Origin of the sequence: Bremerella alba (assembly GCF_013618625.1) — a bacterium.
Taxonomy (GTDB): domain Bacteria; phylum Planctomycetota; class Planctomycetia; order Pirellulales; family Pirellulaceae; genus Bremerella; species Bremerella alba.
Map to the genome: position 1 here is coordinate 1 of NZ_JABRWO010000009.1, position 57671 is coordinate 57671.

Below are 57671 nucleotides of genomic sequence, written 5' to 3' on the forward strand. Positions count from 1 at the left end.
TCCTGATCAATCTGGCGAGCCATCAACTCTTCCCTGCGGCGCGAGACACGGATTTGGAAAAGCGTTATCATCGCAGAAAGAGATTGGACGCGCTACCGCAGATTACCTAAAGTGCGCGCTGGCCGTGGTCGACAATCGCTTTGATCTTGGCGGAATGTATAACGTTCTTGCTGGGTAGGCAGGCAACATTTGGGCACGCACCACCTAACGCCCCCTTTTCGATCACGACCGTTGACTCACCTGCTTGTGCGAAGTGCCAAGCCAGATACTTGCCCGCTTCTCCACTGCCGATGATCACATTTCGATATCGTTGATTGACCATGTAATAGAAACTCCTTGTGTCGTACCATGTCTACCGATCAACTCTGCTTGTGATTCGACGAGCTCGCGATCACGACCAGCCTTCCAGTACCAGCTTGCCGATGGACCGCCCCTGTTCGATTGTGCGGTGAGCTCTCCGCAGGTTCTCGGCGTTGATTGGCGAGATAACTTCGCGACTTGTTCCGCGAACGATACCCTGGTCGATCCAGTTGGCCACCTGGTTGAGGAGTTCATGCTGTTGAACCATGTCAGGCGTCTGAAACATGGAGCGTGTGAACATGAATTCCCAAATGAACGTTGCCGACTTTTGCTTAAGAAGGTCTTGGTCTAACGGCCCCCGATTTTCCACTATGGAGAGAACTTTGCCTTGGGGACGAACAAGATCGACGGCCGTGTTCCAATGACGATCGGTGTCGTTGAATAAGGCCACGGCATCGACATACTTGTGCCCAAGCGATTCGATTTGTTGGCGCATTGGCTCAAAGTGATTGATGACATGGTTTGCCCCGAGACTCGTAATCCACTCGGCAGACTCACGCCGGGACGCAGTTCCGATCACCGTTAAACCGGCAATCTTAGCGAGTTGAATTCCGATGGAACCGACTCCGCCCGCGGCTCCTACGATCAGAAGCGTTTGTCCCTTGTGCTTTCCCCACACATCGAACTGAAGTCGATCGAAAATTGCTTCGTAGGCTGTAATCGCCGTGAGTGGGAGCGCCGCCGCTTCGGCAAATGTGAGTGACTTCGGCTTGTGTCCTACGATTCGCTCGTCAACGAGTTGAAACTCGGAATTGCTGCCGGGACGAGTAATGTCACCTGCGTAGAACACTTCGTCGCCTGGTTTGAACAGGGTGACATCGGGGCCAACCTCGAGGACGATGCCGGCCGCATCCCAGCCCAATATCTTGGAGCTTGCTTCGACTTTATCCTTGGGGGCGCGAACTTTCGTATCGACCGGATTGACCGAGATCGCTTGAACGGCGACTAACAATTGGCAGCCCTTGGGACTCGGCGATTCTAAGGTCAGGTCCAGCAAAAATTCTGGGTCGTCATTGAGCAGGTAGCGTTTTAATCCAACGGCTTTCATCGGAGTTGTCCTTTCAGTATCAGACAGTGACTAACTCGGTTTGAGCATGATAAGCCGGCTCGTCCTGTGTCTTTTTTGGGTGGTCGAGCGTGGCAAGCCTTGCCATCTACGCAATCCTCACGCCAGTTCGATGGAAGGCGTGAAAATTCACTTCGATTAGCACCCGCGGGGTCAATTCGAGCGTACCCGTGGCGACGATATCGCGAATAGGAAATAGATATCGGGGCAGAAACCTTCCCATCGGCCAGGTTTTTGTCCCTCTCGGTTCTCCAGAGATAGCTCGTTTTCCATGTAATTAGAAAGCGATCGAAACCATGATGCGACAAGCGAATGAATTTGCCGGTAAACGCGCGGAACGGCACACCCTTTGCCATCCTGTCATCGAATCAGAGTGACTCGTTGCATTTGCGGTTGTCCACTTTAATTTTCAGGAATGCTTCATGAATGTTCTCTCGCGTCTACTTTCCGGTTCCAGCAGCCAGACACAGAAGCAACGTGTAAGCAGTATGTCCGATGCATATCGCTTCCAAATAGGCGAAATACGAGCAACTGTTGTCAGCGATGGTCAGATGCTGGTTCCCGTGGCGCCAATTTACAGTGCCTTTGCTGCAAAATCGGAGGTCAGTGCCGCTCTGGTCGCATCTGGTTTGGATTCAGAGATCGTAGAATTGGAACTTAACCTCTTGGTTTTAGAGTTCAACTCACGAAAGATTTTGATTGACACCGGGTGCGGAAGGCTCGCATTCTACGGAGACAACGGACACGGTTTGGCGCGATTGAAGTCAGCTGGCATTTCTCCCGACGAGATCACCGATGTGATTTTAACGCATCTTCACCCCGATCATGTTGGTGGGATTGGAGATGTACAACCGCAGAGGTTGCACTTTCCGAACGCTCGGCACTACGTGAGTGAAATCGAGGCTGCCTACTGGAACTCCGAACACCCGGACATGTCCAGACAGGGGCTGAACGAGGAGGGCAAGCAAGTGTTTCGTGACGTGGCACATCAAGCACTATCGTTGCTTGGCGATCGAGCCATGCGCGTAAAAGATGGACAACGGATTTGTGAGTGTATCGAAGTTATCTCGGCTCCTGGGCACACGCCTGGTCACATTATTCTGCGCATTGGTTCTGGGCATGACCAACTGATTCATTTAGGGGATACGATTCACCATCCGGCGATTCAAATGGCCCATCCCAACTGGAGCAGCGAAGTGGACAGCGACCCAACGCTTGCTGAACAGACCCGAAGGCAGGTGCTGTCGAGTGTTTCCAGTGAACAGTCGCTAGCGGTCGCTTATCATGCGAGATATCCAGGGCTAGGAAGAGTGACAACAATGAACGAGGGATTTGTTTGGCTGCCCGTCGACAAAGGAGCGATCACTCAATGGTAGACAAGACAACATGGCAGATTTGTTGAATCATATGACGTCATCTGTTCTGAAATAGAGTTCTAACGCAAAGGAGAGAGTTGCTATGAGTACCAGATCAATCGAGGCGTGGATAGCGGAAGGTCCCGGCCAAAAATTCGCTCGCGGGTCTGTCGACTTAGGGTCGCTAAGTGCCGAGGAGGTGGAGGTCGAAGTAGAGCACTGTGGAATTTGCCACTCTGACCTATCGATGTTGAACAACGAGTGGGGAATGACACAGTATCCTGCCGTTCTAGGGCATGAGATTGTTGGCCGTGTGGTTGAAGCGGGCCCCGCGGTTAAAGGCTTGAGTGTTGGTCAACGCGTGGGGATTGGGTGGTCGGCCGATAGCTGTATGCATTGCCGGCAGTGTTTGTCGGGTCACCAGCATCTATGCGCCGAGGTAACAGGCACCATCGTAGGGCACCGGGGAGGATTTGCCAGCCACGTGCGGGCTCATTGGGCATGGACGATTCCCCTGCCTGACGGTCTGATTGTGGAAGACGCGGGCCCTCTTTTCTGCGGTGGAATCACCGTGTTCAATCCGCTGGCGATGTACGCCAGGTCGACCCATCGTGTCGGAATCGTGGGAATCGGTGGACTGGGGCATATGGCCATCAAATTTGCGGCGGCATCGGGTTGCGAGGTCATGGCCTTTACTTCCAGCGAACGAAAGTTCGACGAAGCACGGCAACTGGGGGCCCATCAGGTCGTTTCTAGCCGTGACTCGTCGGAAATCCAAAAGCTAAGTGGCCAGCTTGATATGCTTCTCATCACGGTTGCCGTTCCGTTGGACTGGGACGCGTTGATTAGCACCTTGGCTCCTAATGGGCGAATGCATGTTGTCGGAGCCGTTCTCGAGCCAATTCCCGTTCAGGCGTTTTCGCTCATTATGGCACAACGGTCGATATCCGGATCGCCTACCGGTTCGCCTACGGACATTGCCACGATGCTCGATTTTGCCGCGCGACACCGAATCGCACCAACCACCGAACATTTCGCGATGAACCAGATCAACGAGGCATTCGACCGACTTGCTTCCGGAAAAGCGCATTACCGAATTGTCCTGGATGCAAAATAACGGCGACATGTCGAAAAAGCATTGTTTGACCAAGGTGGCGGGCCAAATCGTTAGCCCGCCACCCAGGACTAATTTGTTTCCTGTTGGGAAAGTTTCTTGTCCAGTCATGTGGGGGGCGGTGAATCAACGGTCTTCGTTTTCGACATGGATTGTCATGTGGATACCAAGCTCCTTCAGTTTCGTGCGAAGCGTCTGTCGAGCAACTCCCAGGAGTTTGGCCGCTTTGTGCTGACTGCCGCCGGTATGCTCAAGAACTCGTTTTAGAAGAAAGCGATCGATGTGCGAATGCACCGTCGCATAGACATCCGTAGACTTTGAGTTGATCAACTCCTCCACCAGAGATTCCAGCTCTGGATTCAAGGCCGTGGCAGGTGGCGAGGGGCTTTCCATGCGATTGCTCGTCAATTCGGGCAAAAAAATGGGTAGCAGGATATCACCACTAGCCGCGAGAAGGGCTTGCTTCAGGACGTTCTGCAACTCGCGAATATTTCCTGGCCAGGAATATGCCTTTAGTTGACTGAGCGTATCTGGAGCAACTGACTGGACGCTACGTCCCAATTCTTGACTGAATTTACGCAGACAATGCTGGACCAGCATATTGAGATCGTCCCCTCGATCGCGGAGCGCTGGCAAATGGAGGGAGAACACGCCAAGTCGATAGTAAAGATCGGGGCGGAATTTCCCCTCGTCGGACCAGACTTTCAAATCGCGATGGGTTGCGGCGATCAATCGAACGTCGGTTTGGATGGACTCGTTTCCCCCTACGCGTTCAAAAGTCTGTTCTTGCATGACTCGGAGTAGTTTGGCCTGCAGGGGCAAGGGCATGTCGCCGATCTCATCGAGAAACAAAGTTCCTCCATTGCACTGTTCAAATTTGCCAATTCTACGTCGATCGGCCCCAGTAAATGCGCCCTTCTCGTGGCCGAAAAGCTCGCTTTCCAACAGATGCTCCGGAATCGCAGCACAGTTGAGCGCTAAGAACGCAGCGTTGGCTCGATTGCCGTGTTGGTAGATGGCCCTCGCCACCAGTTCCTTGCCTGTGCCGCTTTCACCCGTAATCAAAACCGGGACATCCTGAACCGATACCCGTCCAATTGCCTTGTAAACATCCAGCATTGCCTGACAATTACCGATAATTGCCCCCTCCATGGCATCTTCAGGCATGTTCTCGACAACGACGGTAGGTTCTCGCATCCGTCGAGAAACTTCAAACGCTTCATGGACGACTCGCTCCAACTGACGTAGCTCGACAGGCTTGAAGAGATAGTCGTAGGCGCCCTGTTTCATGGCCTCGATCGCTGTGTCGGCACCTTTTGCCGTGGTAATAAAAACTACCGGAATTCGGGCGTCGATTTGACGGATGCTTTGATACACATCCAGGCCAGAACCGTCAGGCAATCGCAAATCGAGTAACACCACGCTGGGTAGTTGCTCCTGAACAATGTGAATGCCTTCCGAGCCAGTCTCAGCGGATAGGATATCTGTGGCTGTTCCCTTTAAGACGGCCCTCACTTGCTGCAGAATCAGGTCAGGATCATCATCAATGATCAGGATGGATGCCATCACATTTCCAGTCTGATAGGATTTCTAAGTGGCAGGGTGCATTGGCCCCCGCCGTATTTACTATTTCTAGCGAAGGCCACTTCCTAGCGGCAAGCCGTGATTGATTTTATTTGATCCGGCACGCAACTCGCATTCCATTCCAAATAATTCACGGCGGTATCGTGCCGTGGTCAAAACGGGACATGGGAGCGTTGAGAATGCGACAGCGGCCTGAAGGCATCTTTATGAGATTTCAACATCTTCGCTCACACTTTCTTGTGGCCGGCGGCCTGCTATTGGCGGCCATTGGCAGTTGCGGAGCCTGGAGCATCGTGACGATTCAGCGGATGGGGGCACGTATGGGCGATACGCTCAATACCCATCAGCAAGCAATCGACATCGCGGTCGATATGATCACCTTGCTGGAGGAAGAGGATGAAGCAATTCTGATGGCCATAGGTGGCAAGCCCACTGACGCTCAAGAGAAGCTCGGCTTGGAGCGGCAGCGATTCGACAGCGCTTACCAGAGATTAAGACCACTTCTGGAAAGCGATGCCGATAGAAATACCTATGGCAAGGTTCAACGTAGCGTCGCCCAGTTCCGAACTGTAAGCGACAGATTGTTGAGCGAGATGAATACTCCTGATGCGTTGGATACATACGTCAACACCATTCATCCCGCAATGGCGTTAGCCAAGGAAGATTGCCGCTACTTTCGAGAGGTTAACGTTAACGCGATGCAGCATGAGGGAATCGAAGCTCGGCGCGATGCCAGCCAAAATGGATTGGCGATCTTCTGTGTGACGGTGACTGCCTTGTTGGTATCATCTGGCGTATTGTGGCGACTGACGCATCGCATTTTGCGCCCAATGAATGCTTTGGGCTCAGCTGTCGAGGCGATCGGTAAGGGAGACTTGGAACACCGGGTCGAAGTATTCGAGTCCGATGAGCTCGGAAGACTGGCCGAAGGTTTCAATCGGATGGCCGACAGAATCGCTGATTTCCGTCGAGAACTAGAGCAACAATTCCGCCAGATGGCCGAGAACATCCGGGAAATCTTTTGGATTGTCGATCTAAATCAATCGAAGCTGGTGTACGTCAGTCCCGGTTATGAGGAAGTGTGGGGACGTAGTTGTGAGAGCTTCTACCAAGCTCCGGAAGAACAGATTGAATACGTCATTCCAGAAGATCGAGAGGTAGTCCAACAAAATCTCGAAGATCTGAGGCAAGGAAGCTTTCGGGTGGCGGAGTTTCGCATTGTACGACCAGACGGAGCAATACGCTGGATTCGCCGACGTTCGTTTCCTTTGACTAGTGACACTGGCATTGGACATCGAGTTGCCGGACTGTCTGAGGACATTACGAGCCGCAGGCTCGCCGAAAATCAGCTGAAGGAAAGTGAAGAACGTTTCCGCGGAACGTTTGAAAACGCCGCTGTTGGAATGGCGCATGGTCACATCCATGGCCAGTTTCTGCGTGTGAATCAAAAGCTATGCGACATAATGGGCTACGGACGGGACGACGTTCTGAAACGCACCTTCGTGGATCTAACCCATCCGGATGACGCAACGGATTCTAAGGCCAAGTTTGATGCATTAGTGCGTGGAATGATCGATAGTTACTCGGAAGAGAAACGCTTGGTTCGCCAAGATGGTTCTTTTGTCTGGGTGCATGTGTTTGTTTCTCTTCAACGCGATCCCAACCAACAGCCACTGCACACCATTCACGTTATCGAGGACATTTCCGAGCGAAAACGCTTGGAGGAACAAATTCGGCAAGCAAAGGAGATCGCCGAAGAGGCAAACCTCGCGAAAGACGAGTTTCTCGCCAATGTTAGCCACGAGATTCGCACGCCCATGAATGCGATCCTGGGGATGACAGAGCTGGTCCTAGATACGGAACTCCGCGACGATCAACGCCAATGCCTCAAGACAGTAAAGTCTGCCGGGGACAACCTTCTGAGGATCATTAACGACTTGCTGGATTTCTCTAAAATCGAGGCCGGCAAGATGGTGTTGGAGGAATCGCCGTTCTCCCTGCGAGCGATTATCGGCGAAACACTGCGGGCACTCGCTGCCCGTGCGCATCAGAAGAGTCTGGAATTGATATGTGAGATTCACCCTCAGACTCCGGATGGTTTACTCGGTGACGCCGGCAGGCTCCGTCAGGTGCTGTTGAACGTGATCGGCAATGCGATCAAGTTTACTCAGGCAGGCGAAGTTATGGTCGAGGTCGAAGCCCAGTTACTTGAAGAGTCACGACAATCGCGAGTAACATTCGCGATCACCGATACTGGTATTGGAATTCCCATACATATGCAGCGTCGCATCTTCGAGGCCTTTGAGCAGGAAGACACGTCAACGACACGGAAGTATGGAGGGACTGGTCTAGGTCTATCGATTGCGGCTCGCCTTGTCGAACTGATGGGTGGTGAGATTGAGGTTGATAGCGAACCCGGAAAGGGAAGCACTTTCAAATTCACGGCAACTTTTGAGATTCAGGCCGGCAACGATAATGCTCAAGGGACGACGCTACCTTCCGATGTTTCTGGAATGCGAGTACTAGTTGTCGATGACAATGCGACCAATCGCCGGATCTTAGAAGGAACGCTTCGGCGATGGAACATGCGGCCGGACTGCGTACCTGACGCAGGTATTGCTACAGAGGTTCTTTGGAACGCTGTCAACGAGAACCGGCCTTACGAATTGATCCTGCTCGATTCGCGTATGCCTGAGACCGACGGTCTTACTCTGGCGTCGAGAATTCGCGAATGGCAACCAATGGCTTCTCTTCCCATAGTGATGCTGACATCCGGTGAACGCCCCGGCGATGTGATTCGTTTGCGCGAACTTAAAATCAACGCCAGGTTACTTAAACCGGTGCAGCAAGAAGAATTGCTCGACGTCATCCTCCGACTGACAAAGCAAGCCGAAGCGGAAGAATTACCGACCACGGTGCTCGACATGGAAATGAAATCAACATCGCCGTATCCGCAAATCGAGCGACATTTCAACATTCTGGTGGCCGAGGATAATGAATTCAACGCAGCGATGGTGGAGCGGCTACTCAAAACAAATGGCTATCAAGTTCGGATTGCGACAACCGGTCGAGAGGCATTGGACATGGCGGTACGTGGTGGCTTTGACTTGATGCTCTTGGATATCCACATGCCTGAGCTTGACGGGTTTCAGGTTGTCCGAAAACTTCGGCAAATCGAGCAGGATTCGGACACTCATCTTCCTGTCATCGCGCTGACGGCAAGGTCACGGGCAGAGGATCGGGATAAATGTATGCAATCGGGAATGAATGAATACATCTCGAAGCCGATCGATAGGAATCATCTTTTGCAAACGATCGAACGACTAGTCACCCTTTCCTCAGATCAGCAGGAGCCTCTTGTCACAGTTCGAACGCTGATCGGCGCTTGTGGCGGTGATGAGTTGCTATTCCAGCAAATGAAAGAGACACTCCAGGCAAATTTGCCGATCCGGTTAGAGCAACTGAAAACCGTGATTGCTATGGAGAATCTGTCCAACTTGAGAGAGGAAGCTCACAAGCTTGCCGGGATGTTGTCGGTGTTCAGCGACGTTGCTGGCAACTTGGCGACTCAAGTTGAGGATGAAGCGGAGGCGGGCCAGCGAACTTCGGCGAAGGAGTCTTCGATGCGCCTGATCGAATTATGCGACAACCTATTACGACAGGTCGAGCCTTTGACGCTGGATCAACTAAATCGAATGCTTTGAGCGAGGGCAGTTGAATATATCAAGGTGCAAGGTCGATCGTCTTAACAGCCACAGGCGATCGCGACGTTAAAGAAAATGCCCACCGATGCGACCGCTATCGGCGGGCAAAAAGAAGTGCCGGAAACTTTCTAGCAGGATTAAGGCTACTGGACACCTGCCAAGTGCTCTCCGACGAACCAAGCTTGTGATTCATTGGTTCGCAGTATGCTGCTGACGATCAAGTCGTTTGTGCCGTCATCGCCGTTGGTCGCTGCGAGCCTCGCCATGGTTCGAGCTTCTTCCAGGATGATCTCGTGGGCATGTTGAAGTCGTTCTATTTGGGCCTTTGGTGTTTCTCGGTCACGTGGAGGTCTGGGGATAAGTGTCGCCTCACAAACGTCCGCTGCCATCGCGATACTGACGCCCCCCAACATTGCGATACGTTCGCCAATCTGATCGACCAGTTCGTTTTGCTCCGCAAAATGCTTGTCATACAGAAGGTGGAGTTGGAAAAACGTTGGTCCTGATACCTGCCAGTGATGCTTTTTATACAGGTCGCGAATCGTTATGGTGTCGGCAAGCAGTTGGTTCAGATTCAGCACGCTTTCTTTGCGAACATCGTGATCCAGTGCGATTCGGTGGGAAACAATTTGAGTGAATGCTTGGACCTGCGGCATAACGTCCAAGGTGTGAATGGGTGAAGTCGACATGGGATACTCTCCGGTTAGAAAGAGGTAAATGTAAGACCGCTTGGCGGACATAAATGCTATTGCTCGCGGATCGGTCAGTGATCTACAGCTTGGAGATACGCGGCTATAGCTGCCATTGGTCTGCGCCAACGAGACCTAACAAAAAGAATCGAGAGCGAATGCCAGAATCCGAGTCGTTCGTTTTCGTGCGTGATTTGTCCAAGAGCCAGTGGAATAGCTTGTGTCACGTTCTTTAGTTGTTGGGGATCAAGGTCACCCAACAGATCGGCAATGATAAGCAGATTGCGAATTCCTCGAATGGTGTGAGGCGAATTCGCGGCGTCGACGGCCGTCTCCAAGACCTCGTCACGCGAGTCGAGCAGGCCCCGCAATATGTCTAGAATGCCTTGGTCTTGCAGACCTTGTAGCACCTGGCAGGCGGATAAGATCGCCTCGCCGTGGTCCATTGGGGCCGTTTGTAGACGAGCTTGTATGATATCGTGATGATCGTAGGGTAACGGCTGAAAGGGAATACGATGTGCCATGGCTAATTGTCCTAGGAGATCTTGGATTGGATCTGGTAAAGCGTTACTGGATTGCTGGCGTTCGATTGGCTCCATTTGCGATGTACCTCGACACCATCTTGAGGTGTCGGGCGGCCAAAGCGGAAGTTATGGTTGGGAAGAGGTGAGTCCTCCTCGTGCAGGACACGCATGCGAACGGATGATTCTTTGTAGGCAGGCGTATGCGTTACCGGATCGGTATTCGCGCCAATGAGCATGTTGACCGGTGAGTCGCTTGAGTTCATAGGCATGAATAGTTGATTCCCTTGAACCCGGTCTGTAACCAAGGCCCGAACGGAGACCTGGCCATACCGTGATGTCAACTCCACCCGTGTCCCGTTTGTTATTCCGCGTTTCGAGGCAAGCTCTGGCGATACCTCCACAAACACGTCAGGTGTCTTCTCTCGAATACCAGGCACGAGATACGTGAGATTGCCCTCGTGAAAGTGCTCTAGGAGATTGCCATTGTTCAGATGGAGGTCGTATTCATCGTTAGGCTGGTCAACCGGTTCATTCCAGGAAACTGGATGCAATCGTGCCTTAGAGTCGGTGAACGCAAAGCCATTTTCATACAAGATCGACTGGTCAGATCCGTCCTCGGCAACAGGCCACTGCTGAGACTGATAGCCCTCGAGACGCTCAAATGAAACGCCCGACAGAAGTGGCGTAAGACTCGCGGCTTCAGCCATAATTTCCGAAGGGTGCTGGTATGTCCACATCGCCCCGAGTTCGTTAGCAATACCTTGTACAATCCGCCAATCCGGGCGGCTTTCTCCCAGCGGCTCAAACACTTGATAAAAACGCTGTATTCTTCGTTCCGTATTGGTAAAGGTCCCGTCCTTTTCAAGGCTGGGGGAGGCCGGCAGAACAATATTTGCAAATTGGCATGTATGACTGAAGAACACATCTTGCACGATCATGAAGTCTAGTTGGCTGAAAGCTTTTTGAACAAGGTTGGCATCCGCGTCGACCAAGCTCATTTCTTCGCCGCAAAGATACATTGCTCTCAAACGGCCGTCCAAGATTGCATGGATCATTTCATGATTGTCCAAGCCCTTGGTGGTCGGCAGTGTCGTACCCCACGCAGATTCAAATCGCTCGCGAACTTCTATGTCCTCGACGGGCTGATATCCCGGAAGCATGTTGGGCATCGATCCCATATCGCTGGCACCTTGGACGTTGTTGTGACCTCGAAGCGGATAGGCCCCCGTGCCAGCTCTCATATAGTTGCCGGTAACCAATAGTAAGTTGGAAATCGCCGTTGATGTATCTGATCCCATCGAGTGTTGAGTCACGCCCATAGCCCAGCAAATGGCAACGCGAGGTGACTGCGCGACCATCTGAGCGATCTTGGTAAGTGTCTGGATTGGTATACCCGTCTTCTCCTCGGCAAATTCCAAAGAGAATGGCTCCAAGCTTTCTCGAAATTCGTCGAGGTTATTTACCCATTGCTCTAGGAAAGAGTCCGCAGCCAAGTCGTGGTCGAGAATGTAACGTGTGATAGCCGAAAGCCAAATTAGGTCGGTGCCTGGACGCGGGCGAATGAAAAGGTCGGCTCTTCGTGCCATCTCATGCGAACGCAGATCGGCGACAATGAGCTTCTGGCCATGTAGCTTGTGGGCTCGCTTGATTCGAGTGGCAATCACTGGGTGGCTCTCAGTCGTGTTGCTTCCGATGATGATGACCAAGTCGGCTTGGGCGATATCTGTCACCGAGCCTGAGTCTCCACCATAGCCAACGGTCCTAAAGAGACCTGCCGTTGCTGGTGCTTGGCAATACCGTGAGCAGTTATCGACGTTGTTCGTACCGATTATCGCCCGAGCAAGCTTCTGCATAAGGAAGCTTTCTTCATTCGAGCATTTGGACGATGAGATAACGCCTATGGCGTCAGCGCCATGCGTCTTCCGGATACGTCGAAGATTGTCCGCGATGTATGTGAACGCTTCGTCCCAAGTGGCTTCGCGGAAACTTTCTCCTTCACGAATCAAAGGATGGGTCAGGCGGTCCTTGCTATTGACAAAATCCCAGCCGAATTTTCCTTTGATGCAGGTTGATATTCCATTGACGGGGCCATGTTCGGGTTCGATCTTTAGGATATGTCGATCTTTCGTCCAGACCTCGAAACTGCAGCCCACGCCGCAGTACGTGCATACCGTCTTCGTTCGACGAATGCGTGATTGTCGCATCGCGGATTCGGCTTCTGAGATGCGAAGAATTGAACGGAACCCGGTTTCCGGCTCGATCTCTTTGACAATGTCGATCATGCCATCAAGCGTCTTTTTCGAGACGCCCGTTAGGAAGCCAGCGTGCCCAAGCATCGACTTCTCCATCAGGGCGTTACAAGGGCACACCGTAACGCAGTGGCCACATGAGACACAGCTCGACTGGCCGATGGGAACGCCACCATCCCAGAGAACGCGAGGATTGGGATCCTCCCAGTTGATCGATAGTGTTTCATTGACTTCGATGTTCTGACACGCTTCTACGCAGCGGCCGCAAAGCAGGCACTGGTCGGGATCGTAGCGATAGAAGGGATTACTCTCATCCACCTCATACGGCTTAGGCTCAAACGGCCTCGTCTGACCTTCGATTTGGAGCAACTTGGTCGTGTTGTGCATAACACAATTGCCGTTGTTATTGTCACAAACAGTGCAGTAGAGCTGATGCGAGGTGAGCAACTGATCGAATGCGTCTCGCCGGGCTGTCGCGGCTCGGTCGCTGTTGGTCGACAGATCCATGTCAGCCTGAACGACCGTCGAGCACGCGCGAATAAGTTCCCCTTGGCACTCGACGACGCACGTATCGCAGGTTTGCACTGGGCCTAACTGAGGGTGATAGCAGACGGCGGCCAGTTCGACGTTGCTTCGCTGAATAACATCGATCAACCGCTCTCCTACGATGCATTCGACGGGCTTACCATTAAGGAGAATCTGAATGGAATTCATGAACTGACCTTACCTATGAAACCGGGACAATCGTGACGCTCGTTAGCGTTCATGGAAGCTTGTCATTCCGATTCTTCCGTCCCTTCAATCAAACGACCGAAATCGGAGTAAATGTTGAAGCGGCTGTCGCGGACGAATCCCAGCAAGGTGATTCCCATATCCCGAGCGAGTGATACCGCCAAGCTGGTTGGTGCACCGACGGAGGCGACAACTGGAATGCCTGCCATCGACGCTTTTTGGATTAGCTCGAAACATGCGCGTCCACTCAAAAGCAGCAACTTATCGTTCAGCGGAAGACGGTTCTCAAGTAACTGGCGACCGATCAGTTTGTCCAATGCGTTATGCCGGCCGACGTCCTCGAAGTTCGCGACAAGACGGCCCTCAGGATCGAACAACGCTGCCGCATGCAAGCCTCCAGTGCGGTGAAAGGTGGTTTGCTGGCGGCGTTGCGTGTTTGAGAGGTGGTGGATTAACTCGGATCGAAGTCTGGGAGTCCCTTCCGTTAATCGGTGGACACCGGTTTGAAACACGGCCGCTATCGAACGCTTGCCACAGACGCCACAACTGGATGAAACGTACGAGTGGCGTTGCAGTTTCGGCCAATCGATCTGAGCGTGGGGGGCCAGTGTGGCAACAACGACATTGCGTCGTAGCTGTTCTATGCTGGAAAGATCAGCTCTCGCATAGATGATTCCTTCAGAAAGTAAAAAGCCGGTTGCGAGGTCGCGATCACTCCCAGGCGTTCTCATAGTAACGGCCAACGGTTTCTCAAACACTTGACCATCGGAGATGAACGCGAGGCGAATTTCAAGCGGTTCCTCAATGCAAACCTCGTCGTCATCTTGGGTCCGCTCCTGTTGCGATACAAACGTGACCGGGAGTTCGACGACTGAAGAGTGAGAAGAAGGCATTGTCGATTCCTTCTATGGATTGAGAGTTGCGATTTTGTACGGATGCCATCTCAATAGGCAAAACCCGTGCCAGCGTGTGACAAGTGTCCTTAGAAACGTAATAGAGGCATCTACCCGCGACAGAAGCGAAGCGAGGGAGCATCGCGTGGGCAAGTTTTAGGTCCGCCCGTCAAGATTTGTGCCTTGGTCCAAATCACAGACGGTCGTAGTAAGCCGGGATATGACTCGTTTTGCGAGCGTGCAAGGAATTCTCGCCGTGGGTACAGCGGTTGCTTATGTGCCTGTCAGCGCAGTGAGACGTGCTGACGCAAGACATATTTTACCCGGGCTATCAAGCGATCCGCCCATTCTAAGGAGCGAACATGAATCCCCTATTTCGTCGAGACTTCATGAGGGGAACGGCGGCCGTAGCGGCACTGGCTACGTCGTACCTGGCAGGCTCACCGCGGGCAGAAGGTGGCGATACGTCTTTCATGAACAACGTACCTGATCCACTTCTCTCGGGAAAGGAGCTTCCACGCTTTACGTTTGCCTTGGAAAAGTCCGAGGGGAAAGTCATCGATCAGAGCTTTGGCAAAGAAGCGACAGTCGAACAGCTTCCGATTTCTAAGGAAATCGCAGGGGTTTCGATGAAACTCCAGCCGGGGGCCATGCGGGAGTTGCACTGGCATGCGACAGCCGCCGAATGGGCATTCGTCCTGTCAGGACAAGTTCGCACAACGGTAGTTCAGCCCAACGGTAACTCCGAGACCAACGACTTCGAACCTGGCGACGTGTGGTTTTTCCCCCGAGGTCACGGCCACATGCTGGAATGTCTGGGCGAGGAACCAGCCCATTTTATTCTGATCTTCGACAATGGTTACTTTTCGGAGTTCGGGACCTTCAGCGTTACCGATTGGCTCGGACATGTTCCAGCAGAGTTGTTGGCCAAGAATTTCGGCGTGCCGGCATCCTCATTTGATGACTTTCCGAAAAAAGAGGTCTACTTTGCATTTGGTAAGCCGCCCCCCAATCGACCCTCGCCTCCGTTGCAAGGAAACCATCGGCCGCAGCAGACACATAAGTTCCGACTTCTGAACGGGAAGCCCCATGGGACATTTCCCGGTGGGCGAGAGTGGCGGGTTGATTCGAGCAATTTCCCGATCTCAACCACGGTAACCGGGGTAATCCTGGACCTGGATCCCGGAGCAATTCGCGAACTCCACTGGCATCCCAACGCCGATGAGTGGCAATACGTTATCCAGGGGGACATCCGGGTCACGATGTTTGGCTCGCACGGGCGATACCGGGAGGAGTCGCTGCAAGCAGGAGACGTCGCGTACATACCACAAGGATATGGTCACTCCATCGAAAATGTCGGTAGCGATGGTTGCCGCATACTGATTGGCTTTAACACCGGAACCTACGAGGCGATCGACCTTTCTCAGTGGATTGCCGCTAACCCTGTCGACGTACTAGCGACAAATTTCTCGAAGTCACCAGCGCTATTCGAATCGTTCCCTAAACGCGATGTATTCATTGCAGATCGAAATGACAAGTCGTAGTGCCTGGTGAGTCAAGGTACGAATCTCTTCAAGAACCAAGTTGGAGTGAAAAATCACATGGAAACAATCAATGAGCAACTGACAGAAACCGGCCATCCGCACGGTAGCAACGAGGGGCGTCTCATGCGAATGTGCGCGGTCATCTTAGCGGTCGTTGTTGGTGGTACCACCTTCGCTTATGCGGGAGGATGGTTGACCCCTTCGGCACTGACTCCGAGCCGATTTGTGGACACTTTAGAGCAAGTTTCTGGAAACCATCCTGGCTACCGGCGCAACCATGCCAGAGGGGTGGGAGTCTCTGGATACTTCGAGAGCAATGGCAACGGCGAGAAGCTATCTCGTGCATCGATCTTCAAGCCAGGACGCGTCGAGCTCTTAGGGCGATTCTCACTTTCCGGCGGCAATCCACAGGCAGCTGATTCGGTTGGCGAAGTCCGCGGCCTGGGTCTGCAGTTTACTTCAACCAACGGCGAAACGTGGCGTACTGCGATGATCAGTCTTCCCGTGTTCCCGGTTGATACGCCAGAGGCTTTTCACGAACTACTAATCGCTTCACGGCCGGACCCTCAGACCGGTAAGCCAGTTCCAAGTGCCATGAAGGAGTTCTCGGCAAAGCATCCAGAATCCGCGGCGGCCAACCCGATCATTGGCAAGACACCAATAAGCGATGGCTTTGCGAATACGACCTTTCATGGACTCAATACTTTTTACTTCACCAATCGAGAAGGACACGCCGTGCCTGTTCGGTGGATAGTGACCCCTGAGCAGCCGTTTCGCGCCGCAGATACAAGTGAAACGCACGTTGACTTGAGTTTCCTGTTCCACGATCTGGCCGGAGCGGTCCATCAATCTCCCTTGCGTTGGCATCTCATCGTGATCCTTGGGCATCCGGACGATCCAGTCGATGACGCATCGATTGCCTGGGACTCAACGCGGGAAAGGGTTGACTTGGGAGTCATCGTGATCAATGCCGTCGAGCAGGAACAAGACAGTTCGGCAGACAAGATCAACTTCGACCCCCTTGTGTTGCCAGATGGCATCTCACCTTCAAATGATCCGCTATTAAGCGCGCGTTCTGCAATCTATTCCCAATCGTTCACGCGGCGAGCAGGAGAAACGCGATCCCTGCCTTCGCAGTCGGAATTGCCACTCAATAAGGAGTCTGGCGATGAATAATACGACAGTTCGTTTCGCTACCAGTTCACAGTGGCTTCACTGGATCATGGCGGTATTGATCCTGCTAATGCTCTTCGTGGGTGTCATCATGGTCACATCCATGACGAATTATTACTGGCTGTTCGGGCTGCATCGCTCCGTCGGGACTCTTGTACTTTTCCTGGCTTTGCTACGGTTAGCCAATCGCTTGTGGTTTCCTCCACCGAAACTGCCAAGCGAGATGCCGCGTTGGGAACGACGGGTCGCCGCGCTATCAGAATACTCGATGTATGCGTTGATGATCGTAATGCCGTTGGTCGGCTGGGGGATGCTTTCCGCGGCGAGGTATCCGATTGTCATCTTCGGATCGATTTCATTGCCGTTTATCCTGCCTCATGATTTGAAGTGGTACTCAGTGCTCCATGCGTCACATACGGTGTTGGCGTATGTTTTCTTCGCGATGGTTTTGGCGCACTTCGGCGCGGTAATGCTCCACACGATCGTCTATCGGGATGGATTGCTGTTCCGCATGCTGAGTCTCCCGGTCCGCGGTGTAGGACCACTCAAAGCCATCGACTTGAAAGCAGATTCTGCCATCCTTGAAAATGATCCTTCGCAGAAGGTTAACCATGTCTAACAATACCGCGGCATTTGATTCAGATGAAATTCAGCCGCAAGCTGCGATCACAGTCGCCGACGATATTCCGGTCGCAAAGAGATCCTGGACGGCGTGGGCCTGGGGACTATCGGCAGCGGCTATGTGCCTGGCGTTCCTTATTTGGATGACCCCGACAATCTTATTGCTATGGAACACGGTCTCAACGGATGATGCTTATGTGGATGGACACGTCACCATGGTTGCTCCCCGGGTTTCGGGACAAGTTGCACTGGTGCATGTTGATGACAATATGCAGGTAGCGAAGGGAGATATCCTCGCGGAAATTGATCGAGTACCATTCCAGGTTCAAGTCGATATTCAATTGGCAAACGTTCAAGCCGCCGAGACTACATTGGCCCAGGCCAAGGCCGAGGCACACGCCCGATTGGCGGAAGTGCAAGCCGCACGCTATGCCTTGCAGCATGCCATCGAATCGGTTCGTGATCAAATCGCGCAACTTCATTCCAACGTTGCTCATTGGAAAGTTGAGCAAGCCTCTTTGGTGCTGGCCAGACGAAACTACGAACGTAACGCGGCCTTGGCCCCCACTGGTGCAGTCTCGCAAACGAGCCTGGACCTCAATATTGCTGAACGAGATGAAGCACTGAGCCGTGTAGAAGAAGCATTCGAGGTTATTCAGCAAACACGGACGAATCTTGGGCTTCCGCGAAACTCCGAGAACTCGCTTGACGTTCCCGAAGACCTCGATCAGTCGTTTTCACTAGTAAGGGAAGCATTGGCAAACTTCTATCAGTCGCTTGCGAAGTTAGGATACGAACCTCGGTCATGGACCCAAACGCCCAACGAAGCGATCCAGGCGGTGTTCGACTACAAGGAACACTCCAACGAGAACACCTTGTATCAGCAACTTCTACAGAACGATCCAGGTATCAAGCAAGCAGAGGCTCAACTGCTCCAGGCCCAACGGAATCTTCAGCAGGCAGAGTTGAATCTCAGCTACTGCACAATCGTCAGTGAAATCGACGGCATCGTTATCCGTCGCAACGTAAACCCGGGAAACTATATCGATGCAGGGCAGGGTATCCTGGCGGTCCGATCATTGGAGGAGATTTGGATAAACGCAAACTTCAAGGAGACGCAGTTGACCAATCTTCGAATTGGCCAACCGGTTGATTTCTACGTGGATATGTACGGCGGAAGAACTAAATTTCACGGACGAATCTCTGGCTTCAGTATGGGAACAGGACAAACACTGGCCCTGTTGCCTGCTCAGAATGCTACTGGAAACTTCGTCAAGATCGTACAGCGTTTGCCTGTGCGTATCGAAGTGCTGGACTACGACCCGGATACTGCGCCACTCTATGCAGGGCTCTCGGTAGAGCCTTACGTGTTTTACAAGCAGCCCGCGACTGGCCCCAATGCCAATAAACGTCTCCAAGATGTCGCCCGAGTACCTGTTTCGAGCGATCGCAATCTCGAAGAGTAAAGCATGATTTGGGTTTCACGGCCCCACACGCCAGGCACTTTGCCGCAAGGTTTTCCGAAATGTCGACTATGACGGCTCATCTGGACTCGGCTCCCCGCTCGGCATTTAACCCTTGGATTGTCGCCGTCGCGGTGGTTGTTCCCACATTTATGGAACTACTTGATACGACGATCGCCAACGTCGCTTTGCGTTACATTGCTGGAGGGCTATCGGCCGCCGAGACCGATAGCGAGTGGGTGATTACCAGTTATCTGGCAGCGAACGCGCTAATACTTACGATGAGTGGTTGGCTCTCGATACGATTGGGACGAAGGAATTACTTCTTGATTTCGATTGCGGTATTTACGATCGCTTCAGCGCTGTGTGGAATGGCGACCAGTTTGCCAGAGATCATCCTTTTCCGAGCGTTACAAGGACTCGCCGGTGGAGGTCTGCAGCCCTGCAGCCAAGGCGTACTGCTTGATAGTTTCCCTCGTGAGAAACAAGGTGCCGCTATGTCTGTCTTCGGGATGGCAGCACTAACCGGTCCTGTCGTAGGACCGACCCTGGGAGGTTGGCTGGTCGTTAACTACGACTGGCGATGGATCTTCTATATCAACATTCCGATTGGAGTACTCGCGTTTGTCTCGTCCTATTTTCTGGTGCAAGATCCAGACTATCTCGTCGAACAGCGGAAAAAGGCGAACGCTCAGACGTTTCGCTTCGACGTGATTGGACTAGGCCTTCTGGCAATAGCGGTTAGCTGCTGGGAGATTCTGCTGAGCAAAGGTCAGGAGTGGGACTGGTTATGGGATCCGTTTGGGCGAATTCAAACATTGGTGATCTTGATTGTGATCGGTGTCTTCGCTTTCGTAATACGCGAAATAAGAACTAAAGACCCATTAATTGATCTGCGAGTCGTTCGAGAACGCAATCTGGCAGCTAGCTGTGTCATCTTGTTCTGTGCCTTCGGTGTCCTGTATGGGGCAAGCATCGCTTTACCTCAGATGCTCCAACAGTTGTTCAATTACGACGCGCTTCACGCTGGCTACATTCTCTCGCCTGGTGGAATTTCATCGATTTCCATGTTGGTGATCATGGGGTATTTAATGGGCAGAGGGATGGACGCACGTTGGCCGATCATGCTTGGGCTGCTCTTAATAGCGGCATCCAACTACTGGATGGCGATGCTCAATTTGGATGTGTCACCATGGGACTTTATCGCGCCCCGGCTGGTTCTTACAGCTGGACTTGGATTGATCTTCAGTCCTATCAATGTCGCTGCCCTACTTTACACGCCGCAGGCATCGAGGCCATCTGCGATCGCGCTGATCAGTTTGCTGAGAAATGAAGGAGGAAGCGTGGGAACTTCACTGTTTCAAACTCTAGTGCAGCGACGCGAGCAATTCCATAGTTCCCGATTGAATGACAACCTCGACTCGCTTAACCCAAAGGTCGTGGACTTCCTGGCAGTAGGGCAAGACATATATCACTACAACGGAAGTGGAGCGAGTGTGGCTCATGACATGGCACTCCAATCCCTATCGGATCTGCGATTCCAGCAGGCCGCTTCACTCGCGTACTTTGACGTCTTTTGGCTCGCCGCGCTCCTTGGCGTGGCCTTGGTTCCTCTAATTCTACTTATGAAGAAATCTGTGGCCCAGAAACAAAATGCTGTAACTTCTGAGTCATAGAATCGAAGAGCGTCAAAAAAACACTTGTGTTTCACGCATAGACAGTTTTACTTAGATTCGATCGACGTAGCTGGATTCCTGAAGTGGACCCCATTATTCGGACCACGGGGCCACATTTCTTAGATAGAGCTTTGTGCTCGCTCTGACCGGTCAGGCCGGTAGACTTGCCAGGGGGTTTTCCGTCCGAGTGACTGATGTCGTCTCTGGTGGTCGTAGTAGTCCAGGTACTCCCTCAGACTTTGATAACAATCGGCTCCATTCGCATATTCCTTGAGGTAGACTTCCTCGTATTTGACCGTTCGCCACAATCGCTCGATCATCACGTTGTCGATCGCCCGACCTTTGCTGTCCATGCTGATCGCCACGTCTTGCGAACGCAAGACCGACGTGAACTCGCGGCTGGTGAACTGGCTCCCTTGATCGGTGTTGAAAATCTCTGGCTTGCCTTGCTTAAACGCATCTTCCAACGCTTCCACGCAGAAGTCGACGTCCAGGCTGTTCGACAGCCGCCAACTGATCACGTAGTGCCGCCGACCAAAAAGGGGGCAAGACATGATTTGGCCCAGTTGATGCTGGGGTTAGTCGACTTTGACCGAGCCGGAGCGGACCGTCGTGATCTGGCGCGAAAGATCATCATGGCCCAGATTCGACTCGCTGAACGAGGATATTCGACCGGAGGTCGGCCATCATTTGGCTTTCGCCGTTCCCTTGTGACTGAACAAGGCGAACTCGTACGTCATTTGCAAGATGGAGAACGAGTACGGATGCGAGGGTGCCATGTGGTTTGGCAGCCAGATGAAAACAAGATTGATCTGGTGCGGCGCATCCTAGGGCTGCTGAAGAACAATCCGGCTAATCGCGTGGCCAGGATGTTAAACGACGAAGGGATTCCTTCGCCTGACTCGGGCCGGTTTCGGACCGACAATGGTGTCCGTCATATGGTATCAGGAAAGTGGAATGGCACCACGATTACGGGTATCGCCCGCAATCCTCTCCTTGTGGCGATCAACGCCTATGGTCGCCGCTCGATGGGAGATCAACTGCGGCTGTCATCGGATGGCGTTCGCGAACTGGAAGAAACAGACTTCCGAGAGGATGAGCAGCCGAAAGTAATTCGCAATCCCAGCGACTTGCATGTCACAGGGCAGGGGACCTTTGATCCCGTTGTCGATCCAGAGGCGCACAAGGCGCTAATCCAAGATTTGGATCGGCGAGGAGCAACTCAGAGGGCTATTCCTCGATCACGAAACCCCAAAATGAATCCCCTTGGCGGTCGCGTGTACGATATGGACTGTGGCTGGCTCATGTATCGGGCGCCGTACACCGGTTCCTTTCGGTACAAGTGTGGTTTGTACGACTTGAGCCACGGTCAGCAGTGTCGACACAATACCATCAAGGGACCGGAAGCGACTGCGTTTTTGCTCAGTTGCATTCGGCAGCGGCTGCTGGCACCAGGTCTTTGGCAGAAGCTTCGTGAGCGGCTGAAGCGGATCGCCGATCGCGAGGCCGGTACAGGTCAAGACGACTCGCGAATCGCTATGATTAAGAAGAAGCAGCTTGAAGTTCAGGAGGAATTGAAGGCTGTTACGAAGTCCTTGGCACGCGCTGGTGACCGGCCGGACCTGTTTGAGGCAATGACCTCTGAGTTTGATGAGCTAAAGACTCAGGAGAAGAATCTCGCGAGTCAGATGAATGAGCTGAAAGCGAAAGCGTCCGTTGACTCCCAGGATATTGCGGAAGTCGAAAAAGCGTTGGAGCTGGTCTTGAATCTGACTGAGCTCGCAGACTCAAAGATGGACGACTTTGAACTACCTCGGCAGTTGTTCGACCTGACGAATGTTCGGCTGTTCGTCCAATTCCAGGAAGTCCAGCAGGGCAAGCGAACCGTCAATCAGCTTGCCGGCGGCGTTGTGACGTTCGGCGCCGCGGAACCACCCATTGAAATCTATTCGGGGCCTACGAATCGAAAGTTCGTGAAGGGCCGACGAAAGAATCATCGGAACGGGAATCCTCGGCGGAAACCCGAGTTAGAAAGTGCTTACCCCACTGAAGAGAATACGTCGTTAGGAAATCGAAGTCGGGGTGACCGGCGATTGACATTTCATAACGACTTTATTGGAACAGGATTGCTGCAACGCGTTTTGTCGCAAACCATTGAATTCACAGCAGATACGTTCTTCACTTCGAGTACGAACGAATCGGACCTGTGAGGCAAATGCGACGTCCTGATTCAAATCTCCTTCCATCGGAGCTTTTAAGGTTCCCGGTCTTGGAGATTTGAGATGATCTTACCCCCAGGTGGCTATAAGGCCACCCGTACTCGTCGAACTGGCCGACAAGATAAGTCGCAGATTGCGCGGCAACGTAAGCGACAATGGGACCAAACGTCCCTTGAGGTCGATAAGCTTGTAGCAGAGCACCACGCCGCTATGCCACGCAAAAGCGCTAATTCAATTGGCGCAGTTTATGCGAGATTTTCTACACGCTTTCAAGACTCCATTACGGATCAAGTCAGGACAATCCTGGAGGAAGCAGCGAAGTTGAAGATTCATGTCCCACGCGACTTGGTTTTCTTCGACTTGGCGGTGAGCGGCGTTAAGAAGAAGCGATCTGGCTTAATAGACCTCGAAACGGCACTGAAAGCCAAAAAGGCACAAGTGTTATTGCTGTTCTCAACAAGCCGACTATTTCGAAAGACGTATCGAACCCTGGCCTTTGTTGACCAAGTCCACAAGGGCTTGGGAATGCGTTGCATCTTCATTAAGTCGGGGGTCGACACCGATGACAAGAAACGCTGGGAAACGATCTTGGCGACCCAGGCGATGATCGATCAGTTTGTCGTGAGCATGTATGTGGAAAACATCCATGCCGCTCACGAGGGACTCCTGGAGAAACGGCTTGTTTTCGGCACTATTTCCTATGGCTACAAAGGTGAACCGCTCGAAGATGAGTTAACCACTCGTGGGAAGCCACGTAGCCGTATCGTATTGGACGAAGTGACTTCGCCCATTGTGCAACAGATTTTTCAGTGGTTCGTTGATGATGCTCTTCCAATTACCGAAATTATTCGTCGGCTCAACGACGATCCGGAGGTACCATTGCCACCTCGATGTGCCAGTGGAGAATGGACTCGCCTGAGCGTTAAAGGGATCTTGAAGAATTCCCGTTACCGCGGCCAATGGCAATATGGTGCCAAAGAGTCTGTTTACCAACCAGAGGCCGACTATGTGCGGCAGAAAACGCGAAGCCAACCACTGAAGGAGGTTGAGCTTGAAGAGCTTCGGATTGTATCTGACGAACTTTGGTTGGCAGCGCAAGAGCGACTAGCCAATGCCCGTGGAAACCGAGGGCGAAAGTCTAAAGACGGTGACGAAGAATCACGTCCAAAACTGCTGAACGGCTTGCTTTGGTGTCCTGAGCACGACCGCCCGCTCTACGTTCACGGATGGTACGGGAAGTTCCATGCCTGCCCTTCCTGCCAGCGTATGCCCGAGGACAACCGGCCACTGTTCTCGCAACTTAATCGGGAACTTGCTATGGAACTTACGTGCCAGAAAGTGGCAGAGCTCTTGCGTACGGATGAAGGACTAGTTGATCAAATCATGGATGCTTGCGTCCGCAATTTGGAGGCAAGCCAAAAGCCTGATCCGGGGCGTGAGAACCAACTCCGCGCTCAAGATGAGAAGCTTAAGCGTAGTATTGAGTTCAGTCTTCGCAATCTTGGCGAAAGCGAAGAGGATGCACAACACACTCAAATGTTTGTAAGCGAACTCCGCGCGGAACGAACGAAAGTTCAATTGGAACTTGAGCGTCTGGCCGCCGCTAAGAAGCGTGTCATCAGCCTACCGACGCGTACGGATGTGGTTGAAATGCTCCAAGAGTTGGATCGTGTGCTTCATCAAGCTGGCACAAACGGATCGGTCGAGGAGTGTTCACTGGCCCGATTGATTATTGAGCGAATTACCGGTGGTCGTATTTCGTTGCATCAGCAGGGAGAGCAACAGCCACACAGAGGTTGGCTGCAAGGGCGATTTCAACTGCGATTGCTCGATCTGTTGGTCGAGCGACTTACCGGTGCCACCACTGGATCGGTTGACCATAAGCATGAGATCGTCATCGATTATCGACGGCCGGATCCGAACGAGAAAGATTCGGAAGTGGCCTGGGCGCTCTACCAGGAAGGAAAGATGAACGCTGAGATTGCCAAGAATTTGGGTTGTTCTCGCGGACGGGTTGGCAAGCTAATCAAGCGTGCGGCGGATGCGCGCGGCGAGACAGTCGAAGATGGCCGTACACGTCGTTCCAAACTATCCAAGAAGCACCTTGAGCCACCCATTTACCAACAAATCGCTGATCAGGCTGTTGCTCTATGGAATGAGAGCGATCTCTTGATTGACGAGATTGCAGCCGAACTAGGCGTCGACCGGAACGTGCTCACGCGTGCGGTCGCCTATTGGCACAAGCTACATGACTTGCCGGTACCCGATGGCCGGAATCGCCGCAAACGGCTTTCGCAGAAGAGCTCCAAGTCTCGAAAGCGAAAGTCGTAACTCGGCCGCTAAGCTGACAGTTAATTGACGAATCTTAGGCCGGCATCTTTGCTGGCCTTTTTCTTCGCCCATGCTCTTTTGAGGCGGGAAACATTCCGTCGAGAAAACTAGCCAAACCTATGCGTCATCTCGCTCTGGACCATGGTTGGGAAGGAATGGTCACATCGCGCAATAGGCCCCACCGAACGTCGCCTGGGATGTGTGAATGAGGTCGTTGCGCTCGATTTCTTGGCTATGGCCAAAGCGCAACCGGCGACTCTGAGATTGAAACAACCATCGCGTAGGACGGTAGAAGGGGGCCTTGCCTTGTAAACCAAGATAATTACGAACAATGGAGAACCATAATCTAATGGCTAAACAAAATGCGAATTCCTCACCAACGTCGGAGAAGTCAATGGAACAGGTCACCGACAGAACCATCGAATCCCAACGAGCAGAGTTGGCCGGACTAGTAGGAAAGCTGTTGGCCCAAGTCTGGCTAAAGAGAAAGGGAGCCCAAAAAACGAATCGTCGAAAACGCGGACAATGTGACCAAGGGAACTCCAAAACATCTTAATGTTCCTGGAGGAGCCCGCACTTTTTTTACTTAAAGCGTTGTTGCATCGCGTGTTAGACCAGAAGCCGATTTCGGTCTGATGATGCCACTGATGACATTCACCTCAAGTTGATCTATTTCGATCTGTTTGCCCAGAAGCTACCTTCGTCGATACGGGCTTAGATTGACACGGGCCGCGAGGCGAGGTTCGAAAGAAAGTTGAGCAGGAAATCGAGCATGTGCTTACTCAGGTTCCTCGGTAAATTCGTTAGACAGTTTTATCACATCGCCAACATCGAGATGTCTGGTCGTTAGGCAGACTTTGGCGGTCAATTCTGTCTTCACCGGTGTCGGTAGATTCGATGCCAAGACTCTTGTACTAAGTTGAATAGTTCCCTCACTGCGCTTGCCGAGGTAGAAAACATCTGAAAAAAACTGTCTCCCCGGTTGCATTCGCCCAAAGTCAACCTTGATGAGGATCTTCCCTTCTCTGTCGATAAATTCCGTGTTGCTTGCGATTGAATAACCAAGTTCATCATATGGATCAAACTTAGGCGAAAACCTTTGAGTTTTTCTCTTCGGACGCGCGGGCAGTTTGGATGCGATTACGATCTCCTCGCCAGGATTATCGATCTCAATTTCGGCCAAGACTCCCGCTGCCTCAGCTTGGCCAGTGTTTTCTATCGTCAGTCGAGATGGAAAGAGAAACTGTCGAGCAAGCTCCCAACCTGCCCAATCACGAATAAAGTCTTGGTTTTTCATTTCAGAGGCGAACTTCTCTCTGATGTCGTCAGCAAACGACCGTGGACGAACAATCGGAAGCGGAAAGTCACCAGGTTGAAAACCAACCATGCTTTCGGCTTCATCGACCGTGGGGATGTCGTCGACTTTGGGCAGGGCCAGCAGCGTTGTTTCAACTTTCATGATGTGACCAATTGCCGACTCGCGAACAGGATCTGCGAAGGCGATATTAAGTATTGGCTGGCGATCATGTTGCGATACGGCTAGTCGGGCGATCTCAGTCGGATTAGCTGGCCGTGAGACGTCTGTAGAACTGCCGCGACGAATATATACTTGATTTGCCTGAAGCTTGCCGAACTTTTTTGGCAGAAAGAGCGGCCTTGGCTGGTCACGCATCACCTGAATGATGCCAATTTGTAGCCCATCATATTGGAACTCTTCATACTTGAACTCAACGGGTGCATTGGTTCGCGAATTTACGAACTGCTGCAAAGAGTGATCAAGCAGATGATCTTCCTTCGGGATACCTACGACTTGCGCCCTGTCACCTCGAATCTCTTTTACTCCAATTAAAACAAAGGCATCTGCTCGACGCAACGCATTCGCGAAGCCGAGAATGTCTTTAAGCAATTCAGATGCTGTGACATCGTCGACCTGACCAAACGCATATTGCTGCTGCTTAAAATCGAGTGTTGTTCCTTCGCCTTCATCTAGCAACTGGTCGAATAGCTCTCGATCCATCGTGACTCCCGTATCAACTCTGCCGATATTCACTATCGCTTACAACTCAGCTTCCGCTTTCAGAATCTATATGATCCCACCAATTCAGCAAAATCCCGCGGACGAGATAATGAAAACAGTGCAGATTCATTGGAAGGTCTTCCTTAAGCCAAGTACCACTTTTGGCACTTACCGCTTCTCCCCATGTCGCCGTTTCCGGAAACGCAGGTCCTTCATCAAATCGCCTTGGCGGTTCCAGCATCGGAAGCGGAAACGGGATCCCGCCGTGCAGTGCACGTGATCGGTACTCATAAATCTTGCAAAGTAAAGGCGTTAATCCACTTTTCGTCCACTTTACTTGCATCCAAGGGAGCGGTCTGAGATCGGGAGCCGAGGGGATAAATTTCTTGCTGAATTTCACAAACTTAGTCATAGCCCCGAGAGTATGAGTAAGTTCGTCTGCAATCGGTGTAACTAGATCTGGGACACCATGTTTCTCAAGTAATTCGACGACCTTCGGCTTCGAACGCCGAAATCGCTCTTCGTTGTTACCGGTCGAAGTGTCAAAATCGCACGCAGCAACTTCCAGTGCTGATACTAACATTAGCCAGGCGAAGTTTGGCTCAGATTCAGCCAACCAAAGAGCATCTTGGTAGAGTTTGCAGGCACGCACGAGATTTGCATACCTCGTCGCGTCTAGCTTTGGAATTATTGTGAGCTTTTTCAACTCTCCCATGTTGTGTTGCCCTGCTACCGAAGGCAATCTCAGATTTCCACGTCGTACTCGCAAAATAGGGGGAAGGGTTTCCCTAATTGCAATTGGACGCCCAAGTGGATCATCGCCAGGGCGGAACTCACGGCACTCACCACCGGAACGAATCCGTATACCAATTAGCAAGGAGGTCAAAGCAGCGATTTCATCGTCAAGAGATCCACCATGATATACAGTTTCGTCTGTTTGTGAAAAATCGGGGGAACCTGTCGGTGAGAGGGCAAGCACAACCCTGAGCACGATCGGAGAAGTCAATTGATCCCCATGGTGTTGGGCCGGAATTGTGTTGTGGAAACTGTATGGCCCCAACCCTGAGGTAACTTGCCCCGTAACATACGCATCTGAATAGAAGCGATATTCAGCCATCGGATATTCAGACGTGCCATCCGAGAAATTGACCCAATTCTCTTGTGACGGAAGCATGCGATCGTTTTGCTGGATTGGACGGTCACTATTGCTTGACATTTGATTCTTGTCGGATTTGAAGAACTAATATTTTCGTGCCGATTGATACCTACCCTCAGGCCGGCGGACGGGGCCTATCCCTGGTCGGTATGTGGCATTCCGCGCGAGTTCAGAACACCAAAAATGCTGCTGTTTGCTTCTCTAGTGCTGCCTAGGAGCCTCCTGCAGAGGAGCGAGTTCGAATCAATATCATCATTGAGAGCATCAAGTCAAATACTGGATGCCCAAACAATGTAAGAAACGCCAGAACAGTCACCGAAAGCCAGATAAAGGTTCGCGTCCATGGAGGGCTAAGCTCTCCCATCGCTATCAATTCGAGGAGATCGATTCCTCTCGGGCCTACCACGAGACTGGAACCATGCCCGACTTTCTCGAACCGCGTTATACCCCTCAAAGAAGTCGCTGTCGTTCTGGGCGTGAAAATCGACCAGATCATTCTGCTGATCAACTCGGGCGAGCTCAAATGGGTGAATATCGCCAAGCCTGGTGCGTTGCGGCCTCACTGGAAGATCCGCAAGTCGGACTGGGAGGCGTTTGAGGAGAGCCGGAGGAATCGCCGGCCGGATCAGGCATCGAAGGAGCGGAAGGCGAAAGCGGATAATCGGTTTTCCGGGGTGCGGAAGTTCTATTAGGCAAGTTGCGTGGACTTTTGCGCTTCGCCTGCCGATCTGTTACTAATGGTCAACGCTTGAATGGATGCCAGCAATGCCATCATTTCTCACAGGTGCATGATGATTCAGAAGTCGAAAGCCTCACGTCCCTCTGCTCCGATCAAATGGCATGGTGGCAAGTTCTACCTCGCGGCCCGAATCGTCGGACAGTTCCCTGATCACGTTCACTATATCGAGCCATACTTTGGCGGTGGAGCTGTTTTCTTTCGTAAGCCCGATAATCTTATCGAAGGTCACTCGGAAGTGATTAACGATGTCTACGAGGAACTCGTGACGTTCTGGCGTGTCCTGCAATCCAAGAAACAGTTTTCTGAGATGCAACGGCGACTGTCTCTTACTCCATTCGCAAAGCCTGTTTGGGAACGTGCGTTAGAGGTCAACTCGAAAGATCCTGTTGAACGAGCCTGTGCGTTCTTCGTTCGCTATCGGCAATCCCGCCAGGGGCTCGGACGTGACTTCGCAACCATGTCACGATCCCGGACACGCCGCGGAATGAACGAACAGGTATCTTCTTGGCTATCGGCGATTGAGGGACTGGAAGAGGCTCACGAGCGGCTTAGTCGTGTTGCCATCTACTGCGATGACGCTGTCGATGTAATCGAACGAGAGGACACGGAACACACGTTCTTTTACTGTGATCCGCCGTACTTGCTGGACACACGTGTTGCCAAGCAGGCCTATACGTTTGAGATGTCCAACGAGCAGCACGAGAAGCTGCTGACAGCGTTGGGTAATGCGAAGGGTAAGTTCCTTCTCAGTGGGTACCGCAACAAGCTCTACGACGACGCAGCCGGCCACTACGGATGGAACCGGCTCGACATCGAAATCGACAACAAGGCCAGTTCTCAGAAGAAGAAACCAACCAAAACGGAATGCTTGTGGTCGAACTACTGAGGGTTCTTTCGGTTGCCTTGAATCGCTCTCAGGATTAGCTCATCACTCAAGTTCGTACAACCAGAATGATCACGTACAAAGTTGCAAAGTGCTAAAGCTTGCCGTGGATAGCAAGTGATGTGATCGACCGAGAGGCTCTTGTACATACTAGCTAGGCAATCGATAGTAAACTCGCGGAATGCGTCACGGTCTCCAGGGTATCCGGCATCTGCCAGTGCCCGATTGAAATTGGTCCGAGTGATCTCTTTTTTCATCCCAGTTGGCCATTTCTTTCGCTTTCGAAAATTCATGGCAGATTGCAGAATAATGTAATCCGAAAGTGTTTTGCATTTTGCGTCTGAACGAACAGCATCTGCATACTTCATCGCATCTCTGGGGCGGCAAACCAATTCATCGATCGTGCAGTAAGGGTGCTTAGTATCGAACACTCGAATTAGTCGTTGCCGAAATTCCTCGCCGGTGTCATCGCATTCGGAATACTTGAGTTCCTGGGCAAGTTGCATGGTAGATCTCACTCGAAAACTGGCTATTGAGTAGAGCCCCGCTTGATGAGGTGGGTCGAGTCTACTTCAATTGGGTGGCCTGCTTCAAGTGGCGAACATGCGTTCACCTCTTCTCCGTTGCCAATACCATCGCTTAGGCATCTGTATCGACGCAGAAGTCACCCACGGCCGTAGGTTAGGGTGCCTCAAATCTTGAGACGCGCAACGACCACATAGCCAGTCACGACCCGCACTGGGAAGCGTAAGATCTTGTTGCCAGGGGTTGGGATTCTCGCAACAAACCAACCCAGATCAAGTCGCGGAAATTTGGATCGAGATTCCGCCATTCGAGGATAAGTCGTTGTTGACTCTCCATCCTTCGCCGTCCCGAAAGGGCGGCCATGTTTTTCGAGGCTATCAAAGCAACTTCGACTTAGCTTATGCATAGGAGAATCGACCGACCGGATGACTCTCTGGCATGCTCCCCCAAAACAGGTCCATGTGTTATGAGAGTCTAGAGGCCCATTTCGGCTAAGGAGACTCCCATGACCAAGAAGCGTAAACGACGTAGTCCCGAACAGATCGTTAAGGCCCTGCAAGAGGGCGAATCCATTGCTGGGAATATAGCGAGAACAATCTGGATTTCCGTTAATCATCGGGGGGCGATACTTGGCTTCCATCAATTCGTTTGGCTTTAGGACAGCTGTCAATCACGCTATGCGCGGATTTGTTCCCGGATAAGGATTGTGTGGCCCCGGTCCTAATTCCCATAGCGACGATGGACTCAACAATATGTCGCTGATGATTGTAGTAGGTACCTGATTCTCCATCATCGCCGCCGCCCAGGTCGACCAATACCCAGTCGCGGCAGCAAGTCGCCTGACTTGCTGTAGTAAAATCTGTTGGTCATCCTGATTCTTGCGGTCATCCTGCGATTTTATCCATTGTTCTGCAAATTCAACAGCGATCTTCCAGACGTGGGTGCGTTGCGATACGCGACGATCAAACCCCGTTCGAACGGCTTGAAGAGGAATGGTGAAGGTTGTGTTCGAAGCATCATAGAACTGGGTGTTTAACGAAAAGTAATCAATAGTAGTATTGGCGGCGTCAGTTCTTCCACTCACGATGACAAGTAAAGGATCGTCGCTCGAAAGCTGCGTTCCTTGCTCATCGACCACAATGACTGTAACTCGCTGCAACTGATAATGGAGTGGGCTTCTGTGATCGAGCGTGTATGAAAGCTTTTGAATGTCATCGGGAAACTGCATCTCTTGTTGTCGCTTACCAAGCTGCGCTAAGTAGGAGTTTTCGCTCAATAACAAGAGATCATCCCAATACGATGGCGATACCGTGCCGGAGACCTCAACCATGAGTTCCTTATGCCAGACAAAGTGATGCGAAGGCAGCGGTTGTTCGGAAACAGAACAGTACTCTCCAAATGATTGGAGTAGCAAGTCTGACGCTGGAATTGCGAATAGTGAATCAGGCAGTTGAGGTTTGATGATTGGTCGCATGTGATATGTCTTATGGTAGCTGTGACGTATTTGTGCCGGCAAACATTCCAGCATATTCCCTAACAAAACGCTGATCGAGCTTCTGCCCGCTGGGATCCGTTGTCATGCTAAAGACACGCAACCAAACGGAAAAGAAGCCGATACCAGCAGCCGTTCGGCCGACAAGTGACCAGGTGCGGTCGAAATCAGCTTGGTTAGGACTCGAAGCGAGTGTCTTCAGTGTCTCAACAGCAGAAAACCAGGCACGCGTCCGATTCAAACCGCGGCGGTCGTAGGCGACGCGGTAGGACTTTGTGGTATTGAGACCGCAGAGATCAATGATTTCCGATGTTCCCTTCGGAGTCACCCCCAACGTCACCCCTGACACTGATGCCTGGATTACTCGAGGGATCACACGGGCGCACACAGGGACATTCATCTGCGGAACTGATGGTAAGTCAGCCCTCACGGTCCGACTGGGAATGTCAACCGATACTAGTCGATTCTGAACACTAGTCGCATCTGGCAGCGAAACCTGCTGCCAATTCCCACTACCAACGTCGTAGAACAAGTCTACAGGCAAAGCCTGGTAGCTGTCAGGAAATCGATCTGGCCAATAGTAACGTCTATGGACCTCTCCTTCACATTGGGCTTCATTGGTGATTCTCGCCGCCAGCCAGCGACGCACCATTTGTCGTGTGGGTGTATTACCTTTGCAATTGTTGCAGGGACCGCACGCCAGCAGAAAGTTGCTCCAAGCAGTGGAGAGGGTCGGAAATTCCGACTTGGAAAGGATATGCTCCACTTCCAGCAATCCTGTGATCGGAGACTCACAATAAGAACAGTATTCACCGAGCTCAGAAATCAAATCTTCAGCTGCCTCTTTATAAATCTCTTCCACTCGCCCCTGAATAATCTTGGCAGCATCATTCCAGGCCGCAAACCCATTGGGCAACGGCTTTCTCTTTTTGGCCTTGATCACTCGCAACCATAAATTGAGGCAAGCATCTAAAGTCGGGGTACTCGTCCCTAACACCGCTTGGATTTTGGTCGCATTGGCTCCCGTGAATGTTAGCATTGCCGGCGCTAGGTATGATGCCGGAGATGGTTTTGAGAGAGGTCGCATGCCAATGTGTCCTTGTAATCGCTATGGTCTGAATTCTAGAGATAAAACACGAACAGGAAATCGATCAGCTTTTAAACGAATTTATGCTAAGTCGTGTCTCGGAACCAATGAGGACGTCTTCCCTGGTTGAGTTCTTCTAGTAGATCGATCTGCGACATCGTGCCATTCAAATACTTTTCAACGAGATTCCTTGCTGATTCCGGGGTCGCGCCGAAGAAGCCGCTGTTGTCGCGGTAGCCATTGATTTCTACGATCAATTTGACCTTTTCCTCCATCGCGTGAGCGAGCGAATCGGCCATATCTCCGATGGGGAGATTAAATTGCCCGTACGAATACCGGTGCCGATAAGGTTTATCCAAGACTCCTTTCACTATCGATTCGAGAACAGGAGTGGCCAAGTAGTAATAACCGGCTTCGTCACGCACTAAAACCGCGAGGCGATATGTGGTGCTCCCGTCACGATCAGGTGTACACCGTGCAGATATGCCCAAACAAACGCACCGCTTGGACCTCCCTTGGCAAGTTTCGCCTCAGCTATTCCCTTCGCGAAGCTCTTGCTTGCTGAGGCCACTACCAATTCGTCCTTTGGGGGCTCCCTCCGTACCAGATCACTTGACTCGCTGTAAGAGTTCCATTGACCGATAATCTCAGCGGACGCCGGCGATACTTTGGGGTTACTCTCAGCGACCTGCTCTACTTTTCGGCTATGGGTTTCCTTAGTGTTCTTCGCTTCATTTTTGCCTGCCTGTTGTTGGCGTTGCCTAACGGAGTTAGCCGCCGATGAATTCAGGGCTGGTTGCTTTTGCTCATGCGAAGGCGCATTCCGTATCCATTGCATTGTGCAATATGCCAGCATTGCTATAGACACGACCAATATAGTTGCAAGAATCCCATGCATCCAAAGAAGAACGTAAGACCGCCGGCCACTATGAAGAAAGTCAGCTTCGTTCGGCAAGGGAGATTGTGGAGGTCCGCCTGCTTCTGCAATGATCGTGGAAATGGTCTTTTTGAGCGCATCCACATCAACAGGCTCGAAGCGATCCTGAGTGGATTGACTTGCCACCATAGCACCGTGAACCATCAACCCGTGTATTTCCTGCCAAGTTGGCGCATCTAAATCGGTCCGATAGTTGAACATCGCGGTCTCAACGCGAAACGGAAGGCTATCACCTCTTTCCACTCGATCTGTAAATGGAATCGGGATCGCACTCGTGCCGAACTCTCGCCTGGCAGATTCCCGGGCGGACTTGCCCAGAGCAGCGAATGTTGCATCAGCGTCAACAAGCGGTGAGTCTCCCGGCTTAACAGGCAAAATGCGTTCAGCATCGGCGATCAGAATGAGCTTGCCCTTTGTCCAGCCGAGACTTCTTAAGGCGATAAGAACTTCGATCCCTAGGTTGGTCACAACACCCCCGTCATTCAGGTACAACTGCTGTTTGAATTCACGGTATGTGATCCCAAGATCCTGATGATCTAGATGTAGCCGGGGGAACACTGGCGGGAAGCAGGACGAGGCTGCAACCGCAAGCGATAGTTCAACTCCTTTCGAAAGAATCGGTGCCGGAACGGAGTCCTCTTCGTCATCGAAGTTCCATCGTAGGATTTGGGAAGAAGTGAACGCAACACGATGGTGTTGAACGCTATCAGTGGCGACAAATGCAAGCTTCGGACATCCTTGATTCAATTCGCCCAAAGTTGTTGCACCAAAAATACGCTGATACTCTCCGAGCAATCTTCCAGAGCGACCTTGATTGCGAAAGAAATAGGACCATGGCAACAGTCGACTCCAAAGCCACGGCACAAATATTCGATTTCGTATATCAGAACGACAGATTTGCAAGAGCTCGGCGGCAACCTTTCGGAAATCACTTTCACGGCCGATAGCTGCTGGCCAGTGCTTCAAGAAATGTGCTGCTAGGATACTACCGCCGGAAACCGAAACAATCTCCTGTACGTCCTTTAGGCGGTTTTGCTTCGATAGAAACACAAGAATACCAAGTTGATAAATGGCCGCACGCACGCCACCGCCAGAAAGTGATAGAGTCAGCGGTTGAAACAATGAAATGATCTCCGGTTCCTCAACTTGGGGCGAGGTAGCATCTACTTGGAACCGAATTGTCAAGTGACTTGGGAGCGTCAGCGACTCCTGCCAGGCAGCCGGTTTAGCCCATGGCGGGACCACTACAATAGCCGTCGAATCTTGCCTATTTTGAATGGTGAAAAGCTTCTCTATGATTTCCCAGGCGTATTCCAACTGCTCCAATTTCGGAATGGTTATCGTTCCTGAAATTAATTCTGCTGAGTCGCTCCAAGCATCGGAGCCACTTTTTATTGTGGCCTGCGCCAGTTCGAAAAGTTTGCTCAGCTCGATGATACGAAAATCGCAACGACAACCAGATTGGTCGCCAAACGAATCGGAGACTCCTCGTTGAAGAAGTTCGCACGCTTCGAGGAGCACTGGCTGCCGAATCCAATAAGCCTGTTCAAGACTAGGCATGTCGAGATCTCACTTTTTCATCGACAATCAGGTCTTCTACCTGAACGCGACGCTGATTCTGTCCAGTCACTTTCACGGCAGTACCGACTGTTCCAAACGGTGCAGAAATGTAGATCCCTTGCTGCGTTTCGAAAACGCGGAAATTCAGTCTCTTCTCAAATTCGTCACGATCAAATGAAAAGACTAGTGCACGCTCTCGCACCGGTATACGTGAGAGAAATTCACCTTGTGCCGTTCCGGACAAAAATCGATTCGCCACACGCTGATACGTCCAGTTTTTAGCGGGCGACGTACGGATCGCAAGAATTGTACTAAAGATCTGATCCTTGTCCGCCTGAGTACTCAGGGCATCGTGGGCGGATCGTAAATAACTTGCCAATCGCCGCGTTCCCATCACTCCCGACAGCGCAAATTGGCATTCTAGAAACTTATCGACCCAGTAATCGGCTCCAGCGCCAGATGCTCCAAACGCCTGATGATCGATGATTCTACCTGATGCAAAACCTGATCTACGGCTTCGACCTTCAAACATGGCCGCTTTTCGCAGTCGTGATGAGTGGCTGAAGATATCCTTGAGGAGTCGGATACGAGCACCAGCCGTGTCAGTGCGAAATTGAAAGCCGCTCTCTTGTGGAAATGCCCACATAATTGTTCGACGTTGGACGCTGTTTCTTAGACAAGTCATCATTAGTAGCGTCGGCGGGGAGCGATAATCCATGGAATCGGCAAGTTTCTCCGAAAGCTTCCGGGACGCGGCTGCTGCTGTCGTACCAGCCCCGAAGGTGAACCGTAAAAGGAGCTGACGTACGGGGTGCTTCCCAATTGTTGTTCCCGTGTTCAGCCGAAAGTCCACCTCCGCCTGTGCCGCTAGTCCCGACTTGATAAACAACTCGTCCAATGAGTTGCGAATTGCGGACGAGATAGGAAACTTTCCCCCCTCTACCGCCTGCGGAGAAGTCGCAGTGCGGCGTGGCGAAAGTTGGTAGGCATATATTCTTACAAGTTTCGAATGCGGCATGAAAACCTCGACATCTCGGCAGCCGTGTGGACCGCATGATTGTCCCAAATGGCGTACTCAATTGAAAGACACAACGAGCAGAATAAGGCGGGCAAAGCCGAGCTGAGGCCAGTTGAATGCTAACGGTCGTGAATCAACTTTATCAGTCACACATACTCTGCATATAGCAGATCGACTTCACCTTCTTCTCAGGTGTTATCATGTCTCTAAGAAAATATCGTTCAGCGTGCGATTTACAAAACTCTGCGGTAAGCGTTCCTGTTCAACTCGCAGATTCTCCTCACTACAAACTTGGTATGCCAAGCTTTCCTGTGTAGTCAGATTCCGAAGTGTGCCTCCTCTTCTAAGATTTCCTTGCCCACCTATCGATCCGGCCCAAGTTGTAACAGTAAAGTTATCCATCATCATGCTGTGAGTTTCCGGCAAGAAAACTCGAAGCCGCGAAAGAATCTCGAAACCCTCGACGTCGATGTCTCCCCAGTACCAAACCTCTCTCTCGTTGAGCCATGTCACGTAACGGAGATCAGTGACAGAGTTGCCAAGTCCTCCTATGGCGATGCAGTTAGCGACCGGTGGAAGCGTTAGAAGGTTGATCTTGTTTTCAACAAGCAATACTCTTTCTCCCGGTAGTGGTTTCTGCGCCAGGCTGTGAAGTGGAACAGAACATTCAGCCCACGGTGACCTGGCTATTTGCCGAATGTGTTCGTCTAGAAAGCGAACGTGAATTTGGGGTTCGGCATATCGTACACCAAATCGTCTAAAGAAGTGCTCCTCATCGGCACGAATTGCATGTGGTGGCAAGACAAGATCTAGCCACGGACGAAGGGTCTTCTGTTCGCGTTCGACAAATTTTGTATCGACTGGTAGCGGGAGTTCCCTCGCGAAGCAATTTGGCCGAGGATTCTTGACAAGATAATCAATCACACTGAGTAGCCCTGTTAGTGATTCTGTTACCGCGATGAAGCTCCGACGGTGGGACCGAATCCAAGGAATGAGCTGCGGGTAGTGATCTCGTATTGCTCGAACAGCGGACTTGAAGCTATCAAACTCTTTTTGCTTTCCGATAAGTTGGAGAAAGTCTTCCTCTGACTCAATCTCAATTCGTTCAGGAAAGAGATTCTTCCCATGCTGACGAGAATTCCGCTCTTTCCAATGAACGGTATACCCGTATCCTAGAATCTCCTTCGAGTTGGTTTTCAAGGCCAAAATGGACGCTCGTGCAACGGCCAGATTCTCATCTAGTGTCCTGTCACACGGAATGCTCCGGGGGAAAAATGGCTCATCGTTAAGCCAGGCTTGCTGCCACTTTGGATACAGATTGACTGCCTTTTGCTTGACCTCGTCTGGCCGGATCATGTGTAAGTTTCCCCAGCCCTGGAATCAGCCTCGGCAATCTCATCGAACTCTGTGGCGGTCATTTCGTATATTGATGAACGATTGTCTTTCTTAACGACGTGTAGATAACAGCCGACATACGACTGGGTTACTCGTGCTTTGGCATCCAGCGGGGCGACGATCAATAGCTGTAGCCCAAATTGTTGGAATAGCTCAAGTGCATATTCAGCGTGTTGATCGTCGACTTTCGAGAACATTTCATCGACAACGACAAACTGAAATCGATCGCTGACGGGATGTTCTGGTTCAAGATCGTATTGATAAGCGATTGCCGCAACTAGAATCGTAAAGGCAAGCTTGGCTTTTTCTCCACCAGATTGACCGCTGCTGTCCTGATAGACCGATACAGTCTCTAAAGTACTACGATCAATGACCGCAGCCACGAAGTCAAACCATCGGCGAACGTCAGTGACCTTTTCTCGCCATCGTCGTTTGTCGTCATTGCGAAGATCGACAATTAGATCCTTGATTCGGAGGAAGCGTGCTTCGTTAGCCTCAACCGTATCTTCAAAGCTCCCTTCGATGCATTCGCGAAGTTGCATTTGGAAGGCGGTAATATCGGAATCGCGAATTGGCCGCGGCTGAAGCTCGATGTGAGTTCCAGGTCGATACTCTAGCTTCTTTAGGGAAACGTTCAGTATCTCGATCTTGCTTTCAATACCACGCCGCTCTTGTTCCAAAGCGTTTCGGAAGAGTCCAATCTCTTCAATAACCTTTTGATTAAGCCTTTCTTTGAATCGCTGCTCGTGCCGGGGTAGATCCTCATCCAAGATATGCTGTCGTAGTTCTAGGAATGCGTCGAGGTAGTCTGTGGAGGTTCTTAAATCATTAGACTCTTCGGGGCAGGATCTTAAAAACTTTGCCATTGCATCCGTGAGGCGATTGCGTTTGGGCTCTATGTCATCTCTTAGTTGAGATATCTTTTGATTCTGAAGATCTTGCCAGCGTTGTTTGTTTTCGAATATCGTTTCGGACGTAAGCGGCGAATTGGTGAAGTGTAAATCCAGGTCGACAAAGATGGGGAGTAATCGTTCGAGAGCATTATCGTCTTGGCATTGCTCCAAATGCTTTCTGGCATTTGAGAGGATTTGCCTCGCTTGAGAGTTGTGGCTCTTCAGTTCCCGTTCGTCGCCAATCAATCGGTCTCGGCTTTCCTCGATCTTCTTGAGAGAATCCTGCGACTCGATAAGCCGGCTCTTGAATGTCATCAATTCGTCTGACTGGCTCTCGATGACTTCTCGTTCCCTTTCAAGGTTCTTGATCTCCTCTTCATGTCTTGTAAAGTCAATGTCGTCAAAGTTCTTTACCTTTTGAATATCAACGATAGCGTTGATACTCTGGCGAAGTACTGATAACTCTTCCGAAAGCAATTCGATTTGGGTCGAGAGTTGTTTTTCAATCGCCGCCAGCCGACTGACTTCTACCGAAAGACGGCGTTTTTTCTCACGATTGTCCCAACCCAGGACGAAGTTGCGCGGATTAATCGCTTGATCGCGATCATCCTTTTCGTGACGTTGGCGGCCTGATTTCACATGGCGATTCAGGGTCAATGCTAATCCGCGACACGACTGAAACTCTTCGACGGTATCGCAACAGCGATAATCAAAGCGATCTCGCAATTCAGCAGTGAGCCACGGTAACAATGAGTGCCCATCGCGAAGATTCAGTTTTCGAATGAGTGATTGTTCATCCAGAGGCCTCGCAGAATGATTTGTTGATTGTTCAGCCACACGCAAGTAAACCAAACGCTGCCCACGGCCATCAATGGCCAAGCGAGTTCGTTCCACGTGAGTAGAGACCAGGCCGTAAAACCGATCTGGGACTAAGAGACTCAGTGCCAATCCCCGCAAAACTTTTTCTATTGACGATTCCCACATGTTTTCATCGTCTCGCACCTGCATCAGCTCAGCAGCAAATGGCAAGTCACGAATGGCCACTCCCAGTTCGTCACAAAGAAGTCGGCGCAGGCGCACGCACCATTCCGGAATATTTTCTTTCCGAAGTTCCAATCCGGCTAATTCATCACGAAACTCCGCCAATTGCTTTCGCACGTCGCCACGTTGAAGGAGAGTATTGTTTTGATGCTCGGTGGTATCGTTTAGCTGAGACTCAAGTTCAGCTTGGAGGCTGGGCAATTTGGCTTGCATACTTTCAAAGGCTGAGATGCTCTCGACATTCCTTTCCAGTGAAAGAGTGGTCAAGGCAATTTGAAATTCGCTATAGACACTTCGCTTATGGCTGCTCTTTGTTCGTGCCACGTCGATCAGTCCGGGGATCAGCCTTAGTCGGTCCCCACCGACTTTATCGATTTGATTCTGTATCGTTCGGCAATTCTCTCGGAGGGTTACAATTTCGGCCTCAAGCCTTTCACGCGATTTACAAATACTCGCGATCTCTTGCTCTCTTTCTTCGATGGCAGGGACGAACAGGTCGACTGTTCGTTGCGAGAAGTACACCGGTGAGGCGTTAAGCAACGTTTCTGCTTCCTTGAGGCTACGTTCAATCTCTCGATATTCTTTGCCGGCGATCGCAACTGGTTCGAGCAGATCACGCTGTTGTCGAACTCGTACTAGGCTGTCGTGAGCCTCGCTTAACTGCGTGAAATGTCCCAGAAGCCTGTCGACTTTGTCGCCCCAGTCGTGTGCTTCTAGCATATGGTTGCGAATGAAATCATTGAGTTTTTGGATGTCCTTCACCGCAACCGTTTGATTAAAGACCTCCATCGCTTTGTTTTTTACGCGGGTCGTTTTTGTAAACCACCCTTCGTACTCTTGAAACGTCCGCGTTGCGCGCAATCCTCGCTGCTTTAGAATCTTCAAGATCGACTCAGACGTTTGTAGCTGGCCAAAGTCAGTTTGAATCGAACGCTCATCGTCCGAAAAGCAATAGATCTTTTCCACGCTATGATCGGAAGCGAGGTAAAGAACCTGTGCGATGGTAAAGATCTTGCTGATATCTTCATTTCGGAAGCTGGCAAGAATGACAGAGTATGCACCGCCTTTTGGCCGGAGATACTTTACTCGAATGTTTTGATGATCTTCATCGCTTGACCGATCATATGCGCCAAGAAGGTAAGATCGTTCGTCCCGTTCACGTTTCTTGGCTCCGGCTGCAACGTTGAAGTTTCGAACACCAGGTCGCACCAACAGAGTTAGCAAAGCATCGACAAGCGTCGATTTGCCAGAGCCATTTTGCCCGATCAGTAGCGCCGAATTGCCAGCGGGTGTGGCGCGATAGATTTGCCCATCGAAAGTACCCCAGTTGAATAACTCTACTTTCTCGAGTCGATATCCACGTGCTGCAGATGATTCAAATGGGAGGCTATTCTGAAAAACCATTCTATGCCTTTTACACTTAACTGTTGCCCCGCAAGGAGCACTAGAGCTAGTCCACGTCAACAGCAGAAAATTCAGAGGCCTGCTTACGTTTGACAGCTTGGGTCAATTGGTCGTGAAGGTGCTCTAAGATCTCTGCCGTAAGACGCGCCTTGAGGATTCGCCTCACTTCCCAACTAGAGGAATCTTGCCCAAATCTACGAACAAAGCCTAGCTCTTCCAACTTCTTTAGAGTGACATGTAGATCCTTCTGAAGTTTGACTTCGTCCGACTGACCAGGAAAGAACGACTTCCAGGATTCGAATAGTATCTCCTCTTCAGCAACGCATTTCGCATCGTGCGTCTCTTCTTCTTCGAACTGTCGCAAAGCCTCTCGCAAAAGAACCGCCAAGACCGATTGTCCAAAACTAAGTCGCGACGATCGAAACAGCTTCGGTATGGCCTCGTAACCGTCAGGCTGGTCTTCCTCTCTAAATTGCCGTAGATAGGCAAGTCCTTCTGATTCGTCAATTACGAGCTGCAGGCCAAGGCGGGCCACAAACTGTTCGATTTGCGACACGTTCGACATCAGCACGTCCCATGATCGCCCATCTTCCTGTTCAATGACTCCTTGCAATAATCGAACGGTAGGAACGCTCCAATCTCGATATTCTGGATATTCACTTCGCATTGGGCTTTCTCTTGGGGGGCAAGAAGGTGACTCGAGGCACGGTAACTTCACAAGAGCGCTCGTGCGCGATTGTCGCCGGAATAGAGATAATTTCGCGTTCTGTTGAATTGATCAAATGTCTGTCTTCGTTGGCAATTTGAATGTAACCAATTACCTCGATAACACCGGAAGTTACTGGGTGCATTTCAATAAGCTGGCCGAGGGTTGGTGAGTCTTCGAGATTAAGCATGCGGCGAATGCAATGACGCATACGCTTCCAGTCAAGATGTTTTAGGGCGGCGAACTCTTGAAAGGCTCTATTTCGCTCGTCGGAGTTTGGATCAAAGTCGGTTAAATCTACCGTTTCAAACTGGGGAGGCTCGACCCAAAACGATCTTCTGAATGGGGATTCGATCGCTATCGCCTGATCTAGTTCAATTCCAGGTTCGTCATCTCGAGTATTGCCGCTGTAGGTCAATGCTAGACTTTGGATTTCCTGGAGAAGCCGAGCGACTCGCTGACGTTCTGCATATGCTCTTGCATCGAGAAGACGGCGGAGTGTGGCCGAAAGGCGTTGGTTGGTGCGCATAACCTTTTCGGCCTCGTTCTGCAGAAGGGTAATCATATTGCGAACCGTCTCCAGCCCTTCCCGGAGTGCGAATAGTTCAGGAATTTGACGTATTTCTAGGATGACCCTTTCTAGTCGCTCGGTCTGGCTTGGAGAGAGGATCAGTTTGACAAATTCATAGAAGCTGACACCCTGGTCCTCTTTCTTAAGTAGATCTTCGGCATCTAATGCAAACTCTAGAATTGTTCCTCGTTTCTCGAGTCCCCCCTGTTCTCTCTTCTGCACCTGGGCCGTGATTTCTCGAAACGAGTCCTCTACGGCCCTGAAATCACCTTGTAATTGTCTCAAGAGTGTTACCGCAGTTGCAAATCGTTCGCGAATTTGAGCAGGTTGATACTTGGAAATCTGCCCATCGTTCTCGATTTGTTCTATTTCGGCCTGTAATCGATCACGTTCGGAACGCAGATAAACGAGTCGCTTTTCAGGGTCATCGGATGAGCCAACTACCAAGTCTGAGAGTGTCTCGATTACTAGCTTCAGACGCGATTCCGTACCAATAAACCCGAGATCCTTGTCAAGAACGCGGTCCAAGAAGACAAATACTTCTTCTGTGTGTGTAGTCAGTTGATAGACTGGTTCGTCTCGTCCCGTTTCCAGATAGCGTTGCAACCAGCGTTTCTCCGGGTCGCACCATTCAGCCAGATAAACATCCGCTTTGGCCACCATTTTTCCGGGATGTGTTTCCTGGAGCTCTTCCAGGTATAGGGCTAAAGCCGCGACCAGATCTGATTGTAGAATGGCAATCTGACCAGCCTGTTTGAACTGCTGGTCCAGAAAGTCGATTACAAAGGGTGAGTTTCTCGCTCGTAGCAGCCCCACGGCAGGAGAAGTCTCAAGGTAGACTAGCAGCTTCCCCAATCGCATCAACGGATACTTTCAATGTTGCACTTAGTCGAATCCGAGGTCCTTCTGAATTGATCGACTTCTATATCTAACGACGTAATGAAATCCTTTACGAACGCGTTCTATAATGACAGATTATTGTAATTGGTATCAATCAAAACACATAGAAAAGTGTTGGAATGAATAGAGCGAAGCAGGTAGTTTATCGGATTGTCTGGCAGAATCGGCAATGCTTGCCAATCGCAGATGGCCTACGAAACTTGGAGAAGCTCTGTCCAACACGGTCTAGCAGCTCAACTTTTCTCAATCAACATAATCCAGTTGTGTTTTGCCGATAGCAACCGCTCCTGTGTCACCTGGAGACACTATCCAAATTGTTAGGGGCATGCTCTTTCAATCGACTAAGTCTCGGCACTTGCCTGGGAATCTGGTTGTGGCTCTGCCTTGCCAAGTTTTGCTGCATTCTGTTTTGAATTCTTTAGTACAGCTGATTTGGCATCAATATTGGCGGCATGTAGGGGATTCTTTTGAATCGACTCGATCTTTGTTTCCCATTCTGCCCACTCGTTGTCCACCAGGCGCACTTGCCCTGCGATTCGAAGTTCCTCGAGCTTTGATACGTAGGCTCTCATTAAAGCGGCTAATTCATCGCCATCAGCACCAATTGGTTCAATCTCGCGTTCAAGGCGTTTAATCAGCTTCTGAACATTCGTGATCGGAACTCGTGCCTTGTTGAGTCGGCAGAAATCCTTGATAAGCCTCTTAATCGAACGAGTTGCCGAATACCGAGCATTCGTTTCGCGTGCAATTGTTAAAGCGTCAGTCAGCGAACGACAGATGCTACGGACGTTTGTACGAAGGCTACTAATCTCCTCACTCGGAGCCCCTCGCGTCATATGCTCATAGACATCAGTTACTACTTCCTGGAAAATGCCCATCTTGTCGAAGTCGCCAGCAAGCTCAGGCTGAATCTTCTTAAAGAGGTCTTTAGTTGATTCCACGAGGCCCGTTTTGCCAAATTCCGGTGATGACAGAGTAGTATCAATGTGGTTTCCATGGTCACCGAGAATCGTTGGGTGCCATCGCTCGATGTACTTTCTAATTGCAGCCTTGTACAGCTTGATTGGAACTATGTCTTCCATTGTGACAATGCTTTGATTGTTGCCGAAGGGACTCACAGAATCACCAACTAAGCAAATCCGGTTTCTCTCAAGAAGCCTTTGCGAAGGCTTATCGGGACGAGTTATTCGTACAATCTCTTTTTCCGCAGCTTCATCCGAGTCGAGAAGAACAGCTGTGGGCGGAATTGGCTCATCCGCCCAGCGAGATTGCTCAAGTATGTTGGTTACATTGTTTACGCCGTCAGCTGAGACTATCACCAGAGAATTTAAGTCAAGAAACTCTCCGACATTTTCAGGTGTGGCAAAGGCACGAATGAGTTCCGTTAGTACGTATTGGTCCGTTGAGCCTTCGAGCAGGATGTTGTCGGATCCAAGAAATAGACTTGGAGCGTTATCAATCCCAAGAGCGGTACGAACGGGTTCGTATCGTCGAGCTCTCGCACGCTCGATGTACTGCGTTCCCTCCTCCGCATCCTCTTTCTTTACAACAGTAATACGACGTGGAAAATTCCGGTTGATCAAGTAAGGTGAGTGTGTTGTATAAACCAACTGACAAGTTAGTGAGGAACTTTCAGGTCGAACAAGAGATTCAAAAACAGCGAGAAGGTTTCGTTGGGCAAGGATCGACAGTGCCGCATCAGGTTCATCCATCAAAATGATCGATTTCTTGCTCCTGCCAGACATATCCATTGCTTTTGCCTGTATGTAGTAGCTTAAGAAGTATTTGAGTCCGGAACTCCGTTCATTGAAAGTGTAGATGCACTCCGTTTTGTCGTGGATTTCAAAGTAAACCACGCCATCTTTGTAATTCACAGTAAGTTTGAATTGCTCATCCTGGTGCCAAAAATGAGAAAGATTTAGGACATCATGTAGCCCTTCGTTCCACTTTGCTATCTGCCCTTCGACGTATCCTCGGTCTGCACCGTCGAGTGAATACAAGTATTTCAGCGTCTCGCCGCTGACACCTAGGATCTGGTCGAAGAGAAGCATCTCGAGCGAATCCTTCGTTGGTGGCGGATCCCGCAGTTCCATCATGCCGCTCTGGGCTTTAGACAATTCCGTTGTGAAGGCAGGCAATGTCTGTGCCGTCGGTGCGGTCAGCCCCGAGATTAGTGCAGCTGTGGTTTCTACGCTTTTTCTTTGTTTGAGGCCGTAGGAATTAAAGTTGCTATCGTACCCTTGAATCAATGCCGCCAGTGTTACTTCACTCGGTAGAAGTGCTTTGGAGTCAATGTACTGAACCTCAGGTAGCTTTGACCGTACCGCTTCGAGTTTATCTTTGTCTAAGAGAACTGGCGTAGTGCTGGGGGCGACGTACAAAACAGCTTCGTGCTGTTCGTCTGGGGCAAGAATGAGCGCGAAACACTTGCTGCTGCCTGCCGTCGCAAGCCCTTCATTGGCTGCAGCCTTACAGACATCCAGCAACTCCATCGGATCATCAACCGAAAATAGCAGACCAATATTCGGCCATGCCTCGACATTTATTCTTCGGATACCTGCATAGTGACAAAGGTCGGTCTTGCTGAATGGACTGATCCCATCTACACCGCTCCCTTTTATCACCTTATTAATCGCATTTAGTAGGTGCGACTTGCCACTTTCATTGGCACCCACAACCGTTGTCACATCTGGTTCGATAGGAATCTCAATGAATGGAAATTTTGAATCGCCTGCGTAACTGGGCGTGAGTTCATTCCAAGGGCGAAAGCTTTCATTCTCGCCGCGATCAAACTGCTCACGGTAATTGAGGTGAAAGGACTTGTACCAACGCAATAACACCTTCTTGAGTTTCATCACTTGCCCCATAATTTTGGCTGTGGTTGACTTGGCATGAAGGGCAGTCTAGGCAATTTAAGGCCGGGTGTCACCTGTTCTAGACGCGGTTTTGCCTTCTCGTTCCTAATTAAGGAATTTGCTGTTTGGCTGCCCAATTCTGATCACCCGTTAACTTCGCGATGCAAACAGGCTGATCCCCGTAGGGAAGCAAATTTTGAATGCGAGTTTCGACAAACGTTCTGCAGTAAACCCGACTGAGATTTGACCACTTTCGACTCCTCCTGAGTTACCGAGGCGAATCGCTCTAATGCCCCAAGTAGGCGTGTCACTATGCAGTACGCTTCCTAACAATTGCGGGTACTGTTAGGCAGTCAGTCATTTTGGCGATGCTTGCCAATCGCAGATGGCCAGCGGAACGTGGAAGAGTGTCATCTAGCGATGCTCCTATAGGTGACTTCCTAGGGAATACGTCGTCGCGAAAATCAGACGTCGTAAAAATAGGAGCCGCCTTTGCCGGCGGCAAGCTGGGCTTTTTTTTATCTATCAGGTGTAGTCACAAGTTCGCAAGACGGGGACGCGATCCTGAATCCTCCTGCGATATCGGCGGATGATAGCCATTCTTATGCAGCAATTGAAAGCCGTGTAGGCTTGCTTATGCATGTGTAGTGGCGGCCTTGTTGGCAATTCATAAAGCCCCTTCTTGATTCATCATGCGGGACATTTGGAAAATCGTCCATCAGTCGAAGATTTCAGCAGGCGTTCGAGAGAAGTGAACAAAAGGCGTCATTTAGTCATTCGACAATAGCCAGATACCAAAGTTGAACCGAACACAGAGGAAATAATTGTCGTTGCGTTAGATTCACCAAAGCGCAAAGAATCGTAACTGCCGAGCGAGAGAGTATTTACGCTATGTCGCGATCTCGATTGAATTGGGAATGGTCGAGTCGACCAGCAAAAGCAATTCAATCGAAGATGCGACATTGTGAAAGAATTGGCCAAGTCGAGCTAGGCGCTAAAAAAACGGTCATTTTGTGTCATAAGAAGTAGTGAGCATTTAGGTATTTGTAGCCCTAGGATCAGGCCTCGTATCCAGCATTCGTTCCTTACTCAGAAAGAACTTCGATACCTATTGGCTAGGCTCATTCGCCAGATGGCAATTTCCGTCTTTTGCAACCATTCTATCGCATAATCCGACGGACTGGGGACGAATGCGTTCTACTTCTGACAAATGCTGTAAGGCATGCCGCAGAGGTGACGAATTGAAAGTACGTTCTTCGGTGGTACCGCAAGGACAAAGCTTTTCCGAAACGATCTTGGGTAGTAAACTTGGGGGATGATGAGATAAGTCCTCGTCATCTGTTTTTCACTTTAACTACGGACTTTGACTTTATGTACGGCTGACCCAACGTCGGCCAGACATCTCGATATGGCGCGTGAGCGTCAGGAAACTGCTTCGTCCCGAAACCGCCAACTTGAGCCCTCGGGCTCTCGAACGACAGAAAGCAGCAACCTGTACCGCGTCCCCGCAAGGGGACGTCGGCCGGGTGCTGTTCTGTCGTGCCTCTTGGCGGAGGTCGGGACGAGCGGACTTGGTTCGGCGTCCCTTTTTTATGCGCCGAGCCATCTTCCTCCGCTCGCGTGATCTCTAACTTTTTTACCTTTGAGGAGCGATCATGCGAAACAATTGTGTACCTATTGGCTTGGAGTCTTGCCTGTCCCAGCCGATGGCTTTCTTGTGCCTAACCCTTGGCATGCTTTCTAGCCTGCTGGTTTCCAAGCCCATCCTGGCTGCTCCACCGGCACTTCCCCAGGAGTACCGAACGCTGGCGGGCCACCTCGCCATGCCGTTGAAGACATCTCCCGACGAGTTTGAGGGAACCGGCAATTTGGCGGGGACCTTAGCTTCCGGCCATACCACGCTTCTGTCCTTGAAGGACATCAAGTCTTCCGATCGACAAATCGAGTACATCACGCGGCAGACGGAAGCGTCCCTGACGGGAGTCCTTCAACGGGCAGAGCGTCTCAATGCTCTCCCAAAGCCACCAGAAACTGGGGAACTCCTAGCTAACTCATTTATCGATGGGTTCATGGGGAATCCTGGTGGAGGATACGCTCGCGGGTTGGAAGCAGAGCAAATGCAGACGGCTATCAAGAATGAGCTCTACCCACTATTTGCGGCCATGGAGAAGCTCGATGCCACTCACCAGATGTTGGCACCGGTTGCCAAAAAGTATGCCGCGAATCTAACCTATCCCGCCAATCGAATCACGGTTGACCTGGATGAGTCCTGGGGATCGGTGGGGCCTTTCGACTGGCTTTACGTCCACAACCAGGGCCCGGTAATTCGCGATGCAACGGTTGTCGTGAAACTGACCGGCGCCGATGGAGCGACACGCACGAACGTCCATTTCATCCGGAACTGGGACGCCAATACCTGGCTCTATGGCCGTTATGAGGTGGGGCTCCAAGCCCTGGGGAAGTCCGTTGGGAACACGACAGTCCCCGGGGTGAAGAAGGTCGAGGTGACCGTTTACTCCCCCAGCTTTTCGACGGCGGTCAGCCACACGTATGAAGGGAACGCCAGAGATCGTGATATCGCCAAGTACTGTAAGTCGTTGACGTTTACCGGACGGTATCAGCCCTACGTCACCAAGCGTTATTGGCCGGATACGAAGCGGGGCGTGGAGTTCACTCTGGACGGCTTAGAAGGCATCCCGCGTTGCCAAGTCAAAGTGACCTTCTGGAAGGGCCTGCTCCAAAAAACCGAAACGTGGGAATTCGACTATTGGAAACGAGGCGACAAGAAGATGTTTCGCCCGAAACAGCCGCTGGAATCTGATCCTACCATGGCGACGATGGAAATTTCTTTTCCTGGGACGTCTTACCAGCATCACTACTCCTACTACGTGACTCCCTAACGGGGACATGGAAGGCTTGGCATTCTGCGTTGGGGCCAACAGATAGGTGAACGCTTTGTCTTCCAATTTCTTTCAGAGCACTCGATAGGAGCGAGAAATGGAAATTGATCCGAAGAGACAATGGTACGTGAAAACCCCGCAGGGGATTTACGGGCCATACACTTCCCAGCAGCTTAGGCAATTCGGTGAAGAGGGCAATGTGCATGCTGGTTACCGGGTGCGCAAAGGCCCGGATGGCGAATGGGTTGCCGCCGATAAGATTCGGGGCTTGAAAACGCGAGTCCCAGTCGCTGAGCCAGTGAAAACTCCAGTACCGCCGGCAACTCATCGATCGAGTGTGGCAAACCGTGCCCGCGCGTCGCGTACTTCTCCGTTTGCCTGGCTGGCCATTGTGGGCGTTCCGGTAGGTGCCGCTCTGCTTGTTGGGACGATCATCACCGTCTCTAGCCAGTCGGCGTCCAGCACGTCGACACCAGAATCTAGCCGAAATTCAGGGCAGCCTGTTGCGACCAATCAGCGTTCCTGGACTCGTGATCGACAGGGGGCTTCGTCACCAGCAACGGTTGGAGGAAACAACTTTCCGATGTCGGTCCGCGAAATCGTTCAGGCGAATGAGAAGTCGGTCCTACTTTTGCGTGGCGCTGTGGGAAGTGGAACCGGCTTCATTGTCGGGGATCAATTGCTGGTGACCAATAGCCATGTGGTCGCTGTCGCGGCACTCAATCCCGCCAGCGGCGAGTTTAAGGATTTGCGGGCTTATAGCCCAGCGGCAAGTGCAGACCGTCGCGGTCCTTATCGCGTATCGCTTCTATACGAGGATCCCGACTGGGACCTTGCCGTTCTCCGGATCTTGGATCGAGTCGATTTTCGCCCAGTAGCGATGGCCAAGAACTATCAGTTTCAGCGAGGGGAAGCGGTCACCATTATCGGAAACCCGGGTTTGTTCAATGGAGTCGAAACACTGGAGACGGCGGTAAGCACAGGCATTCTCAGTACAACGCATCCGCTCCAGGGGCGTGAGCACTATCAACTGGGAGCGTCCGTGAATGGAGGCAACTCGGGCGGTCCTGTTTTCGGCGAGGCGGGACAGGTGATTGGTGTGGTGAATGCCAAGTCCGTGTCCGAAGACGAGATCTCCTTTTGCATTCCCGTGCGTGAGGCGATCAGGGCGATCACGGAAGCTCGCAGTATATCAGCAAGATCGCAGCAGCTTTTGTGGAAGGAGCATGAGAGCCGTGTCCCGAAGGCCATCGCCAATCTAGCCGTCCCTTCGGGATCCGTTGTGACGATCGCCAACCCTCCTTGGTCCTTTGTGTTTATTGCCAGTACGCCCGACGATCTCATCGCGGCTTCAGAATACGCTTACGCTGGCAATACGATCGGCATGCAGCAGATGATCGCTTCAGGACGGGTGATGATGGTCGATTCGGGGACGAAAGTGCAGGTAATCGACTCGAATATGTTCTGTGCCGTCAAGATTTTGAATGGCGTGTATGCCGGACGAACCGGACTGGTTTCCATTAGATGTTTGAAATAAGGGGAACACGGATGATGGATTTATGGCAGGGATGTCTTCACTTTATTTTGAGAAGGGGGATGTATGAAATCTATGCAATCAGGGAGACGGACACTGCAAATTGCCGGAGTCCTTAGCTTGGCTTGTGTATTCGGGGCGATCAGCTATCTCACGCTCAAGTCGGGACCAAGTCCTCCTGAACTGTCGACGCGTTCGACCGCGCAGGAGGTGTCTCAGCGGTCAGAAGCGGATATGCGGCAAGAGTTGTTCGACGACCAAGTTGTCCCAGCTATTCGAGAGGCAGATTTGGCGAATCGTGCTGCCGCGGAGCGTTGCCTCACTCGGATCCAGGAGTCATTTCAACGTTATCAACAAGGGGTAAAACCTTTTGCGGAAGATGTGACTGGGCTGGGAAGCAAGTGGGGTGTTCTGCGACGGATGCCAGGAGATTGGGCATTCGGATCTAATTCGGTCGAGGTATTCATCTCGGGCAAGTTGGAAAAACATGTATTCTCGGCGCAGGAGATCCAACAGGACATCGCTGCTTCGCTGAGCCTGTTCCGCAAAGACATCGATGTCAATCGGCATGTCATGTTAAGACAAGTCAAGGCAGCAACGATGGGGCTGCCTTTTCCGGAGCTTCAAAACGTGGACATCGATACCTTTTCCCGGCAGGTCATTAGGAAAGTCCGTGAATTCTCTACGGAAACGGCGACGAATGGGGTTGCCAATCTAGTGATAGTCGAAATGGCGTCAAGTGTGGGAGGCTATGCAGCGGAGCGAATCTTTATGGCAATTTTGGTACGGATCAGCGCGACCGCGGGAGGAGCAACAGTCGGAAGTACCGTCGTAGGTGGCGGGACAGGAACAGTAGTCGGTCCGTTAGGAACCGGTATTGGAGTCATCGCTGGTTTGGTGGCAGGGCTGATAATTGACCACGTGTTGGGAGAATATGCCAGGTCCAATGTCAGCGAGCAATTGTTGAAACTGATCGATCAAATCGAAGACGCAGCGATTAATGGTGTCCCGGAGCGTACAGATCCCACAATGGACGCCTACCCCGGCCTGAAACGGGTTCTTCAAAGGACATGTGACGAACTCAACCGTGCCAACCTCGAAATCTTAAAGCTATCGATTCTGGAGGTGAAAACTTGAGGACCCGCCCCTTCTTGATTATGGGCGTGGTACTTCTCGTTCTGCTTCTCGCATCTCCATGGCTTTTGGCCTCGCCCGCATCTTCACTCTCGAAAGCGGTCATGCGGTTCTTCTCGAAAGAAGCGGCCGAAGAAGGATCGGAGAAACTCGTCAAAGAGGTTGGCCCGGAATTACTGCAGAGAGTTTCTGCCAAGTTGGTTCGTGACGGGGGCGAATCCGTCGTCACTGAAGCGTCGGAACTAGCGGCCAAACATGGCCCCGACGTAATTCGTGCGCTCGACAACGCTCCGGCCCCCACTAAGATCGTACAGGCACTCGGGGAATTACCTGCCGAGGAGGTTTCGGCAGCGGCTGCCCGACTAGCGAGTGGTCGTCGCGGTCGACAATTGGCCAAGACGACCGAAGAATTTGGCGCCCAGGTGCTTCAGGCTGAAATCAAACATCCTGGCGTTGGGATGGAACTAGTCCGAGTTTGGCCAGACAGTGGAGCAGCGCTGGGACGCCAGCTGAGTCGGGAAGAAACGCTCACACTGGGTAAATACCTAGAGGATTTGCAGAGCGTACCGCAAGAGCAGCGAGCTGGCCTCTTCCAAGTCATTCAGAGCGATAAAGAACGTTTCTTTGCCTGGCTCGGAAGATTTCTTGAGGAGCATCCTGGCAAGACGATTGGATCGGCGACTTTCCTGGCGGCATTCTTGCCGAATTCGGAGCGAATTCTCGGTGGGGCTCAAATCAACTTCGAGGACAGCGGCAGACCCATCGTGGTTCGGAAGCCCGGGCTTATAGAAGCACCACTCAATAAGCTCACCGATTCTTTGGCGGTCGGCGTTCTATGGCTCGTCGGCGGGATTGCTGCCATCGTAACCCTTGGGATTGCCTTGAAGCTCATTCTTCCTACTTGGCGAAGCATCCGTCGATAGGCAATCTTTCGCACATCGAATTCGGGATCGAATTTGATCACCCTGCTAAGTGTTCTTGCTAAATTTTCGGCCCAAACGTGGCATAAAAAAGTGAGGGGTAATTATCTCTCAACTTTCTTTAGCCGCCCGTCTTGGGGCTGATTTCCGGGGCGGGATTTAACTGCCTCAAGTCTTTCGTTTCAGAACACCACTGTGTTCATTGGTTCACAAGTATCAAAAGGAGGTTCTATGTCACACGTCGTCGGTATTGAAGTCGAAATTCGAGATCTGGAAGCAATTCGCCAGGCAACGCGCCGCCTGCAATTGCCAGAGCCCACTTTCGGCGAAGTCCAACTGTTTAGCGAAAGTAAAACCGGTTGGGCGATCCAACTGCGAGATTGGCGATACCCCGTCGTCGCCAATCTCGAAAGTGGGCGGGTTGATTTCGATAATTACGGCGGGCGTTGGGGAAAGCAGCAAGAACTCGATCAGTTTCTCCAGCGGTACGCCGTTGAGGCTGCGGTCTTGCAGGCTCGTAAACAGGGCTACACGACCACAGAGCAGCCACTAACTGATGGCAGCATCAAACTTCTCATTCAAATTGGAGGCGAAGGTTAATCCGTGAAAGTGATCGAAATCATTGTCTCTCCCGAAGGAGAGTCCAAGTTAGAAACCCGGGGCTTTCAAGGGGCCGAGTGCCAGGAAGCCAGCCGTTTCCTGGAACTTGCCTTGGGCAGGAAAACGTCCGACACGGCAACATCGGAATTTCATCAAACGAGTGTCCAGCAGCAAACCCAGCTGGAGCAGAAAGAGTAGGTAACCATTGACCGAGTTTCACAATCACAAACCGCCTGATGACCAGGCCTTGGTCGATCGAGCACGCGTGCTGGTGATCGTCGAAGGCACCAATGACATCGAGTTCTTGCGAAGAATCTCACTAACGCTTCATGCCGTCGATTCCGATCTTCCAAACCTGGCCGAGATGGAACAGCAAGGCCAACTCATCTTTGTGCCGTTTGGTGGCTATAACCTGCCAAGTTGGATCCACCGATTCGCTTCACTCGGCAAACCGGAATTCTTCCTGTTGGACCATGAAGTCTCACCGGAGACCGAATCTCGCCAGGAAGCGGCCGAGATCATCAATCAGCGGACTGGTTGCCGGGCCATCGTTACTCGCAAACGTAGTCTTGAAAACTACCTGCATCCAAATGCTGTTCGTGATGCTGGACAAATCGATGTTGCATTCGACGACTTCGATCCCGTAGGAACGATCGTCGCCAAAAAACTGTTTGAGTCGGGCATTGCCGACGGGCCGTGGGAACTCCTCTCGCGGCGTTCGAAGAGTCGTCTTACGAGCCGAGCTAAACGCTGGCTCAATACTACAGTCACCAGCCAAATAACGGCGGAACTCATTGAGCAGCGAGATCCCCATGGGGAAATTGCCTCATGGCTGACCACCATTGGGCAATTGGCCCAATCTCTCTAACCCTCGCTCTCGCGAGGGTTGTTTTACTTATTACTTCAAGCGATAAGGAATCCGTATGCGCTTAGCAGACGAAATACAGGAACTAGTACGGGCTGGCTTCAGCGGCCTCTGGGTTCAGAGTTGTGAATCGGAAGAAGCTCTGGCCGAACTAGCCCAAATGTGTCAGACCGAAAGTTGGATGCTGGCAAGCTGGGATATCGACGCCGGTCTCAACGGACAGGTGTCGACAGAAGGTGTCGCAGTAACCGATCCGCTATCGGCAGTTCGGTCACTGGCCTCCGTCCCCGGTGATGGTCATCCCACGCTCTTGGTTTTAGCCAACTTTCATCGGTTTCTCGGATCGGCGGAAGTGATCCAAGCACTCCTCCACCAAGTGGCTCAAGGCAAGGTCCATCAGCGACATCTGATTATCTTGTCGCCCGTGGTTCAATTGCCGGTGGAGTTAGAACGCGTCTTCACGGTCGTGGAGCATGCGCTACCGAGTCGTGAGCAGTTGGAAGAGATCGCAGCTTCAATAGCGGCGGATACGGAAGAGTTTCCGGAGGGTTCGCCGCGGGAGCGAATTCTCGACGCGGCATGTGGGTTGAGTCGATACGAGGCAGAAAACGCGTTCGCGTTGTCTTTGGTTCGCCACGGATGCATTGAGCCGTCGGCAATCTGGAAAATCAAATCGCTGGCACTCCTGAAAGGAGGTCTGCTCTCGCTGCATCGTGGTGGCGAAACGTTCTCTGATTTGGGTGGGCTGGCCGCATTGAAAGAGTTTTGCCTCCGAGCACTTCGCCCAAGTCGATCCACGAACAACTCCGTCAAGGCAAAAGGTGTCTTGCTCCTCGGTGTGCCTGGCACGGGCAAATCCGCCTTAGCGAGATCTTTGGGCGCGGAAGTCGGCAGGCCCACCCTCACGCTCGATTTGGGCACGCTCATGGGCGGCATCGTGGGCGAAACTGAGAGCAGGACACGCCGCGCATTGAAGGTCATCGACGCCATGGCCCCCGCCGTGCTTTTCGTTGATGAGTTGGAGAAGAGCCTCAGCGGGTCGAGCGGTTCCGGGCAGACTGACAGCGGGGTTGGCAGTCGTATGCTCGGAACTCTGTTGACTTGGTTGGCAGATCACACCTCCGACATCTTCGTGATCGCAACGAGTAACGACATTAGCAAGCTACCACCCGAGCTAACTCGCGCCGAACGGTTTGACGCGATTTTCTTTTTGGATTTGCCAGGACGGTCGCAGAAGGACGCGATCTGGCAAATGTATTTGCGGCGGTTCCGACTTGATCCTTCGCAAGTGATACCGGCGGACGAGTCATGGACCGGGGCAGAAGTCCGGGCATGTTGTCGCTTGGCAGCACTGCTCGATGTTTCGCTCATAGAGGCGGCCAAAAACGTCGTTCCGGTCGCGGCTACTTCCGCTGAATCGGTCCAGCGACTACGTAGCTGGAGCAGCGGACGTTGTCTTTCGGCAGAGTCCGGCGGCATTTATCGAGCAGACAGTACGCCGTCTCCTAAGACACGTCGGCGACTATCCCCTAATCCTGAATCAAACTAGTCCAATCAAATTTCACATTATCCAGGAGGTCTCTATGTCAGTGACAACCTTAGAACCGCCCGTTCAACGAACCGAATCTTCGGCGTCGGAACGATTGCGATCCACCATGTGCGCGACCCGAGTCAGCTTTGTCTGGTTCGGAACACAGAAGACACTCACCCGTGCTCAGAAAGATCAGGCAGCTGAGTCCTTCGACGCCCAGGGTGAATTCCTACGGGCCGAGAAGAAACTGCTCGATACGAAGAATCCTCGCTTTAAGGCTGTGAACTCGGTCCGCAATCAAATTCGCTCGATCTGGGAGATGACGAGCCTGCCGTTTCCCGAGCCTGGAGTTCGACTGATCCGCCAGGACATGGTGCAGACATTCGAAGGCTGGATGGAAGAACGACGCGGCCAGCTACAAGAGGCGGTCCAAAAATTGGACGAGGACTACGCCTCGCTGAGAGACGCTGCTCGCGAGCGACTTGGGGCTTTGTATAACAGCGCCGATTATCCTCGCACGCTCCTTGGTCTGTTTGACGTCGCTTGGTCGTTTCCCAACATCGAAGTCCCACCCTATCTAAGGTTGGTGAATCCGGAGGTCTACCAAGCGGAATGCGAGCGCGTTCAGGCACGCTTCGACGAAGCCGTTGAATTGGCCGAGGCTGCATTCATTGAAGAGCTGTCGGGGCTCGTGTCCCATCTCACGGAACGGCTCTCGGGCAGTCAGGACGGTCGAGCGAAGATCTTTCGCGATACGGCTATCTCGAATTTGAATGAGTTCTTCGATCGATTTCGGTCCTTGAATATCCGCTCGAATGATCAATTGGACTCGCTAGTGTCCCAATGCCAGCAGATCGTTCACGGCGTCCAGCCGCAGTCGCTACGTGACAGTGCTCACCTTCGTCAGGCGGTTAGTCGAGAATTGTCGAGCGTCCAAAGAGTGCTTGATGATCTGCTGGTCGATCGCCCACGTCGTCGGATTATTCGTTCCCCGAAGTGAGGTGAGTCATGCAAATCGTAGTTGCACCTGGCGGAGGGATTCGTTGTGTCTATGACGAATCGATCGATCTGAGTTTGCTTGGCAAAGTTCAGATCTCACGTGGTTCCCATGTGGAGCCCAGCAAAGAAAGTTACTGGTTCGCCGACCTGGCACCCGTTGGTGGCCCGAGTCTTGGACCATTCCTAAAGCGAACGGATGCCATGGCTGCTGAGGTAGCCTGGCTGGAAGAAAACTGGTTGTTCGCCAGCGAACGCTGACGACAGTCCATGAGTTGTGAATTGAACAAATAGCCCCACGGAAACGCACGAACGACGTTCCGTGGGGCATTTCTATTTCTTGTATCAAGGTGATGCTCATGCAAGCTTCAGAACTAAATCGCGCTGTTGCTCAGGCGACAGGCGAAAGTATCAGTACGATTCAGAGAATGGGCTTCATTCTAGCGGAGGAACACTCAGAAGAATCCGATGGAGAAGTGTCCTTTGGCCCCAACGTGGTCGACTGGGATGAAGTGGAATTCGTACGTATGCAACTCCAGCAAGAGCTTGGACGTAATGTGCCATCCGCTGCGTAAGAATGTAAGAGTGGTCAACTGGTTACGACCATATCGTCCACGTGCCCAAATTCGAGGTGGTCAACGCCGAGGAAGGCGACAGTATAGAACATCCCGGCACCAGCTTAAGTTGCGCCGTAGACGCAGATAAAGCATTGTCT

At 51.7% G+C, this 57671-nt stretch carries 42 protein-coding genes and 1 pseudogene; 23 read left to right on the forward strand and 20 right to left on the reverse strand.

Annotated features, from left to right (window positions below):
• Positions 1–106: 106 nt before the first annotated feature.
• The gene (locus HOV93_RS15820) at positions 107–322 is read right to left on the reverse strand and encodes an FAD-dependent oxidoreductase (RefSeq protein WP_207397497.1); all 216 of its coding nucleotides are present in this window, start codon (positions 320–322) and stop codon (positions 107–109) included.
• Between the two features lie 69 nt (positions 323–391).
• Positions 392–1408 carry a zinc-binding alcohol dehydrogenase family protein gene (locus tag HOV93_RS15825; RefSeq protein ID WP_207397498.1) on the reverse strand — a complete coding sequence of 339 codons (1017 nt, stop codon included), beginning with the start codon at positions 1406–1408 and terminating at the stop codon, positions 392–394.
• 440 nt (positions 1409–1848) lie between these two features.
• On the opposite strand from HOV93_RS15825, the gene HOV93_RS15830 reads away from it, so the two are divergent.
• Together HOV93_RS15830 and ahr are read left to right on the forward strand one after the other, a co-directional pair.
• The gene (locus HOV93_RS15830; RefSeq protein ID WP_207397499.1) at positions 1849–2802 is read left to right on the forward strand and encodes an MBL fold metallo-hydrolase; all 954 of its coding nucleotides are present in this window, start codon (positions 1849–1851) and stop codon (positions 2800–2802) included.
• A gap of 82 nt (positions 2803–2884) precedes the next feature.
• Positions 2885–3898, forward strand: coding sequence for an NADPH-dependent aldehyde reductase Ahr (ahr, locus tag HOV93_RS15835; RefSeq protein WP_207397500.1), 1014 nt, complete (start codon positions 2885–2887; stop codon positions 3896–3898).
• Positions 3899–4021: 123 nt separating this feature from the next.
• On the opposite strand, the gene HOV93_RS15840 is transcribed toward ahr, so the two are convergent.
• On the reverse strand, positions 4022–5461 hold the full coding sequence (locus HOV93_RS15840) for a sigma-54-dependent transcriptional regulator (protein ID WP_207397501.1): 1440 nt from the start codon (positions 5459–5461) through the stop codon (positions 4022–4024).
• 224 nt (positions 5462–5685) lie between these two features.
• Between HOV93_RS15840 and HOV93_RS15845 the strand changes: the two genes are divergently transcribed.
• Entirely contained in the window at positions 5686–9183 is a 3498-nt protein-coding gene (locus HOV93_RS15845; RefSeq protein WP_207397502.1) for a response regulator, read from the forward strand.
• A 143-nt stretch (positions 9184–9326) separates the two neighbouring features.
• Here HOV93_RS15845 and HOV93_RS15850 read toward each other — a convergent pair whose 3' ends face one another.
• The 4 genes from HOV93_RS15850 to fdhD form a co-directional block, all read right to left on the reverse strand.
• A complete protein-coding gene (locus tag HOV93_RS15850; RefSeq protein ID WP_207397503.1) occupies positions 9327–9872 on the reverse strand; it encodes a Dps family protein in 546 nt (181 codons plus the stop codon).
• A 74-nt stretch (positions 9873–9946) separates the two neighbouring features.
• Complete coding sequence (locus HOV93_RS15855; protein WP_207397504.1) at positions 9947–10396, reverse strand: DUF1641 domain-containing protein; 450 nt, start codon at positions 10394–10396, stop codon at positions 9947–9949.
• Between the two features lie 11 nt (positions 10397–10407).
• Positions 10408–13359 carry a formate dehydrogenase subunit alpha gene (gene fdhF, locus HOV93_RS15860; protein ID WP_207397505.1) on the reverse strand — a complete coding sequence of 984 codons (2952 nt, stop codon included), beginning with the start codon at positions 13357–13359 and terminating at the stop codon, positions 10408–10410.
• A 62-nt stretch (positions 13360–13421) separates the two neighbouring features.
• Entirely contained in the window at positions 13422–14270 is an 849-nt protein-coding gene (gene fdhD / locus HOV93_RS15865; protein ID WP_207397506.1) for a formate dehydrogenase accessory sulfurtransferase FdhD, read from the reverse strand.
• Between the two features lie 362 nt (positions 14271–14632).
• On the opposite strand from fdhD, the gene HOV93_RS15870 reads away from it, so the two are divergent.
• The 5 genes from HOV93_RS15870 to HOV93_RS15890 are packed head-to-tail and all read left to right on the forward strand — an operon-like array spanning position 14633 to position 20747.
• Positions 14633–15814, forward strand: a complete 1182-nt coding sequence (locus HOV93_RS15870; protein ID WP_207397507.1) for a cupin domain-containing protein — start codon at positions 14633–14635, stop codon at positions 15812–15814.
• Between the two features lie 57 nt (positions 15815–15871).
• Positions 15872–16990, forward strand: coding sequence for a catalase family peroxidase (locus HOV93_RS15875; RefSeq protein WP_207397508.1), 1119 nt, complete (start codon positions 15872–15874; stop codon positions 16988–16990).
• Positions 16983–17606 (forward strand): cytochrome b, encoded by a 624-nt coding sequence (locus HOV93_RS15880; protein WP_207397509.1) that lies wholly within the window; start codon positions 16983–16985, stop codon positions 17604–17606. The genes HOV93_RS15875 and HOV93_RS15880 overlap by 8 nt, the downstream gene beginning before the upstream one ends.
• A complete protein-coding gene (locus tag HOV93_RS15885) occupies positions 17599–19074 on the forward strand; it encodes an HlyD family secretion protein (RefSeq protein WP_235990479.1) in 1476 nt (491 codons plus the stop codon). The genes HOV93_RS15880 and HOV93_RS15885 overlap by 8 nt, the downstream gene beginning before the upstream one ends.
• A 59-nt stretch (positions 19075–19133) precedes the next feature.
• Positions 19134–20747: a DHA2 family efflux MFS transporter permease subunit gene (locus tag HOV93_RS15890; protein ID WP_207397510.1), complete on the forward strand. Its 1614-nt coding sequence runs from the start codon at positions 19134–19136 to the stop codon at positions 20745–20747.
• 158 nt (positions 20748–20905) lie between these two features.
• On the opposite strand, the pseudogene HOV93_RS15895 reads toward HOV93_RS15890, so the two are convergent.
• Positions 20906–21271, reverse strand: a pseudogene (locus tag HOV93_RS15895) (transposase); the annotation flags it as partial.
• 33 nt (positions 21272–21304) lie between these two features.
• On the opposite strand from HOV93_RS15895, the gene HOV93_RS15900 reads away from it, so the two are divergent.
• Together HOV93_RS15900 and HOV93_RS15905 are read left to right on the forward strand one after the other, a co-directional pair.
• On the forward strand, positions 21305–22957 hold the full coding sequence (locus tag HOV93_RS15900) for a recombinase family protein (RefSeq protein ID WP_207397512.1): 1653 nt from the start codon (positions 21305–21307) through the stop codon (positions 22955–22957).
• Between the two features lie 219 nt (positions 22958–23176).
• Positions 23177–25297, forward strand: coding sequence for a recombinase family protein (locus HOV93_RS15905; RefSeq protein ID WP_235990540.1), 2121 nt, complete (start codon positions 23177–23179; stop codon positions 25295–25297).
• Positions 25298–26075: 778 nt separating this feature from the next.
• Here the strand turns inward: HOV93_RS15905 and HOV93_RS15910 are convergent.
• Together HOV93_RS15910 and HOV93_RS15915 are read right to left on the reverse strand one after the other, a co-directional pair.
• Positions 26076–27314, reverse strand: coding sequence for an AlbA family DNA-binding domain-containing protein (locus HOV93_RS15910; RefSeq protein ID WP_207397514.1), 1239 nt, complete (start codon positions 27312–27314; stop codon positions 26076–26078).
• A 46-nt stretch (positions 27315–27360) separates the two neighbouring features.
• Positions 27361–28530, reverse strand: coding sequence for a hypothetical protein (locus tag HOV93_RS15915; RefSeq protein WP_207397515.1), 1170 nt, complete (start codon positions 28528–28530; stop codon positions 27361–27363).
• A 416-nt stretch (positions 28531–28946) separates the two neighbouring features.
• On the opposite strand from HOV93_RS15915, the gene HOV93_RS15920 reads away from it, so the two are divergent.
• Positions 28947–29162: a hypothetical protein gene (locus HOV93_RS15920; protein ID WP_207397516.1), complete on the forward strand. Its 216-nt coding sequence runs from the start codon at positions 28947–28949 to the stop codon at positions 29160–29162.
• Between the two features lie 96 nt (positions 29163–29258).
• Positions 29259–30095, forward strand: a complete 837-nt coding sequence (locus HOV93_RS15925; protein ID WP_207397517.1) for a DNA adenine methylase — start codon at positions 29259–29261, stop codon at positions 30093–30095.
• A 1192-nt stretch (positions 30096–31287) separates the two neighbouring features.
• Here HOV93_RS15925 and HOV93_RS15930 read toward each other — a convergent pair.
• The 10 genes from HOV93_RS15930 to HOV93_RS15975 all read right to left on the reverse strand — a co-directional run bounded on the left by HOV93_RS15930 (position 31288) and on the right by HOV93_RS15975 (position 46476).
• Positions 31288–32091: a hypothetical protein gene (locus HOV93_RS15930; RefSeq protein ID WP_207397518.1), complete on the reverse strand. Its 804-nt coding sequence runs from the start codon at positions 32089–32091 to the stop codon at positions 31288–31290.
• A 10-nt stretch (positions 32092–32101) separates the two neighbouring features.
• Complete coding sequence (locus HOV93_RS15935; protein ID WP_207397519.1) at positions 32102–33196, reverse strand: HNH endonuclease; 1095 nt, start codon at positions 33194–33196, stop codon at positions 32102–32104.
• Between the two features lie 86 nt (positions 33197–33282).
• Positions 33283–33555, reverse strand: coding sequence for a hypothetical protein (locus HOV93_RS15940; protein WP_207397520.1), 273 nt, complete (start codon positions 33553–33555; stop codon positions 33283–33285).
• Positions 33556–33620: 65 nt separating this feature from the next.
• The gene (locus tag HOV93_RS15945; RefSeq protein WP_207397521.1) at positions 33621–35693 is read right to left on the reverse strand and encodes a patatin-like phospholipase family protein; all 2073 of its coding nucleotides are present in this window, start codon (positions 35691–35693) and stop codon (positions 33621–33623) included.
• Positions 35686–36711, reverse strand: a complete 1026-nt coding sequence (locus tag HOV93_RS15950; protein ID WP_207397522.1) for a hypothetical protein — start codon at positions 36709–36711, stop codon at positions 35686–35688. Before HOV93_RS15950 ends, HOV93_RS15945 begins: the two co-directional genes overlap by 8 nt.
• A 198-nt stretch (positions 36712–36909) precedes the next feature.
• Positions 36910–38067, reverse strand: coding sequence for a Wadjet anti-phage system protein JetD domain-containing protein (locus HOV93_RS15955; protein WP_207397523.1), 1158 nt, complete (start codon positions 38065–38067; stop codon positions 36910–36912).
• The gene (locus HOV93_RS15960; protein WP_207397524.1) at positions 38064–41444 is read right to left on the reverse strand and encodes an ATP-binding protein; all 3381 of its coding nucleotides are present in this window, start codon (positions 41442–41444) and stop codon (positions 38064–38066) included. The genes HOV93_RS15955 and HOV93_RS15960 overlap by 4 nt, the downstream gene beginning before the upstream one ends.
• 46 nt (positions 41445–41490) lie before the next feature.
• Complete coding sequence (locus tag HOV93_RS15965; protein ID WP_207397525.1) at positions 41491–42111, reverse strand: DUF4194 domain-containing protein; 621 nt, start codon at positions 42109–42111, stop codon at positions 41491–41493.
• Positions 42101–43582 carry a DUF3375 domain-containing protein gene (locus HOV93_RS15970; protein ID WP_261358615.1) on the reverse strand — a complete coding sequence of 494 codons (1482 nt, stop codon included), beginning with the start codon at positions 43580–43582 and terminating at the stop codon, positions 42101–42103. The genes HOV93_RS15965 and HOV93_RS15970 overlap by 11 nt, the downstream gene beginning before the upstream one ends.
• A gap of 380 nt (positions 43583–43962) precedes the next feature.
• Complete coding sequence (locus HOV93_RS15975; protein WP_207397527.1) at positions 43963–46476, reverse strand: AAA family ATPase; 2514 nt, start codon at positions 46474–46476, stop codon at positions 43963–43965.
• 1655 nt (positions 46477–48131) lie between these two features.
• Between HOV93_RS15975 and HOV93_RS15980 the strand changes: the two genes are divergently transcribed.
• The 11 genes from HOV93_RS15980 to HOV93_RS16030 all read left to right on the forward strand — a co-directional run bounded on the left by HOV93_RS15980 (position 48132) and on the right by HOV93_RS16030 (position 57531).
• Positions 48132–49376, forward strand: a complete 1245-nt coding sequence (locus tag HOV93_RS15980; protein WP_207397528.1) for a hypothetical protein — start codon at positions 48132–48134, stop codon at positions 49374–49376.
• Positions 49377–49473: 97 nt separating this feature from the next.
• On the forward strand, positions 49474–50913 hold the full coding sequence (locus HOV93_RS15985) for a trypsin-like peptidase domain-containing protein (RefSeq protein WP_207397529.1): 1440 nt from the start codon (positions 49474–49476) through the stop codon (positions 50911–50913).
• A gap of 231 nt (positions 50914–51144) precedes the next feature.
• Positions 51145–52047 carry a hypothetical protein gene (locus tag HOV93_RS15990; RefSeq protein ID WP_207397530.1) on the forward strand — a complete coding sequence of 301 codons (903 nt, stop codon included), beginning with the start codon at positions 51145–51147 and terminating at the stop codon, positions 52045–52047.
• A gap of 101 nt (positions 52048–52148) precedes the next feature.
• Positions 52149–52967 (forward strand): hypothetical protein, encoded by an 819-nt coding sequence (locus HOV93_RS15995; RefSeq protein ID WP_207397531.1) that lies wholly within the window; start codon positions 52149–52151, stop codon positions 52965–52967.
• A 228-nt stretch (positions 52968–53195) separates the two neighbouring features.
• Complete coding sequence (locus HOV93_RS16000; RefSeq protein WP_207397532.1) at positions 53196–53564, forward strand: DUF1257 domain-containing protein; 369 nt, start codon at positions 53196–53198, stop codon at positions 53562–53564.
• A 3-nt stretch (positions 53565–53567) separates the two neighbouring features.
• On the forward strand, positions 53568–53762 hold the full coding sequence (locus HOV93_RS25890; RefSeq protein ID WP_207397533.1) for a DUF2997 domain-containing protein: 195 nt from the start codon (positions 53568–53570) through the stop codon (positions 53760–53762).
• Positions 53763–53769: 7 nt separating this feature from the next.
• Positions 53770–54432, forward strand: a complete 663-nt coding sequence (locus tag HOV93_RS16010) for an ATP-dependent endonuclease (RefSeq protein ID WP_235990482.1) — start codon at positions 53770–53772, stop codon at positions 54430–54432.
• Positions 54433–54487: 55 nt separating this feature from the next.
• Positions 54488–55978 carry an AAA family ATPase gene (locus HOV93_RS16015; protein WP_207397534.1) on the forward strand — a complete coding sequence of 497 codons (1491 nt, stop codon included), beginning with the start codon at positions 54488–54490 and terminating at the stop codon, positions 55976–55978.
• A 34-nt stretch (positions 55979–56012) separates the two neighbouring features.
• On the forward strand, positions 56013–56960 hold the full coding sequence (locus tag HOV93_RS16020) for a hypothetical protein (RefSeq protein WP_207397535.1): 948 nt from the start codon (positions 56013–56015) through the stop codon (positions 56958–56960).
• Between the two features lie 8 nt (positions 56961–56968).
• On the forward strand, positions 56969–57217 hold the full coding sequence (locus tag HOV93_RS16025) for a hypothetical protein (protein WP_207397536.1): 249 nt from the start codon (positions 56969–56971) through the stop codon (positions 57215–57217).
• 98 nt (positions 57218–57315) lie between these two features.
• Entirely contained in the window at positions 57316–57531 is a 216-nt protein-coding gene (locus tag HOV93_RS16030; protein ID WP_207397537.1) for a hypothetical protein, read from the forward strand.
• The last annotated feature ends 140 nt before the right edge of the window (positions 57532–57671 follow it).

Bases quoted from the DNA above. Each gene is read 5' to 3' on its own strand.
- HOV93_RS15820 (WP_207397497.1), bottom strand. From the start codon at position 322: ATGGTCAATCAACGATATCGAAATGTGATCATCGGCAGTGGAGAAGCG.
- HOV93_RS15825 (WP_207397498.1), bottom strand. From the start codon at position 1,408: ATGAAAGCCGTTGGATTAAAACGCTACCTGCTCAATGACGACCCAGAA.
- HOV93_RS15830 (WP_207397499.1), top strand. From the start codon at position 1,849: ATGAATGTTCTCTCGCGTCTACTTTCCGGTTCCAGCAGCCAGACACAG.
- ahr (WP_207397500.1), top strand. From the start codon at position 2,885: ATGAGTACCAGATCAATCGAGGCGTGGATAGCGGAAGGTCCCGGCCAA.
- HOV93_RS15840 (WP_207397501.1), bottom strand. From the start codon at position 5,461: ATGGCATCCATCCTGATCATTGATGATGATCCTGACCTGATTCTGCAG.
- HOV93_RS15845 (WP_207397502.1), top strand. From the start codon at position 5,686: ATGAGATTTCAACATCTTCGCTCACACTTTCTTGTGGCCGGCGGCCTG.
- HOV93_RS15850 (WP_207397503.1), bottom strand. From the start codon at position 9,872: ATGTCGACTTCACCCATTCACACCTTGGACGTTATGCCGCAGGTCCAA.
- HOV93_RS15855 (WP_207397504.1), bottom strand. From the start codon at position 10,396: ATGGCACATCGTATTCCCTTTCAGCCGTTACCCTACGATCATCACGAT.
- fdhF (WP_207397505.1), bottom strand. From the start codon at position 13,359: ATGAATTCCATTCAGATTCTCCTTAATGGTAAGCCCGTCGAATGCATC.
- fdhD (WP_207397506.1), bottom strand. From the start codon at position 14,270: ATGCCTTCTTCTCACTCTTCAGTCGTCGAACTCCCGGTCACGTTTGTA.
- HOV93_RS15870 (WP_207397507.1), top strand. From the start codon at position 14,633: ATGAATCCCCTATTTCGTCGAGACTTCATGAGGGGAACGGCGGCCGTA.
- HOV93_RS15875 (WP_207397508.1), top strand. From the start codon at position 15,872: ATGGAAACAATCAATGAGCAACTGACAGAAACCGGCCATCCGCACGGT.
- HOV93_RS15880 (WP_207397509.1), top strand. From the start codon at position 16,983: ATGAATAATACGACAGTTCGTTTCGCTACCAGTTCACAGTGGCTTCAC.
- HOV93_RS15885 (WP_235990479.1), top strand. From the start codon at position 17,599: ATGTCTAACAATACCGCGGCATTTGATTCAGATGAAATTCAGCCGCAA.
- HOV93_RS15890 (WP_207397510.1), top strand. From the start codon at position 19,134: ATGTCGACTATGACGGCTCATCTGGACTCGGCTCCCCGCTCGGCATTT.
- HOV93_RS15905 (WP_235990540.1), top strand. From the start codon at position 23,177: ATGCCACGCAAAAGCGCTAATTCAATTGGCGCAGTTTATGCGAGATTT.
- HOV93_RS15910 (WP_207397514.1), bottom strand. From the start codon at position 27,314: ATGGATCGAGAGCTATTCGACCAGTTGCTAGATGAAGGCGAAGGAACA.
- HOV93_RS15915 (WP_207397515.1), bottom strand. From the start codon at position 28,530: ATGTCAAGCAATAGTGACCGTCCAATCCAGCAAAACGATCGCATGCTT.
- HOV93_RS15925 (WP_207397517.1), top strand. From the start codon at position 29,259: ATGATGATTCAGAAGTCGAAAGCCTCACGTCCCTCTGCTCCGATCAAA.
- HOV93_RS15930 (WP_207397518.1), bottom strand. From the start codon at position 32,091: ATGCGACCAATCATCAAACCTCAACTGCCTGATTCACTATTCGCAATT.
- HOV93_RS15935 (WP_207397519.1), bottom strand. From the start codon at position 33,196: ATGCGACCTCTCTCAAAACCATCTCCGGCATCATACCTAGCGCCGGCA.
- HOV93_RS15945 (WP_207397521.1), bottom strand. From the start codon at position 35,693: ATGCCTAGTCTTGAACAGGCTTATTGGATTCGGCAGCCAGTGCTCCTC.
- HOV93_RS15950 (WP_207397522.1), bottom strand. From the start codon at position 36,711: ATGCCGCATTCGAAACTTGTAAGAATATATGCCTACCAACTTTCGCCA.
- HOV93_RS15955 (WP_207397523.1), bottom strand. From the start codon at position 38,067: ATGATCCGGCCAGACGAGGTCAAGCAAAAGGCAGTCAATCTGTATCCA.
- HOV93_RS15960 (WP_207397524.1), bottom strand. From the start codon at position 41,444: ATGGTTTTTCAGAATAGCCTCCCATTTGAATCATCTGCAGCACGTGGA.
- HOV93_RS15965 (WP_207397525.1), bottom strand. From the start codon at position 42,111: ATGCGAAGTGAATATCCAGAATATCGAGATTGGAGCGTTCCTACCGTT.
- HOV93_RS15970 (WP_261358615.1), bottom strand. From the start codon at position 43,582: ATGCGATTGGGGAAGCTGCTAGTCTACCTTGAGACTTCTCCTGCCGTG.
- HOV93_RS15975 (WP_207397527.1), bottom strand. From the start codon at position 46,476: ATGAAACTCAAGAAGGTGTTATTGCGTTGGTACAAGTCCTTTCACCTC.
- HOV93_RS15980 (WP_207397528.1), top strand. From the start codon at position 48,132: ATGCGAAACAATTGTGTACCTATTGGCTTGGAGTCTTGCCTGTCCCAG.
- HOV93_RS15985 (WP_207397529.1), top strand. From the start codon at position 49,474: ATGGAAATTGATCCGAAGAGACAATGGTACGTGAAAACCCCGCAGGGG.
- HOV93_RS15990 (WP_207397530.1), top strand. From the start codon at position 51,145: ATGCGGCAAGAGTTGTTCGACGACCAAGTTGTCCCAGCTATTCGAGAG.
- HOV93_RS15995 (WP_207397531.1), top strand. From the start codon at position 52,149: ATGCGGTTCTTCTCGAAAGAAGCGGCCGAAGAAGGATCGGAGAAACTC.
- HOV93_RS16000 (WP_207397532.1), top strand. From the start codon at position 53,196: ATGTCACACGTCGTCGGTATTGAAGTCGAAATTCGAGATCTGGAAGCA.
- HOV93_RS16015 (WP_207397534.1), top strand. From the start codon at position 54,488: ATGCGCTTAGCAGACGAAATACAGGAACTAGTACGGGCTGGCTTCAGC.
- HOV93_RS16020 (WP_207397535.1), top strand. From the start codon at position 56,013: ATGTCAGTGACAACCTTAGAACCGCCCGTTCAACGAACCGAATCTTCG.
- HOV93_RS16025 (WP_207397536.1), top strand. From the start codon at position 56,969: ATGCAAATCGTAGTTGCACCTGGCGGAGGGATTCGTTGTGTCTATGAC.
- HOV93_RS16030 (WP_207397537.1), top strand. From the start codon at position 57,316: ATGCAAGCTTCAGAACTAAATCGCGCTGTTGCTCAGGCGACAGGCGAA.